Raw genomic sequence first — 56,328 nt, forward strand, 5'->3', positions numbered from 1 at the left:
GCACCGCGGGCGCCACCGCCCAAATCCAGACCCTGATCGCCGGCCTGCAAACCGCCGCCCGGCAATCGGTGGAAGGCATGCGCGCCCAGGTCGAACACGCCGAAGCCACCGCCCAGCAAGCCCAGGCCGCCGACGGCGCGCTGGATGAAATCGTCGGCGCAATCCAGACCATTTCCGACACAGCCATCCGCATTGCCGATGTAACGGCCCAGCAGAGCGGCGCGGTCAGTGAAATCCGTGATAACAGTGAGCGTATTCATCAACTGGGTGAGGACAACCTGCTGCGCATTGGCCAGGGTCGCAGCCAGGGCGAGCATTTGTTGGTGCTCGGCGGGCAACTTAATACGGCCGTGCAGGCCTTCCGCGTCTGACGCCATCTCCCAAATCAGACGGGAATCAAAAATGTGGGAGCGGGCTTGCTCGGGACCGTATTACCAATGACCGGATCGCGCGCCCCGGTCACATACTTTGCGCAATCCTCGCTAATCGTGCTGGCTATTGCAGAGAACTGGACAGTCACAAAGGCTTTGCGGCATAGTCGCCGGGTTCTGACGTACCCACATCCAATAACAAGGAACAGCCGATGGCGACCTTACTGGTTCTGCACGGACCCAACCTGAACCTGCTCGGCACCCGCGAGCCGGGTGTATACGGTGCAGTCACCCTCGAACAGATCAACCTCGATCTGGAACGACGGGCCCGTGAAGCCGGCCACCATCTGCTCTACCTGCAAAGCAATGCCGAGTATGAATTGATTGATCGCATTCACGCCGCGCGCAGCGAAGGCGTGGACTTTATCCTGATCAATCCCGCCGCTTTTACGCACACAAGTGTTGCATTACGTGACGCGCTGCTGGCGGTGAGCATCCCATTCATCGAAGTGCATTTATCGAACGTGCATAAACGCGAAGCTTTCCGCCATCACTCTTACTTCTCCGACGTAGCGGTAGGAGTGATCTGCGGCCTTGGCGCCAGCGGTTACCGACTGGCCCTGGAGGCCGCCCTGGAACACGTTGAAGAACAGGCTAAACGCCCCTGACCGACCCTTGGGAGTTGATGATTCATGGATATCCGTAAAGTTAAGAAATTGATCGAACTGCTGGAAGAATCCGGTATCGACGAGCTGGAAATCAAGGAAGGCGAAGAATCCGTACGGATCAGCCGTCACAGCAAGACCCCGGCCCAACAGTTCTACGCGCCACAGATGCAAGCACCGGCTCCAGCCGCTGCTGCTCCGGCTGCCGCACCTGCTGCTGCCGCAGCTCCCGCCGCACCGGCCGCACCAGTGCTCAACGGTTTCGTGGTCAAGTCGCCAATGGTCGGTACTTTCTACCGCACCCCGGCACCGACCTCGCCAGCCTTCGTTGAAGTGGGCAAGACCGTGAAAGTGGGCGACACCATCTGCATCGTGGAAGCGATGAAAATGATGAACCACATCACGGCCGAAAAAGCCGGCGTCATCGAATCCATCCTGGTAGAAAACGGTCAGCCGGTTGAGTACGACCAGCCGCTGTTCACCATCGTTTGAACCGCGGAGCGCCTTCGATGTTGAAACCTGCGAAGAAACTGCAAAAAGTCCTGATCGCCAACCGCGGCGAGATCGCGCTGCGGATCCTGCGCGCCTGTAAGGAAGAGGGCATCAAGACCGTCGCTGTTTACTCGACGGCCGATACCGAATTGATGCACGTGAAACTCGCGGACGAGAGCATCTGCATCGGCCCGCCCCTGGCCACGAACTCGTACCTGAAGGTCTCGAACATCATCGCCGCGGCTGAAGTGACCGGCGCTGATGGCATCCACCCTGGCTACGGCTTCCTCGCGGAAAACGCCGACTTCGCCGAACAGGTGGAAAAATCCGGCTTCGCCTTCATCGGCCCGAAAGCCGAGACCATTCGCCTGATGGGCGACAAGGTGTCGGCCAAGGACGCCATGATCGCAGCCGGCGTGCCAACCGTTCCAGGTTCCGACGGCCCGCTGCCTGAGGACGAGGAAACCGCCCTGCGCATTGGTCGCGAAGTCGGTTACCCGGTGATCATCAAGGCCGCTGGCGGCGGTGGTGGTCGCGGCATGCGCGTGGTGCACAAGGAAGAAGACCTGATCGAAGCGGCCAAGCAGACTCGCTCCGAAGCGGGCGCCTGGTTCGGCAACCCGATGGTCTACCTGGAAAAATACCTGACCAACCCACGTCACGTGGAAGTCCAGGTACTGTCCGACGGCCAGGGCCACGCCATCCACCTGGGCGACCGCGATTGCTCGCTGCAACGCCGCCACCAGAAGGTCCTGGAAGAAGCTCCGGCACCGGGCCTGGATGAAAAAGCACGTCAGGAAGTCCTGGCACGCTGCGTCAAGGCTTGCATCGATATCAACTACCGTGGCGCCGGGACTTTCGAATTCCTCTACGAGAACGGCCGCTTCTACTTCATCGAGATGAACACTCGTGTGCAGGTAGAGCACCCGGTTTCGGAGATGGTCACCGGTATCGACATCGTCAAGGAGATGCTCAGCATCGCCGCTGGCAACGTGTTGTCCTTCACCCAGGATGACGTGAAGATCCACGGCCACTCCCTGGAGTGCCGGATCAACGCCGAAGACCCGAAGACCTTTATGCCGAGTCCAGGCCTGGTCAAGCATTTCCATGCACCAGGCGGCAACGGCGTTCGCGTCGATTCGCACCTGTACAGCGGCTACAAGGTTCCATCGAACTACGACTCGCTGATCGGCAAGCTGATCACCTGGGGCTCCACCCGCGACGAGGCCATGGCCCGTATGCGCAATGCCCTGGACGAAATCGTGGTCGACGGCATCAAGACCAACATCCCACTGCACCGGGATCTGGTTCGTGATGAAGGCTTCTGCGAAGGTGGTGTGAACATTCACTACCTGGAACACAAGCTGGCCAACCAGTAAGTTTGTGCTCTACCCACAAAACCGCCTTCGGGCGGTTTTGTCATTCATGGCCCCCGGATTTTGCTGGATGGATACATTCCCCTGTGGGAGCGGGCTTGCTCGCTCCCACATTTGTTCTGTGTACACCCCTCCCGCCGCTCGCGTAAACTTGCGCCCTTTCGCGACCCACCCGTCGCACATTCAATTTTTTCAAAGGTGCCCGCCATGCCTTGGCTGCAAGTCCGTCTCGCCATCAGCCCAGAACAAGCCGAAACCTATGAAGACGCGTTCCTCGAAGTGGGCGCCGTGTCGGTGACCTTCATGGACGCCGAAGACCAGCCGATTTTCGAGCCTGAGCTCAACACCACCCCCCTGTGGTCCCACACCCATTTGCTGGCGCTGTTCGAAGACGGCACCGACGCCACCAGTGTCTTTGCCCATATGGAACTGCTGACCGGCGGCCCGCTGCCCGAGCACCACAGTGAAGTGATCGAAGACCAGGACTGGGAACGCAGCTGGATGGACAACTTCCAACCCATGCGTTTCGGCCAGCGCCTGTGGATCGTGCCAAGCTGGCATGCCGCCCCGGAGCCTGAGGCCGTCAACCTGCTGCTGGACCCGGGCCTGGCGTTCGGCACCGGCACCCACCCGACCACCGCCCTGTGCCTGGAATGGCTCGACGGCCAGGACTTGCAGGACTGCAACGTGCTGGACTTCGGTTGCGGCTCGGGCATCCTGGCCATCGCTGCGCTGCTACTAGGCGCCAAGGAAGCCGTCGGCACAGACATCGACGTGCAGGCCCTGGAAGCCTCCCGCGATAACGCCGGGCGCAATAACATTGCTGAAAGCAAATTCCCACTGTACCTGCCAGAGCAATTGCCCCAGGTGCAGGCCGACGTGTTGGTCGCCAATATCCTTGCCGGGCCGCTGGTATCGCTGGCCCCGCAACTGTCGAGCCTGGTCAAGCCTGGCGGGCGCCTGGCGCTGTCGGGGATCCTCGCCGAACAGGGCGAAGAAGTGGCCGCCGCCTATGCCCAGGACTTTGACCTGGACCCCATCGCCAACCGTGATGGCTGGGTACGCATCAGCGGTCGTCGGCGCTAGAATGAGCGTCTGCATGAATCGGATGGCCGCATGACCGACAGTTTCGTCACCCAGTGCCCGCATTGCCAAACCCGTTTCCGCGTCAGCCATGCTCAATTGAGCGTGGCCCGTGGCGTGGTTCGCTGCGGCTCTTGCCTGCAAGTGTTCAACGCCGCTCGCCAGTTGCTGGAGCAGCGTACCCATGCGCCTGAAGCGCCAACGGCAGAAACCGCACCGCGCGCCATCAGCCAGAAGCAATGGTCCGCTGAAGAACTGGACCTGGATCACCTGGACCTCGACGAAGAGCTGGCCAAGCTGGAACGCCGGGAGATTCAACACACCCAGCCCCAAGGCAGCGACCGGCGCCTGACAGGTGCAGACCGTCGGCAAAAAGACCAGCCAATGAGCGCCAGCCGCGACACGGCCAAGGCGCAAGAGGAACAGTGGGCGGCCAGCCTGTTCAGCGATCCGCCTGACGAACGGGCTGCGACAATTGCCCACGCCGACGAAACCGCCGAACCGGTCCCGACACCCGCGGGCAAACCGCAGCGTACCGAACCCTCGATGTCCTTCGACATCCACGAGGTGGACGACGAGCCCGTACTGCATGCCCGCCATGTCGACGACGATCTCGACCCACCCGAACCAAGCATCGGCAACGCGTCGGACGAACCGCTGCCCGAGCCGGCCCCCGACGCACAACCACGTCGCAAGCGCACCCGCGCCACGGGCAATGCCCACGACGAAATGCTGCAGGACCTGGAAGACGACCCGCTGCACCTCTATGCCGGCAAGCGCCCCACCGGCTGGGGCCGCCGCCTGCTCTGGCTGACCCTGGTGCTGCTGGCCGCCGCCGCCCTCGCCGGCCAATACATTGCCTACCAGTTCGATGACCTGGCCCGCCAGGACAGATACCGGCCCTGGTTCCAGGAACTGTGCCCGAAACTGGGCTGCACGGTGCCATCACGGGTCGATATCGCCCACATCAAGAGCAGCAACCTGGTGGTGCGCAGCCACCCCGAGTTCGCCGGCGCGCTGGTCGTAGATGCCATCATCTATAACCGCGCCACGTTCTCCCAGCCATTCCCCCTGCTGGAGCTGCGCTTCGCCGACCTCAATGGCCGGATGATCGCCAGCCGGCGCTTCAAGCCTGCCGAGTACCTCAGCGGCGAGCTGGCCGGGCAGACCGAGATGCCGTCCCAGACCCCGATCCATATCGCCCTGGACATCCTCGACCCAGGCAACAAGGCTGTGAACTACAGTCTCAGTTTCCACTCCCCCGAGTGATCCGATCTGCACGCCAAGGTTTGGATGGCCGGTTATTGACTTGACCGTCCATCACCAAACCGGTGGCGATAAAGAAATAACTGCTCAGATTTTATCCAATTCAGCCTTTAACCAGTCATCGAGAGCGGGTATCATGCCAACCCTTTTTCGAACTCTAATGATCCGGCCCCACAACAGGGAAGTCCTATGTCGGCGGTACGCATCGGCCCATATACATTGCCAAACGCTTTGATTCTCGCCCCGATGGCGGGGGTCACCGACCAGCCCTTTCGTCAGCTGTGCAAACGTTTGGGCGCAGGCCTTGTGGTTTCGGAAATGGTCACCAGCGACATGAGCTTGTGGAACACCCGCAAATCGCGGATGCGCATGATCCACGAAGGTGATCCCGAGCCCCGCTCGGTACAGATCGCCGGCGGTGATGCGCAGATGCTCGCGGAGGCGGCCCGGGCCAACGTGGAGCTGGGTGCACAGATTATTGATATCAACATGGGCTGCCCGGCCAAGAAGGTCTGCAACAAGGCCGCCGGTTCCGCCCTGTTGAAAGATGAGCAGTTGGTGGCCGAGATCCTGCACGCCGTAGTGAGTGCAGTGGATGTGCCGGTCACCCTGAAGATCCGTACCGGCTGGGACCGGGACAACAAGAACGGCCTGACGGTGGCGAAGATCGCCGAACAGGCAGGCATTACAGCACTGGCGGTGCATGGCCGCACCCGCGCTGACCTTTATACCGGCGAGGCTGAATACGACACCATTGCTGCAATCAAGCAAGCAGTGTCGATTCCGGTCTTTGCCAACGGCGACATCGACTCGGCCGAGAAAGCCCGGCGCGTACTGCACGCGACCGGTGCCGATGGCCTGTTGATCGGCCGGGCCGCCCAGGGGCGGCCATGGATTTTTCGTGAGATCGAGCATTTTCTGCGTACCGGCCAAATCATGCCGGCACCGGAGCTGTTCGAGGTGGAACGTATTCTGCTAGAGCATCTGGCCGCCCTGCACACCTTCTATGGAGACGTGATGGGCGTGCGCATTGCTCGCAAGCATGTGGGTTGGTATCTCGCAACCCTGCCCGGCGCCAAGGAGTTTCGTGCCGGGTTCAATCGTTTGGATGAAACGCAAGCACAGGTCACCGCCGTTCGTGAGTTCTTTGCCGAACGAGACAAGAGCCTGAGAGCAGGGGACGGAGAAGGGGTGGCCGCATGACGATGATGACCGAGACTTTAGTGAGTGGAACAACACCCGTGAGCGACAACGTCAATTTGAAACAGCACCTCAACACGCCGAGCGAAGAAGGCCAGACCCTTCGCGGGAGCGTGGAGAAAGCGCTGCACAATTATTTCGCCCACCTTGAGGGCGCGGCCGTCACGGATGTGTACAACCTGGTGCTCTCCGAAGTCGAGGCGCCCTTGCTCGAAAGCGTGATGAACTACGTCAAGGGCAACCAGACCAAAGCCAGTGAGCTGCTGGGCCTCAACCGTGGGACCCTGCGCAAGAAGCTCAAACAGTACGATTTGCTGTAAGCATTCAATCAAACCAGAAAGGCGCCCGCGTAAAACCGGTCGCCTTTTTTGCTGACTCCTTTGCTTTTGATGGAAATTGAGATGACCGACCAGACTACCCGCCTGCCGATCCGCCGCGCCTTGATCAGTGTTTCCGACAAGACCGGGATCCTCGAATTTGCCCGGGAGCTGGAAGCCCTGGGTGTGGAAATCCTCTCCACGGGCGGGACCTTCAAACTGCTGCAGGACAACGGCGTGGCCGCAGTAGAAGTCGCGGACTACACCGGTTTCGCAGAAATGATGGACGGTCGGGTCAAGACCCTGCACCCGAAAATCCACGGCGGCATCCTCGGCCGTCGCGGTATCGACGACGCCATCATGAACGAACACGGCATCAAGCCGATCGACCTGGTGGCCGTTAACCTGTACCCGTTCGAAGCCACCATCAACAAGCCAGGCTGCGACCTGCCGACCGCCATCGAAAACATCGATATCGGCGGCCCGACCATGGTGCGCTCGGCAGCCAAGAACCACAAAGACGTGGCCATCGTGGTCAATGCCAGCGACTACGCCCAAGTATTGGAAAGCCTGAAAGCTGGCGGCCTGACCTACGCCCAGCGTTTCGACCTGATGCTCAAGGCCTTCGAACACACGGCCGCCTATGACGGCATGATCGCCAACTACATGGGCACCGTGAACCAGGCGGCTGAAACCCTGAGCACAGAAGGCCGCAGCCAGTTCCCGCGCACCTTCAACAGCCAGTTCATCAAGGCCCAGGAAATGCGCTACGGCGAGAACCCGCACCAGAGCGCGGCGTTCTACGTGGAAGCCAAGCCTGCCGAAGTGGGGATCGCCACCGCGACCCAGCTGCAAGGCAAGGAGCTGTCCTACAACAACGTGGCCGATACCGACGCCGCGCTGGAGTGCGTGAAGAGCTTCGTCAAGCCAGCCTGCGTGATCGTCAAGCACGCTAACCCCTGCGGCGTGGCCGTGAGCCCGGACGCCGAAGGCGGGATCCGCCAGGCCTACGAACTGGCCTACGCCACCGATACCGAATCGGCATTCGGCGGCATCATCGCGTTCAACCGCGAACTGGACGCCGAGACGGCCAAGGCCATCGTCGAGCGTCAGTTCGTTGAAGTGATCATCGCGCCAAGCGTCAGCAGCGAGGCCCGCGCCATCGTGGCGGCCAAGGCCAATGTGCGTCTGTTGGCCTGCGGCGAGTGGTCGGCTGACCGTGCCGCTGCCTGGGACTACAAGCGCGTCAATGGCGGCTTGCTGGTACAGAGCCGCGACATTGGCATGATCGGCAGCCAAGACCTTACAGTTGTGACCAAGCGCGCGCCGACCGAGCAAGAGATCAACGACCTGATCTTTGCCTGGAAAGTGGCCAAGTACGTTAAATCCAACGCCATCGTCTACGCCAAGAACCGCCAGACCATCGGCGTCGGCGCCGGCCAGATGAGCCGTGTGAACTCGGCGCGTATCGCCGCGATCAAGGCTGAACACGCAGGCTTGCAGGTGGTGGGCTCGGTGATGGCTTCCGACGCGTTCTTCCCATTCCGTGATGGCCTGGATAACGCCGCAAAAGCGGGGGTTACTGCCGTGATCCAACCGGGTGGCTCGATGCGTGATGCCGAGGTTATCGCCGCGGCTGATGAAGCCGGCATCGCCATGGTCTTTACTGGCATGCGCCACTTCCGTCACTAAACACCACTGCTTTCCTACTGTAGGAGCGAGCTTGCTCGCGAAAAGCCCGAGAGCGCCACGGGGAGTCAGATGCCCCCGTTATCGTTGACGATCTTCGCGAGCAAGCTCGCTCCTACAGAAAGCACAGCGTTTCACAGAGGTTTTTGAAATGAATGTTTTGATCATTGGCAGCGGTGGCCGTGAACACGCCCTGGCCTGGAAAGTTGCCCAGGACCCACGCGTGCAGAAAGTATTCGTGGCCCCCGGCAACGCCGGCACCGCCATTGAAGCCAAGTGCGAAAACGTCGCCATCGACGTATTGGCCCTTGAGCAACTGGCCGACTTTGCCGAAAAGAACGTCTCCCTGACCATCGTCGGCCCGGAAGTACCACTGGTTGCCGGCGTCGTAGACCTGTTCCGCAGCCGCGGCCTGGACTGCTTCGGCCCAACTGCTGGCGCGGCCCAGCTGGAAGGCTCGAAAGCCTTTACCAAGGACTTCCTGGCTCGCCACAAGATCCCGACCGCCGATTACCAGAACTTCACCGAGATCGAGCCGGCCCTGGCTTACCTGCGTGAAAAAGGCGCGCCAATCGTGATCAAGGCCGATGGCCTGGCCGCCGGTAAAGGCGTGATCGTCGCGATGACCCTGCAGGAAGCCGAAGACGCCGTGCGCGACATGCTCGCCGGCAACGCTTTCGGTGACGCCGGCTCGCGGGTGGTGATCGAAGAGTTCCTCGACGGCGAAGAAGCCAGCTTCATCGTGATGGTCGACGGCAAGAACGTCTTGCCGATGGCCACCAGCCAGGACCACAAGCGCGTCGGCGACGGCGACACCGGCCCGAACACCGGTGGCATGGGTGCCTACTCCCCTGCCCCGGTGGTCACCGCCCAAGTGCACCAGCGCGTGATGGACCTGGTGATCTGGCCGACCGTGCGTGGCATGGCCGATGAAGGCAATGTCTACACCGGCTTCCTGTACGCGGGCCTGATGATCGACAAGGCCGGCAACCCGAAAGTCATCGAGTTCAACTGCCGTTTCGGCGACCCGGAAACCCAACCGGTGATGCTGCGCCTGCAGTCGAGCCTGGTACTGCTGGTGGAAGCCGCACTGGCCCAGGCCCTGGACAAGGTTGAAGCACAGTGGGATCCACGTCCGAGCGTCGGCATTGTGCTGGCAGCCGGTGGTTACCCTGCCGACTACGCCAAGGGTGATGTGATCCAGGGCCTGGATGCAGCCGCTACACTCGAAGGCAAGGTATTCCACGCCGGTACCGCGCTCAAGGATGGCCAGGTCGTCACTGCCGGTGGCCGCGTACTGTGCGCCACCGCCATGGGCGCCAGTGTCGATGCCGCCCAGCAGCAAGCCTACAAGCTCGCCGCGAAGATCGACTGGCAGGGCTGCTTCTACCGCAAGGACATCGGCTACCGTGCCATTGCCCGTGAGCGGGGCGAAGATCAGTAAGCAGCTATCCGTTCGGCCAGGCAGGGGCCTTTGGCCCTTGCCGTCCTGTTACGGTCCCGCGCATAGTTAACCCCGTGCATTAACCTACGAAGGGATTTCGCCGTGCGCTGGCTCAGGATCGCCATAGTTTTTACTGTCAGCCTGCTGACCCTGCTCTGTCTGTTGCCGGCCCAGGCCTTCGCGCAAGGCAGCGGTTGGGCCGTATTGCTTGATGAACAGGCCGACCTGCAATTGAGCGACATTCGCTCACCCCGCTACACCAACCAATTCAGCCCTATCGAACTGGACCGGATCACCGCCGCCGAGCCCAATGGTGCGCTGTGGGTACGCTTCAAGCTGCAACCCGGCAAGCACGAGCAAGTGCTGCGGGTCTTTGCGCCAGACCTGGCGCACCTCAATCTGTACGTGCTGGACGGCGACACGCTGATCGAGCAAGTGAATACCGGCACCCGCCAACCCCAGGCTGAACGCCCGCTGCCCAGCAGTGATTTCATGTTGCCCATGCCCCAGAGCCAGAAGCCCCTGGAGGTGTATGTGCGCCTGGTTTCGGAGCACGAACTGCGGCCGTACCTGACCCTGGAACCCGCCGTGATGGCCGCCGCCAACCAGACCCAGACCCTGGTCTATGGCCTGTTGTTCGGCTGCCTGCTGATGCTGATCCTGCATAACCTCGCCCGCTACGCCTACCATCGTTCGCGCAGCAGCCTGTGGCTGGCGGCCTGCGAAGTGCTGCTGCTGCTCAGCCTGTTGCTGCTGCTCAACCTGTTGGGCCCGTGGTTGCCGAACTGGCACGCTATGCAAACCCCCGGCTCCTATATGGCGCTGCTGCTGACGGCGCCATGCGGCTTGATGTTCGCCTACCGTTTCTTCGCACCACTGGGCCCGCATCCGCTGAACAAGCTGCTGATGGCGGATATCCTGCTGATCGTCCTATGCGGCCTGTTGTTGCTGTTCGTCAACACCCTGCCGCTGAACATCATCACCTACGCCCTGGTGGCGCTGGCCGGCCTGAGCATGCTGTTTGTCTCCGCCTACCACTGGCAAAAAGGCTACCGGCCGGCACGCCTGTTCCTGCTGGCCATGCTGGTGTTCAACACCGGTACGCTGATTATCCTGCCGGCCTTGCTGGGCCTGACCCTGGTGGCCCCGCAAGGCTTGATCATCACCTTGCTGGCGGTGATCTGCGTCAGCGGCCTGTTGATGAGCCAGGCCCTGGGCGAACGCCAACGCAGCATCGTCGAGGATCGTTTCAGCCTGAGCCGCGACCTGGCGGCCAGCAACGCCGAGATCGCCGCCAAGGCCGAGTTCCTGGCCAAGATCAGTCACGAGATCCGCACGCCCATGAACGGTGTGCTGGGCATGACCGAGTTGCTGCTGGGCACGCCTTTGTCGGTCAAGCAGCGCGACTACGTGCAGACCATCCACAGCGCCGGCAATGAGCTGCTGACCCTGATCAACGAGATTCTCGACATTTCCAAGCTCGAATCCGGGCAAATCGAACTCGATGATGTGCAGTTCGACCTCAATGCCCTGATCGAAGACTGCCTGAGTATTTTCCGCGCCAAGGCCGAGCAGCAGAACGTCGAGCTGATCAGCTTTATCCAGCCCCAGGTGCCACGGGTCATCAGCGGCGACCCGACACGCCTGCGCCAGGCCCTGTTGAGCCTGCTGGAAAATGCCCTGCACAAGACCGACGAAGGCGAAGTGCTGATCGTGGTCGCCCTGGATGAACGCAGCAGCAAACCGCGCCTGCGCATTGCCGTGCAAGACAGCGGCCTGCCGATGGAGGCCGCCGAACGTGATGCCCTGTTGCACAGCGAACTGCACAGCAAGAACTTCCTCTCGGCCACCCGCCTGAGCGGCCACCTGGGCCTGGTGATCGCGCGCCAACTGATCCTGTTGATGAATGGCGAGTTCGGCATCAAGGCTGGTAGCCAGCAAGGCAGCACCCTGTGGCTGACCTTGCCGCTGGACCCCGAGCGCCTGGAACACCCGACCTCCGACCTCGACGGCCCGCTGCAAGACGCACGGGTACTGGTCGTCGACGATAACGACACTTGCCGCAAAGTACTGGTGCAGCAATGTTCCGCCTGGGGCCTGAATGTCAGCGCGGTGCCGTCGGGCAAGGAAGCCCTGGCCCTGCTGCGCACCAAGGCACACCTGCGCGATTACTTCGACGTGGTGCTGCTGGACCAGAACATGCCCGGCATGACCGGCATGCAACTGGCGGCGAAGATCAAGGAAGACCCGAGCCTGAACCACGACATCCTGCTGATCATGCTCACCGGTATCAGCAACGCGCCGAGCAAGATCATCGCGCGCAACTGCGGGATCAAGCGCATCCTGGCCAAACCGGTCGCGGGTTACACCCTCAAGACCACCCTGGCCGACGAGTTGACCCAGCGCAGCAAAGGCGTGGTGCAACCGCGCCACACAGTGCCGAACGCGCCGGTGGCCGTCACCGTGCCCAGCGACTTCCGCATCCTGGTGGCTGAAGACAACAGCATCTCCACCAAAGTGATTCGCGGCATGCTCGGCAAGCTCAACCTGCAACCCGATACCGCCAGCAATGGCGAGGAAGCCTTGCTGGCGATGAAGGCCCAGCGCTACGACCTGGTGTTGATGGACTGCGAAATGCCGATCCTCGATGGCTTCTCCGCGACCCAGCAGCTGCGGGTCTGGGAAGTCAGCAACCAGCGCACACGCACGCCGGTGGTGGCGCTGACCGCGCACATTCTCTCGGAACACAAAGAACGCGCACGCCAGGCCGGGATGGATGGGCATATGGCCAAGCCGGTGGAGCTGTCGCAACTGCGCGAACTGGTGGAGTACTGGGTGACACAGCGCGAGCAGCCGGCGGAGCAGGTGCATACTTCCTGACCCGAACGACAATCCCTTGCTCACCACAACGCCCTGTGGGAGCTGGCTTGCCTGCGATAGCATCACCTCAGTGGCAACTGGAAAACCGAGGCGCCTGCATCGCGGGCAAGCCCGCTCCCACATAGCCTGATAAACTCCCCCTCGCCCCTCCTTCGCTGTGAGCTCCTACCATGCTCCACGTGTTGTTCAGCGTTTATTTGAAGATGCTGGTGCTGTATAGCCCCTTCTTCGTCCTGTCCTGCTTTATCAGCCTGACCCGTGGCTATTCCAGCAAGGAACGGCGGCGCCTGGCCTGGAAGGTTGCCCTGGCAACGCTGGTGTCGAGCGTGTTGCTCTACTTGTTTGGCCGGGTGATTTTCAGTGTGTTTGGCATCACCGTGGATGCTTTTCGCATCGGCGCCGGCAGTGTGCTGTTTATCTCCGCCCTGGGCATGGCCCAGGGCAAATCGGCCGTGCAGACTGACAATGTGCAGCAGGACGTGACCATCGTCCCGCTGACTATCCCCCTGACCGTCGGCCCCGGCACCATCGGCGCACTGCTGGTGATGGGGGTCAGCCAGCCCCATTGGGATGACAAGCTCACCGCCATTCTCAGTATCGCCCTGGCCAGCCTGACCGTGGGCGTGGTGCTGTACCTGTCCAACCGGATCGAACGCATCCTCGGCGACCAAGGGCTGCAGATTGTCAGCCGCCTGATGGGGTTGTTCGTGTGTGCACTGGCTGCACAGATCATCTTTACCGGCGTGCGCGGTTACCTGGTGCCCTGAGGCCCCATTCAAATCTGGTATTGGGCGATAGCGTGCAAGACCTTGTCGCCTGCGCTCTCGCGCAACTGCTTGATGGTTGCGTCGTTGACCACTGCCGGATTGAGCATCAGGCACGTCTGGCCACTGTAGGCTTCGATCGTGGAACTGTCCCATTCGAAAAACGGCACACCCACTTTCGTGCTGACACCGTGGGCGCTGTAGGTCACCAGCACCATCAACACTTCACCGTCGACCTCCGAACAGGAGGCCAGCCCAAAGTCGCCGCCCTCATGGTTGACGATGTTGCGCTTGAACAGATCAAACGGTGCCGACAGCTGTTTCAAAGCCTCGAAAGCATCCGCCGCCAACCTGGGTAACGCCATGGCCAAGGAGCCTGAAAGGAACGTCGAGGCCACCGTGGACGAGATGATGTTCATTACGGCCATCTGCACGCTCAGCCCCTTCACGGAGGTGGTGACCCGTTCGAAACTGCTGCGTATCGGCAACCAGCCAAGGCGGCTCATGACCTTGATAAATTCGTCATACCAGGCCTGTGTGCCGCGCCCCACTTTCAGGACTTCACTCACATAGCTGCTGGCCAACAGATAACTCTTGCGGGTGTATTCCTTGTTGAGGCGGCTCATGCCCGCGACAAACGAAAACACACTGTTGTTGATCACCGCACCATTCAAGTCACCATCCGCCTGGAACGGCGATGACGGGTCCGCTGGCCGCCGGGTCAACGGCAGTCGGTATGCCGCAATCAGCTTGTTCTTTTTTGCCACATTGATTCGCTTATGTTTGCGCTCCATAACTGTTTCTCCACAAAAAACCCACACGGGCTTACAACAAACACTAGTCGCCCGATTGAACTTTTTCAGGAGGTACGAGAAGGCCTTTAAAGCGTAGGAAAAGTCGACATTGGCTGCCCCGCCCCGCAAACAGTGGGGATGAACTGGCGACTGATAACGGCAGGCTTACTTTCTGCAACTAATAGAGAGGAACCGTTAATTGCATTGAGATTCAGCGGGGCTGAACAAAGAAATTTCTGTCGTCGGCAATGGGCTTTCTCTGACAGCACGGCGGCCCCATTGCGGGGCCGCCGTCGTTTCAGGAGGCCGGCTTCTCGCCATACCAGCGTGGCGTGTACACCCACTCTCCACCGCCCACCCGAGGGAACGCGCAGGTGGTGGACGAACCGATCAGCACCATGGTGCGCATGTCTACCTGGTCCGGGGTCAGTTGCCCCAGGGTGGTGGTGCGCAGCGTCTGCCCCGGGCGACCGATATCACGCCCCAGCACTACAGGTGTTGCGGCGATACGATGCTGGGCCACGATCTCCAGGGCACGCCCCAGTTGCCATGGCCGCGAACGGGAGATGGGGTTGTAGAACGCCAGGGCCAGGTCGGCCTGGCACGCCAGGTCCAGGCGCTTCTCGATGATGGACCAGGGCTTGAGGTTGTCCGACAGCGACATCACGCAGAAGTCATGCCCCAACGGTGCACCCGCCTGGGCCGCCGTGGCGAGGGACGCCGAGACCCCCGGCAGGATCTCCAGTTCGACCCGCTGCCAGGCCGGGTCGCTGGACTCGTGCAACGCTTCCAGCACCGCCGCCGCCATGGCAAATACACCCGGGTCGCCGGAAGACACCACCACCACCGAACGGCCCAGGGCCGCCAGCTCGAAGGCGTGCCGCGCCCGTTGCATCTCTTCGCGGTTGTCGGTGCAATGCTGCACCTGGTCGGCACGAAACGGCCCGGCCATGCGCACATAGGTTTCGTAGCCCAGCACATCGGTGCAACGCGCCAGTTCGGCCTTGACCGCCGGCACCATCAGTTCGGCAGCGCCAGGGCCCAGGCCGATCACCGCGAGGCGGCCACGGGGACGACCCAGTTGCGCCAGATCCACCGGCGCAGCGGTCGAGTGGATGACAATCTCCGGCCCAGCGGCCAACGCCGTAAACCGTAACGGCACACCCAGTTCCAGCGCTGCCTCATGCAGTTCACCGCAAGCCATGTCGGCATCATCACCCAGCAGGCACGCCAGCGATTGCACGGCGATACCATCCTGCTGCAACGCCTGGCGAACCCGTGCAGCCAGCCCGGCACCTGGACGGCAGGCCACCCAGGTGTTTTTCGGATAGATCAGCAACTCGTTGTCCGCCGGCACACGCTCGGCACTGCCGATATGAATGCTCAGGTGCGCCTGCTGGTCCTGCGCCAGGTTGGCCTGGTCCAGCCACGGCGCGGCGCCTTCGATACGCACATGTTCGCCGGCCAGCAAGTCCGAGACAAAACGTTTGCCCAGTTCCAGGTCGGCCAGTTGATAGCCCTGGGGCGGGTTGAGCAGGCAGGTGCCGAACCGCAGCTCGCCACTGGTGGTAATCGCAGCCGCCACACCCAGGGCCGCCGCGATTTCCCGCGCCATGATATTCACCCCGCCCAGGCCACCCAGCAACGGCACCACTGCGCTGCCATCTTCGGCGACAGCCAGCACGGCCGGCTCCTCGCCTTTTTCCAGCAACTGCGCCGCCAGGGTGCGGATCACAATCCCGGCCGCGCACAGGGCAATGATCGGCGTGCCCTGCTGATACAGCTGGCGCACGGTCGTGCCAAATTCGCTGTAGGCCTGGTCGGCGCCCTCCACCCGGCCGGCCAGGCCATGGATCAAGGCGCCGGGATACAGCTGCTGGATGCTGCGGGCCGTGGCCAGGCTGCCCTGGCCGAGGATTACGATCGCCGGCGTCATCAACCCTGCCACCTTTCGCCCGGCACGATGATCAGCGAGAAATACGGTGAGGACATGGGCTCGACCTGATCCAGCGCAACGATTTTCTGGTTGGCCATGGTCGCACGCTCCACATACAGCGCGCGCCCGGCCAGCCCCAGTTCCTCAAGGACCTGGCGCACCTTGGTAAAGTTGCGCCCCAGCTTCATGATCACCGCCGCATCGGCATCCGCCAGGCGCCGCTTGAGTTCGTCATGGGGCAGCACCCCGGACAATACCGACAGGCTCTGGTTGCGATACACCAACGGCGCACCCAGCACCGAGGCGCCGCCGAGCATCGAGCACACGCCCGGAATGACCTGGGCCTCGTAGCGCTCGGCCAGGCGGTCATGCAGGTACATGTAGGAGCCATAGAAGAACGGATCGCCTTCGCAGATCACCGCCACATCGCGCCCGGCATCCAGGTGCGCGGCCACGTCGACACTGGCGGCGTCGTAGAAATCGCTGATCACCTGTTCATAAGACAGTGGCGCCGGCAAGGCTTCGGTGGTCACCGGGTACACCAGCGGCATCAGCGTCTGCTCGGGCACCAGGTGCTCTTCGATAATGCCAAAGGCGTTGCCTTTCTTGCCCTTGGCCACGAAATACGCCACCACCGGCGACTCGCGCAGCAGGCGCAAGGCCTTGAGGGTAATCAGCTCCGGGTCACCGGGGCCGACACCCAGGCCGATCAAACGTCCACGCGCCTGCATTATTCGACCTCCGTGGCCAGTGCGTTGACCGCCGCAGCGGCCATCGCACTGCCGCCCAGGCGGCCTTGCATGATCACAAACGGCACGCCACGGCTGTCGGCGGCGAGCATCGCCTTGGACTCGGCGGCGCCCACAAAGCCGACCGGGAAACCGAGGATCAGCGCCGGCTTCGGGGCACCGGCGTCGAGCATTTCCAGCAGATAGAACAAGGCCGTCGGCGCATTGCCGATCACCACCACGCTGCCTGCCAGGTGCGGGCGCCACAGCTCCAGGGCCGCAGCGGAACGGGTGTTGCCCAATTCCCGCGCCAACTCCGGCACGCTGTCGTCGCGCAAGGTGCAGATCACCGGGTTGTTGGCCGGCAGACGTGCACGGGTCACGCCTTCGCAGACCATCCGCGCATCACACAGGATTGGCGCACCTGCCGCCAGGGCCTCACGCCCGGCCTTGCCCGCGCCTTCGGAAAACTGCAGACCGTCGATGGCCTCGACCATGCCGCAGGCGTGAATCACCCGCACGGCGAGTTTTTCCAGGTCGGCCGGAATGCGATCCAACTTGGCCTCTGCGCGAATGATCGCAAAGGAGTTGCGATAGATCTCCTGACCGTCGCGGATGTAATCAATCATCGGTGTTGCTCCGTGGACGGGCACGCAACACGGCGCCCGCCGCTTCAATAGAAAGGTTGTGCACGTGCAGCCGGCCGAAACCCGGCTGGGCTGCATCGCGAAAATAGAGGTCGTAGTGCCCGACGCCCACCGCCAGCAAGGTGACCGGGGCAATGTGCGCGGCCGCACAGGTGCGCGGGCAGCCGGACAGGTGCACGTCGAGGCCCTGGCCGTGATCCTGCAACAGTGTGGCCAGGTGCAGGGCATCGGCCTTGGTGTCGGCCTGGGCCTTGGCACAGCCGCTGGAGCCGGTGCAGGCAATCAGCCGCGCCAGCGCCTGCTCGGCAGAACAGAGGAAGCCCAACTGCGCCAGGCCGTCGGTGACGCGCGGGGCAGCGTCCGGCGCCAAGTTGGGCAGCAGCAGGCCTTGCCATGGGGTGAAGCGCAATGTGCCGTCGCCATGAGCGAGGGCCAGTTGTGCGGCGCCGCGCAGCATGGCCGAGTCCAGTCGCCCCAATGGCGCGACGGCGGCGACGTAGACCTGCTGAGCTTGGCGCTGTGGATAAGTGCCCAGGCGCAACAGGGTCGGGTTGGCGCGGCAACGATAGCCGTCGGCGGGAAGTAACGGCAGGTTCAAGCGTGCGAGGAAGTTATCCACAGACGTTTGCGCCAGCAGGTCGCGCATACGGTTCTGGTCGGGCCGGGCCAGGTCGAGAAACAGTTCCAGCACCGCAACGACCAGCGCATAGCCTTGGTCCAGGGTTACGGCGGCCAGCGGCCGATCACGACCGGGACAGCCGGCCAGGCCGAACGCCAACAAAGTCTGGCCTTGTGCTTGATAGGCTGACAACCACAGGTCGTGGTGATGATCGAGCATCGCCAGCGCCTCACCGCCGTCCAGTTGCACGGCGAACTTGGCCGACAACTCATGAAAGCGCGGATGGCTTTGCAGAGTAGCGAGGACCTGCTCTGCCAGGGGCCGGGTGTCCAGCAGCATGTCGCGGTCAATGCCGGCACCGGGGCTGAGCATCACATTGCGCACGTCATCACCGCCCGCGGTGGTCGGCCCAAGACCGGCATCCAGCAGGTGCGTGACCAGGCCATCGTGTTCCTGGCCGATGCCGCGAATCTGCAGGTTGGCGCGGTTGGTCGCCTCGATCACCCCGCCCGCCCAGGTGTGGGCCGCATACGCCACAGCCATCGCCTGTTCGGCGCGGATGACGCCGCCCGCCAACTTGATCCGGCAGATCCCGCCATCCAAGGCCTGGACAATACGCAGCAACCCCGGACAACCCGAGGGACGTTTGCTGCTGGACAGTGGAAGTGGCTTCACGGGGGCTACCGGTTTACGGGCAAAGGCGCGGTATTATGCCTGCTTTGTCCGACGGCATGAAAAGCCTGCCCGTCGGATGTCGTTCAAGGAATCAATATGTCGCCCTGGCTGACAGTAGTAGGCATCGGTGAAGACGGCTTCAAGGGGCTGGGCAGGAATGCCCGGCATGCGCTGCTGCGCGCCTCGCGGATTGTTGGCGGCCAGCGCCAGCTGGATTTGCTGCCGGTGTGCATTCGCGGTGAGCGCGAGCTATGGCCCAGCCCGTTTTCCCTGGAGCCGATCCTGGCGCGACGGGGTGAGGCGGTGTGCGTACTGGCCAGCGGCGATCCGATGTTCTACGGCGTCGGCGCCAGCCTGGCGCGGCTGGTGGCGACGGATGAGCTGTTGATCCTGCCGGCGCCCTCTTCGGTGTCACTGGCGGCGGCACGCTTGGGCTGGCCATTGCAGGAGGTGGTGACCTTATCGGTGGTCGCCCGTCCGTTGGCGGCACTCAATGCCCATCTGTCCAGCGGCGTGCGCTTGCTGGTGTTGAGCAATGACGGCCAGAGCCCGGCGGCGATAGCCGCGCTGTTACGCGCCAGCGGGTTCGGCGCGAGCCGCTTGAGTGTGTTTGAACACCTGGGCGGTGCGGCAGAGCGGCGGATCGATGGCCACGCTGACACCTGGCAAGACGCGCCAATTGCGCCGTTGAACCTGGTGGCTATCGACTGCCTCGCCACTATCGACACCCCACGCCTGTCGCGCCTGGCGGGCCTGCCAGACTCGGCGTTCAAACATGACGGGCAACTGACCAAGCGCGATGTGCGCGCCATGACCCTGGCGCGCCTTGCGCCAACCCCCGGCGAACTGCTGTGGGACGTCGGCGCCGGCAGCGGTTCCATCGGTATCGAATGGATGCGCGCCCACCCCAGCTGCCGCGCCCTGGCGATTGAGGCCGATGCCGGCCGCCAGCAGTTGATCGAACACAACCGCGACGCCCTCGGCGTGCCCGGCCTGCAACTGATTCGCGGCAGCGCCCCCCAGGCCCTGGCAGGGTTGGAGGTACCCGATGCGGTCTTCATCGGCGGCGGCGTGACCCGCGATGGCGTGCTCGATACCTGCTGGCAGCACCTGCGGCCCGGTGGCCGGCTGGTAGCCAATGCCGTGACCCTGCAAAGCGAAATGACCTTGATGAGTTGGCGCGCGCAACATGGTGGCGAACTGACCCGCATTCATGTGGCCCAGGCCCAGCCCCTGGGCGAGTTCGACACTTGGCGCCAGGCGTTGCCCATCACCTTGCTGGAAGTGATCAAGCCGCTATGAAGCGCATCCTGCTGCTGGGCGGCGTGACGGAAGCCCTGGCCATCGCCCGCACCCTGGGGCCACAGCACATCTACAGCCTGGCCGGGATCGCCCGGGTGCCCACCGACCTGGCATGCCAGGTACGCGTCGGCGGCTACGGCGGGGTCGAGGGGTTGGCGCAGTTTGTCCGCACCGAAAACATCAGCCTGATCCTCGACGCCACCCACCCCTACGCCGCACACATCAGTGCCAACGCCGCCCAGGCCGCACGCTTGTGTGCTATCCCCTGCTGGGCCCTGCGCCGCCCCGCATGGCAACCACAACCCGGTGATGACTGGCGCGAAGTCAGTGACTGGGCCGAGCTGATCGAAACCCTGAAACCCTTCAAGCGCCCGTTGTTCACCCTTGGCCGCGAACCGCTGCAACACCTCGACGAAATCCCCGCCGAACAGTTCTGGACCTTGCGCGCACTGGACGTCTACCCCGGCAACGCACGCTGCGAAGTGATCGGCGCCCGTGGGCCGTTTTTGCTCGCGGATGAACGAGCGTTGTTTGAACGTCGACAGATTGACGTGTTGATCAGCAAGAACAGCGGCAGCAGCGCCACCGAACCCAAGCTGGAAGTGGCCCGCGAGCGCGGCGTGCCGGTGGTGGTTTTGCAGCGGCCGGTGTTGGCGCAGGTGGATCGGGAGTTTTTGACCGTCGACTCGGTACTGCAGGCCTTATAGAACAACGCAGCTCAAATGTGGGAGCGGGCTTGCCCGCGATTGCGGTATGTCAGTAACCGATGTACTGACTGATACACCGCTATCGTGGGCAAGCCCACTCCCACATTTAGGGCTGCGGCGTTTTGGAGATTGGTATTCTCTCGTTCCCGTCTATCATCAAAGCCATAGCCCACACGCAGCACTGCGACACCAAACCACACCGGCGCTTTTTACTTATGCCCCCCGATCAGGCTAAATACCCACCTGATCGTTTAACCCTACGGATTGTCCGCCATGGCCCGTCAACGCTTTGCATTTGCCTGGATCGCCTGCCTTGCAGTGCTGTTCAACGCGTTTGCCATGCCGATGGCCGGGGCGATGCAGCAGGGGCAGAGCCCGGCCGAGCAATTGCTGTGGGGCAGTTTCTGTTCGTCCAACGGCAGCAAGCTGGTGGCGATCTCCCTGGGCAAGCTGGATCTACCTGCGCCGCAGCAGGACGAGCATTCCACCATGCAGCATTGCTGGTGCTGCTCGGGCTCGGCGCCGTTGGTGGCGCTGCCGGGGCATGTGCCGCAGTTGTATCTGACACGGATCGACCCGGCGCCTGGCCTGCCATCGCCCGTCTTGCAGCACCCTACCCCGCGCCAGCAATGGCCGAGCCTCAACCCCCGCGCCTCTCCAACCGTCTGATCACTTCGCAATTGAACTGCGTTTGAATCGTTCTGGAGAACTGCCATGCTCAAATCTTCCCTGCTTCTGGCGGCCTTGCTGCTGCCTGTGTTCAGTGCCGCCAATGCCGATGACTACAAGGCCGGCGACCTGCTGGTGAGCGATCCCTGGTCACAGGAATTGCCGCCCAATGCGCCGACGGTTGCCGCCTACTTTGTGATCCATAACCAGGGCGAAACCCCGGATCGCCTGCTCAGCGTCGACACCCCAGTGGCGGCCAAGGCCGAGTTGCATGAGCATGTGATGCAGGGCGACTTGATGAAGATGCAACAGGTGCCCAGCGTGGCCGTGCCGCCCAAGGGCGAGCTGACGTTCGCGCCCATGGCCTATCACGTGATGCTGCTGGACCTGAAGGACCGCAGCCAATTGCGCGACGGCCAGCATTTCCCGCTGACCCTGAACTTCGAAAAGGCCGGGCCGGTCAACGTGGAAGTCTCGGTCCAAAAAGCACCGCCGATGACCGGCCACGAGCACAAGCACGCCCAGTAATCACCACAGGCCGCCCCCCATGGGTGCTCCCGCCAGCAGATTGACCAAGCGCCGCCGCACGCCCGCAAGGCTTGCACGCGGCAGTTGGATCAGCCTGTTCGCCATGCTGATGATCTTTATCGGACCGCTGATTTCCCAAGCGATGCCGATGGATCATCACGCCGGCATGTCCATGCAGATGTCGATGGACGATACCTGCCATGCCGCGCCCCAGCACCCCGCCGAGCACACCAAGCCCCCCGCAGCCGAGCACGTCATGTGGGAGAAATGCGGCTATTGCAGCCTGCTGTTCAGTTGCCCGGCCCTGCCTGGCCATGTGTCATTCGTGGCCCTTGGCACCCCACCACCGGCCAACGCCCTCACCCCTGCAACGCGCCTGGGCCATGCCCGGCAGAGCATCTTCCCTGGCGCCCGCAGCCGCGCACCGCCCATCCAGTCGTAGATCACTGATCAAACAACCACTTCGCACGGCCGTCTTCACCTAGACAGCCCCAGGCTGCTGGCCGTGTTGTTTACGACTGATTGATGGAATTTTTCATGTCCAGGTTTCCTGCTGACACCCGTATGGGATGTACCCCCGTGCTCGCCGTTTTGTGCGGCGCACTCTTGGCACCACAGGCGTATGCCGACGACCACGCCGAGCACCACAATGAGCTGAGCCCGACGGTGATTACCGGCGTTGCCCCAAGCTCACCACTGACCATCGTCACCAACCCCAAGGACCCGCGCCAGCCGGTGCCGGCCAGTGACGGCGGTGACTACCTCAAGACCATTCCCGGCTTTGCCCTGGTGCGCAACGGCGGGACCAATGGCGACCCGGTGCTGCGTGGCATGTTCGGCTCGCGCCTGAATATCCTCACCAATGGCAGCATGATGCTCGGCGCCTGCCCGGGCCGCATGGACGCGCCCACCTCCTACATCTCGCCGGAAACCTACGACAAGCTGACCGTGATCAAAGGCCCGCAAACCGTGCTCTGGGGCCCTGGCGCCTCGGCCGGCACGGTGCTGTTCGACCGTGAGCCGGAGCAGTTCGGTGAACTGGGCACCCGGGTCAATGCGAGCATCCTCGCCGGCTCCAACGGGCGCTTCGACAAAGTGTTGGATGCCGCCGCCGGTGGCTCGCTCGGTTACATCCGCGTGATCGGCAACCAGGCCCACGCCGATGACTACAAGGACGGCAACAACGACACCGTCGGCTCGCGCTACGACAAATGGAACGGCGACGTTGCCCTCGGCTGGACCCCGGACGCCGACACCCTGCTGGAACTCACCGCTGGCCGTGGCGATGGCCAGGCGCGCTACGCCGGACGCGGCATGGATGGCTCGCAGTTCCTGCGCGAAAGCCTGGGCCTGCGTTTCGAGAAATCCAATATCGGCGAGGTGCTGGACAAGGTCGAAGCCCAGGTCTACTACAACTACGCCGACCACGTGATGGACAACTACAGCCTGCGCACGCCGTCAGGTACCGGGATGATGGCCGGCCCCATGGCCTCCAACGTCGACCGCCGCACCCTTGGCGCACGGATCAAGGCCACCTGGCGCTGGGCCGATGTGCAACTGATCAGCGGCATCGATGCGCAGACCAACGAACACCGCCAGCGCAGCAGCGCCGGGGTCGACACCTATAAGAACCTGCCCCGCAACAAGGACGCCGACTTCCACAACTACGGGGTATTTGGCGAGCTGACCTGGTATGCCGCCGACAACGACCGGCTGATCAGCGGCGCCCGCCTGGATCGCGCCTCGGCCAAGGATTTTCGCCAGCGCACCGGCAGCGGCATGATGAGCCGCGCCAACCCCACGGCCGGCGATACCCGTGCTGACACGTTGCCATCCGGCTTCGTGCGCTATGAACACGACCTGGCCGACAGCCCGACCACCCTCTACGCAGGTCTCGGGCACGCCGAACGGTTCCCGGACTACTGGGAGTTGTTCTCGCCCAACCGTGGTCCGTCGGGTTCGCTGAACGCCTTCGACTCGATCAAGCCGGAGAAGACCACTCAACTGGACTTCGGCCTGCAGTACAAGACCGCAGACCTGGAAGCCTGGGCCTCCGGCTATATCGGCCAGGTACGCGACTACATCCTGTTCAACTACACGCCCGGCATGATGGGCATGACCTCCCAGGCGCAGAACATCGATGCGCGGATCATGGGCGGTGAACTGGGCGCCGCCTACAAGCTGACAGCCAACTGGAAAGCCGACGCCACCCTGGCCTATGCCTGGGGCAAGAACAGCAGCGACGGTAAAGCCCTGCCGCAAATGCCGCCGCTGGATGCGCGTTTCGGCCTGACCTACAGCGAAGACGACTGGAGCGCCGGCGCGTTGTGGCGTGTGGTGGCGGCGCAAAACCGTATCGACCAGAACAAGGGCAACGTGGTCGGCAAAGACTTCGACAAGAGCGGTGGCTTTGGCGTGTTCTCCCTTAACGCGGCGTACCGCATCAACAAAAACTTCAAGGTCAGCACCGGCGTCGACAACCTGTTTGGCAAGGCCTATGCCGAGCACCTGAACCTGGCCGGCAACGCCGGGTTCGGTTACCCGGCCAACGACCCGCAAGCCATCAATGAGCCGGGCCGTACGCTCTGGACCAAGGTGGATATGAGCTTCTAACCCACCACCCTTGTAGGAGCGAGCTTGCTCGCGAAGAACGTGAACGATGACGCGGTAAGTCAGACTCAATGCGCCAACCTCAGGTTTTTCGCGAGCACGCTCGCGCCTACAAGTCATGCACAAAAATAACGTCCTTGCGGAGCACCCTGATGACCCCTCCAAAGATTTCCTTCTACAACCTGGCCTGGCGCTGGCATTTCTACGCCGGGTTGTTTGTCGCCCCCTTCATGGTGTTGCTGGCAGTGACCGGCATCATCTACCTGTTCAAGCCCCAGCTCGACCCGCTGATGTACGGCCACTTGCTCAACGTGCAGCCCGGCGAACAGGTCCTCAGCGCCGACGAGTTGCTGCAACGGGCCAAATCCGCCTACCCACAAGGCACGATCAGCAAGTACCTGCCGCCGGTGGACGCCAGCAGCAGCGCGCAGTTTGTCCTGCACAACGCCGGCAACGAGCTGACGGTGTTTGTCGACCCTTATCGCGGCACCGTCCTGGGTGAACAGGACGCCACCTACAACCTGCAAGCCATCGCCCGTGCGCTGCATGGTGAGTTGATGATCGGCACCACCGGCGACCGCCTGGTGGAACTCGCTGCCGGCTGGGGCGTGATGCTGGTGGTGTCCGGCCTGTACCTGTGGTGGCCGCGCGGCAAGTCGGCGGCCGGGATTCTGTGGCCACGCCTGGGCAGCCGCGGGCGCTTGTTCTGGCGTGACCTGCATGCCGTCACCGGGTTCTGGGGCGCCGCATTTTTGCTGCTGATGATCCTCAGCGGCATGACCTGGACCGGCTTCTGGGGCAAGCAATACGCGGACCTGTGGAACCACTTTCCAGCGGCGATGTGGAACGATGTGCCGCAGTCTGACCAGCAGGCCCGCAGCCTCAACACCGCGACCCAGCAGACGGTGCCGTGGGCCATGGAGAACACGCCGATGCCGATGTCCGGCGAGCATGCCGAGCACATGCAACACGGCGGCATGAACCACGGCCCCGCAGCCCCGGCGATCAGCCTGCAACAGGTGGTGGACCTGGCCATGGCCCGCCAGGTCGAGCCGGGCTACAGCATCACCTTCCCCACCACCGCCACAGGCGTGTTCACCATTGCGGTGTTCGCCAACGACCCGCGCAATGACGCGACCCTGCATGTCGACCAATACACCGGCAAGGTCCTCGCCGATGTGCGCTGGGAGCACTACAACAGCGTGGCGCGGGTCACCGAGTCCGGGGTCATGCTGCATGAGGGCAAGATGTTCGGCGTGGTCAACCAGATCATCGTGCTGCTGGTGTGCCTGATGATTCTGTTGAGTGCGGTCAGCGGCGTGGTGATCTGGTGGAAGCGCCGGCCACAGGGCGGCCTGGGGGTTCCACCGTTGCGCCATGATTTGCCGAAGTGGAAAACCGCAATGGTGATCATGCTCGGCCTGGCGATCATTTTTCCGTTGGTTGGCGCCTCGTTGATTGTGGTGTGGGTAGTGGATCGGCTAGTGCTGGCGCGTTTTTTCAAGCAACGTGAATCGGCCTCATCTTCTGCATGAGGTAGGCGAGATGCCCTACATAGAGGCGTTATGTAGTCTTGCGCGGGCTTTCACCCTCAACGTAAGAAGTGTTATATTATAACACTTAGTGCAATCCCTGCTCGCCGCGCCCGGCGGCGAGCACCGCCTCGAAGAAGAATTGATCCTGCAATGAACAAGTACCTTGCGTCCGGCCTGTGCCTGCTTGCGCTGCACTCCAGCGCCCAGGCATTGACCTTGCCTGTCAGCCCCGTCACCGCGCCAGAAGTGGACAGCCCGGCTATCGACCTGAACACTGCGACTACTGCCGGTTCGCGTCTGAACCTTACGGCCCTGCAAACGCCGGGCAGTGTCGAAAGCCAGACCGGCGTACAGATCCGCGAGCGTGGTGATGTCAGCGTGCAGGACGCAATTTCCCGTGCCACCGGCATCAGCCGCACCGGCACACCGGGCGACGGCGGTACGTCCCTGCAAGCACGGGGCTTTACCGGCCAGGGTTCGGTGATGCAGTTGTATGACGGCAATCGCATGTACAACGGCATGGGCACGTCCACCTTCCCGGTAGACACCTGGTCCGTGGAGCGTGTGGATGTGCTGCGCGGCCCCGCATCGGTGCTGTACGGTGAAGGCGCCACCGGCGCGGTGGTCAATACGATCTCGAAAAAGCCCTTCACCGGCGATATCGAAAACCGTATCCGCCTGGGCTACGGCTCCTATGATCGCCAGCAACAAGCCCTGGACAGCGGCGGCTCGCTGACCGACACCTTGAGCTACCGCCTGAACCTCAACCGCCTGCGCAGCAATGGTTTTATCGACCGTGGCAACTCGGCCAGCGACTTCGTCAGCGCAGCCCTGCGCTGGCAGCCGGCCGACAACCTGAGTTTCACCCTGGCTCACGATTACGGCGACCAGCGCCCACAGAACTACTTCGGCACGCCGCTGATCAACGGCCACTTGCACAAGGGCCTGCGCGACAAGAACTACAACGTCAGCAACGACACCCAGCATTACAACGACCAATGGACCCGCCTGACCAGCGAATGGCAGATCAGCGATTCGGTGAGTGCCAGCAACGAGCTGTACTACCTGAAGAACCAGCGCCGCTGGCAGAACGCCGAGAACTACAACTTCAGCGGCGGGCAACTGACTCGCAGCGGCTTCTACGGCATCAAGCACAACCAGGAACAGGTCGGCGACCGCCAGACCTTCACCTTCAAACACACGCTGCTGGGCCTCGACAGCCAGACCGTGACCGGCGTGGAATACAACCGCATTCGTTTCCGCCTGGCCAGTAACTCACCGTTTGACGATGTATTGCCCGCCGGCCAACCCATCGACGTAAACCACCCGGCATCAGCGCCGTTTGAAAGTGCCGATCCATTCCTGCCGCTGTTCGTCACCACCACCAAACAGTTCTCGGGCTTTGCCGAAAACCGCCTGCAACTGACCGACCAACTGTCGCTGATCACCGGCATTCGTCGCGACTATGTACACCTGGACCGCGACCAACTGAGAACCGGCGAGCAGAGCGACAAGACCCTCACCGGCAATAACTGGAAGGCCGGCCTGGTGTTTGCTGTAACCCCGGACACCTCAATCTACGGCCAGTACGCGACCAGCACCGATGGCATCAGCGGCCTGATTTCCCTGAGCCCCAGCCAGCAGCAGTTTGACCTTGCCACCGCCAAACAGACCGAAATCGGCATCAAGCAGGCCTTCTGGGACCAGCGTGGCGAGTGGACCCTGGCGGCCTATCACATCGTCAAAAAGAAACTGCTGACCGATGTGCCCGGCAGCCCCGGACTCAAGCAGCAAGTCGGCCAACAGTCGTCCGACGGCCTCGAAGCCAGCCTGGACCTGCAACTGCCCAACGCCTGGGCCTTGCAAGCCAACGCGGCAATCGTGCGCGCCCAGTACGACGATTTCAGCCAGAACGTCGGCGGCGTTGCCATCTCCCGCGACGGCAATCGCCCGGTCGATGTACCGCGCCGTACCGCCAACGTGTGGCTGAGCAAGGCCGTGACCGAAGACATCCGCGCCGGTGCCGGTGTGCGTTATGTCGATGCGCGCTACGCCGACATGGCCAACCAGAACGAGCTGCCCAGCTACACCGTGGTCGATGCCAGCGTGTCGTGGAAAGCCCTGCGCAACACGACAGTGGGCCTGCAATTGAATAACCTGTTCGACCGCACCTACGCCGTGAGCCAGTACAATGACGGCCAACAGTGGATCCTGGGCGAGCCGCGCTCGTTCTTTGTGACCGCCGACTACACCTTCTGACTGGCGACAACACAGCCCGCTCCCACATTGGGCTCGTGTTGCCCTTGAGACCAATGATGACCGCACTCAACCTTCACCACCTCGCCTGGTCGCCCTTGGGCCATGGCCACTGTCATCACCAGTTCCAACTGCGTGATGCCAGCCTGCGGGTGGGTGCGGGGGAGTTTGTTGGCTTGATCGGCCCCAACGGCAGCGGCAAGACCAGCCTGTTGCGCTGCGCCTATCGTTTCAGCAAACCCGCCGCCGGCGAGGTGCTGCTGGACCACCAGAACGTCTGGAAGCAATCCTCGCGCTGGTGCGCCCAGCGCATCGCCGTGGTGTTGCAGGAATTTCCCGACGCCTTCGGCCTGCGGGTCGATGAGGTGGTCGCCATGGGTCGCACGCCCCATAAGGGGCTGTTCGACGGCGATACCCGGCACGACCGGCAGTTGATCGAACAAGCCCTGGAATCGGTCGGCCTGCTGGGCTTTGAAGACCATGCCTTCGCTACGCTTTCCGGCGGTGAAAAGCAGCGGGTGATCCTCGCCCGCGCCCTGGCCCAGCAACCGCAACTGCTGATCCTTGACGAGCCGACCAACCATCTCGACCCGCGCTATCAACTGGAGTTGCTGGGGCTGGTCAAGCGCTTGCAGATCGGCACCTTGGCCAGCATTCACGACCTCAACCTGGCCGCAGCCTTCTGTGATCGCCTGTACGTCATCAACCATGGGCAGATCGTTGCCAGCGGTACGCCCCACGAAGTATTGACTGCCGAACTGCTGCGCGAGGTGTTTGGTGTCGAAGCCTTGATTGACACTCATCCCCTGTCCGGCTACCCACGAATCACCTGGATAACCCAACCATGATCCTGCGCTCCCTGCTGTGCTTTACCCTGCTGTGCGGTGCGACCCAGGCGTTCGCCGAGGCCACCCATTACCCACTGAAGATCCAGAGCTGCAACCGCGAAGTGACCTTCAAGCAGGCGCCCAGGCATGCGGTCAGCCACGACATCAACATGACCCAGATGATGCTCGCACTGGGTCTCAAGTCGCGCATGGTCGGCTACAGCGGCGTGACTGGCTGGAAGTCGGTCACGCCCGAGATGGCGCAGATCCTCGACGGTCTGCCGGAACTGGCCAGCAAGTATCCGTCGGTGGAAACCCTGCTCAACGCCAACGTCGATTTCTTCTTCGCCGGCTGGGACTACGGCATGCGCGTGGGGGGCGACCTTACGCCGCAAACCCTGCAGCCCCTGGGTATCAATGTGCTGGAGCTGACCGAGTCCTGCGCCTTTGTGATGAAGCGCCCCGCTGCAACCCTAGACGACACCTATAACGACCTGCGCAACCTGGGCAAGATCTTCGACGTGCAGGACCGCGCCAACGCCTTGATCGCACAGATGCAGGCCCAGGTCGCCCAGGTGCAGACAACCCTGCCCGCCGAAAAGCCACGGGTATTTCTCTACGACAGCGGAGAAGACCGCGCCATGACTTCCGGGCGCCTGGGCATGCCGCAAGCACTGATCGATGCTGCCGGCGGGCGCAATATCCTCGATGACGTCGAAGCCAGCTGGACCCGGATCAACTGGGAAACCGTGGTCGAACGCAACCCGCAGGTGATCGTGATCGTCGACTACAGCGAAATCACCGCCGAGCAGAAACAGCAGTTTTTGCTCGATAACCCGGCACTGCAATCGGTGGACGCAATCAAGAACCAGCGTTTCATCGTGATCCCTTACGTCCAGGCCACGCCGGGCATCGACAATGTGCTGGCGGTCGAGACCCTGGCCAAGGGGTTCCACGGCCAATGATCGACCGTCGTTATGCCCTGCTGCTGAGTGCCCTTGGCGGGTTGTTGCTGATCTCTTGCGTAATCTCGCTGGGGTTCGGCTCCGCGCGAGTGCCGGTAGATGTGGTGTGGCGGATTCTGCTGCACAAGGCCTTGGGCATCGGCGAGGCCAACTGGAGCGCCGGCCAGGAACATATCGTCTGGCTGATCCGTGTACCACGCATGTTGCTGGGCGCGCTGGTAGGCGCCGGGTTGGCGCTGATCGGCGCGGTCTTGCAGGCAGTCACACGCAACCCCCTGGCCGATCCACACCTGCTGGGCGTAACTTCGGGCGCCACATTGGGCGCGGTGATTGTGGTGCTGCATGTCGGCGAAGTCATCGGCCTGCTGACCCTGCCCACCGCCGCCTTCATCGGTGCGCTGCTAAGCATGCTGGTGGTGCTGGCGGTGGCCAGTCGTAATGGCCGCCTGGAGAGTGATCGTCTGTTGCTGTGCGGCGTGGCCGTGTCGTTCGTGATGATGGCGGTTGCCAACCTGTTGCTGTTCATGGGCGATCATCGCGCGGCGTCAGCCGTGATGTTCTGGATGCTCGGCGGTCTGGGCCTGGCGCGCTGGGAGTTGCTGGCGATTCCCACCGCCACTGTCTTGCTGGGGCTGGTTTTGCTACTGGGCATGGCGCGCCCGCTCAACGCGCTGATGTCCGGCGAGCAGACCGCCGTGACCCTGGGCCTGAACGCCCGTAATGTGCGCCTCAAGGTATTTTTGATCGCCTCGTTGATGACCGGCGTGCTGGTATCGATCAGCGGCTCCATCGGCTTTGTCGGGCTGATGGTGCCGCACATCGCCCGTCGCCTGGTAGGCGCAGAACACCGCCGGGCACTGCCGGTGTGCGTGCTGCTGGGCAGCCTGTTCCTGGTCTGGGTCGACGTTGCCGCGCGCACCTTGATCGCCCCCGAGGACTTGCCGATCGGCGTGGCCACTGCGGCCATTGGCGGGTTGTTTTTTATCGGCTTGATGCGCAAGCGCTGATGACGCCCCCTTGTGGCGCACGCACGCGCACCATGCCACTCGATCTGCCAGCTCATGGTGCACTGCACAAACCTAGCCCGCGCCAAAACGACCGTTTTCTGCCTTTATACGACTAGGCACACGGCTTGCAATGCCTCCCTCAACTGTCGTCTAACACTGTTGAGTCACGGAGATTGCACAATGAAGCGTCGCAGCTTGATCAAGGCTTTCACACTCACGGCATCCATTGCCGCCATGGGCCTGACCTGGACCGTCCAGGCCGCCGAGACCATCAAGGTCGGCATCCTGCACTCGCTGTCCGGGACCATGGCGATCTCCGAAACGTCGCTCAAAGACATGGCCTTGATGACCATCGACGAGATCAACGCCAAGGGTGGCGTCAACGGCAAGATGCTGGAGGCGGTGGTGGTGGACCCGGCGTCCAACTGGCCGCTGTTCGCCGAAAAGGGGCGGCAGTTGCTGACCCAGGACAAGGTCGCCGTGGTGTTCGGCTGCTGGACCTCGGTGTCGCGTAAATCGGTGCTGCCAGTGTTCGAGGAACTCAATGGCCTGCTGTTCTACCCGGTGCAATACGAAGGCGAAGAAATGTCGCCCAACGTGTTCTACACCGGCGCCGCGCCGAACCAGCAAGCAATCCCGGCGGTGGAATACCTGATGAGCGAGGAAGGCGGCAGCGCCAAGCGCTTCTTCCTGCTGGGTACCGACTACGTGTACCCGCGCACCACCAACAAAATCCTGCGCGCGTTCCTGCAGTCCAAAGGCGTCGCCGACAAAGATATCGAAGAGGTCTACACCCCGTTCGGCCATAGCGATTACCAGACCATCGTCGCCAACATCAAAAAATTCTCCGCCGGTGGCAAGACGGCGGTGATCTCCACCGTCAACGGCGACTCCAACGTACCGTTCTACAAAGAACTGGCCAACCAGGGCCTGAAAGCCACCGAAGTTCCGGTGGTGGCGTTCTCGGTGGGCGAAGAAGAACTGCGCGGCATCGACACCAAACCACTGGTGGGCAACCTGGCAGCGTGGAACTACTTCCAGTCGGTAGAGAACCCGGTCAACGCCAAGTTCGTCGCTGACTGGAAAGCTTATGCCAAGGCGAAAAATCTTCCGGGCGCCGACAAGGCCGTAACCAACGACCCGATGGAAGCCACCTACGTCGGCATCCATATGTGGGCGCAGGCGGTGGAGAAAGCCAAGTCCACCGACGTCGACAAGGTGCGTGAAGCCCTCGCCGGCCAGACCTTCGCCGCACCGTCGGGCTACACCCTGACCATGGACAAGACCAACCACCACCTGCACAAGCCGGTGATGATTGGCGAGATCCAGTCTGACGGCCAGTTCTCGGTGGTCTGGCAGACCGAAGGGCCGATCCGTGCCCAGCCTTGGAGCCCGTATATCCCTGGCAACGACAAGAAGCCGGATCACGCGGTGAAGAGCAACTAAGCCCCAACCCACGGGCCCGCTCCCTGTAGGAGCTGGCTTGCCGGCGATAGCGGTGTGTCAGTCGACTCATCTGTAACTGCCCCACCGCTATCGCCGGCAAGCCAGCGCCTACAGAGGGTAGGTGTTCACACCGTCCGCGCATGTTCAGGACAATTTGTTATGCCCACTGCCCTCCACCGCCTCATCCTGGCCTGCCTGCTGTTGCTGCCCCTGGCTGCACACGCAGGCGATGCCGAAGATTTCCTCGCGGCCAACCCCACGCAACAGGCCAAACTGTTGCAGGACTGGGCCGCCCAGCCCGACCCGGCGCGTGTCGAGTTGATCAATTCACTGCAACAAGGCCAACTCACGGTAAACGGCGAAACCAAGACCGTACGCCTGAACAACCGCCTGCGCGGCTTGATCAACAACGTACAAGCCAGCCAGCAGTTGCTCGCCACCGAACCCAAGGTGCGCCTGGCGGCTGCGCAACAACTGCAAAAAAGTGCGACGCCTGCACAACTGAAATTCCTCGACCAGCAACTCGCCAACGAAGCCGACGACGACGTCCACAGTGCCCTGAGCCTGGCCCTGGCCAACCTGCAACTGGTCGATTCCGACCCCGCAGTACGCCTGGCAGCCGTGCGCCTGCTCGGCGACACCGGCGACCCACTGGCCCGTACCCGCCTGGAAGCCCTGCTCGCGCCCGGTGTCGAGGCTGACGCCGCGGTGCACACCGCCGCCGAAACCAGCCTGACCCAGGTCAAGCGCAAGCTGCTGGTGGGCGAAGTGCTCGGCCAGGCCTTCAGCGGCATGTCCCTGGGCTCGATCCTGTTGCTGGCGGCCCTGGGACTGGCGATCACCTTCGGCTTGCTCGGCGTGATCAATATGGCCCATGGCGAGATGCTGATGCTCGGCGCCTACTCCACCTATGTGGTGCAGTTGCTGATGCAACGCTACGTACCCCAGGCCATCGAGTTCTACCCGTTGATCGCACTGCCGGTGGCGTTTTTTGTCACCGCCGGCATCGGCATGGTTCTGGAACGTACGGTGATTCGTCACCTTTATGGCCGGCCGCTGGAAACCCTGCTGGCGACCTGGGGCATCAGCCTGATGCTGATCCAGTTGGTGCGCCTGGTGTTCGGCGCGCAGAACGTTGAAGTGGCCAACCCGGCGTGGCTGTCGGGCGGGATCCAGGTGCTGCCCAACCTGGTGCTGCCGTACAACCGCATCGTGATCATCGCCTTCGCCCTGTGCGTGGTGGTGCTGACCTGGCTGCTGCTGAACAAGACCCGCCTGGGTCTCAACGTGCGCGCCGTGACCCAGAACCGCAACATGGCCGCCTGCTGCGGCGTACCCACCGGGCGCGTGGATATGCTCGCGTTTGGCCTGGGCTCCGGCATCGCAGGCCTGGGCGGCGTGGCCCTGAGCCAGATCGGCAACGTCGGCCCGGACCTGGGCCAGAGCTATATCATCGACTCGTTCCTGGTGGTGGTGCTCGGCGGTGTCGGCCAGTTGGCCGGCAGTGTCATGGCCGCCTTCGGCCTGGGGATTGCCAACAAGATTCTTGAACCGCAGATCGGTGCCGTGCTCGGCAAGATCCTGATCCTCGCGCTGATCATTCTGTTTATCCAGAAACGCCCGCAGGGACTCTTCGCACTGAAAGGACGGGTGATCGACTGATGAACCAGCCATTGATGCTTACGGCCGCGCAAAAGGCCGGCCCCAAGGTGACGATTGCGGTGGGCGTGGTGATCCTCGCCATGCTGCTGGCGTTGCCGTTGTTGTCACTGTTGCCCGCAGACAGTGCATTGCACGTCTCGGCCTACACCCTGACCCTGGTGGGCAAGATCCTCTGCTACGCCATCGTCGCCCTGGCGCTGGACCTGGTGTGGGGTTACGCCGGCATGTTGTCCCTGGGCCACGGCCTGTTCTTCGCCCTCGGCGGCTACGCGATGGGCATGTACCTGATGCGCCAGGCGTCCGGCGAGGGTCTGCCGGCGTTCATGACCTTCCTGTCGTGGACTGAGTTGCCGTGGTATTGGGTCGGCACCGAGCACTTCCTCTGGGCCCTGTGCCTGGTGGTCCTGGCCCCGGGCTTGCTGGCGCTGGCGTTCGGTTTCTTTGCCTTCCGTTCGCGAATCAAGGGCGTGTATTTCTCGATCATGACCCAGGCCCTGACCTTTGCCGGGATGCTGTTGTTTTTCCGCAATGAGACCGGGTTTGGCGGCAACAACGGCTTTACCAATTTCCGCAGTATTCTCGGCTTCGGCATCACCGAACCGGGCACCCGCGCGGTGCTATTCCTGGCTACGGTGCTGCTGTTGGTGGCCAGCCTGTACATCGGCTGGCGCCTGGCGCAGAGCAAGTTCGGCCGGGTGCTGACGGCCCTGCGTGATGCAGAAAACCGCCTGATGTTCTGCGGCTATGACCCACGCGGCTTCAAGCTGTTCGTGTGGGTGCTGAGCGCGGTGTTGTGCGGCCTGGCCGGGGCGCTGTATGTGCCGCAGGTGGGCATCATCAACCCCAGCGAAATGTCACCGACCAACTCCATCGAAGCGGCTGTCTGGGTTGCCCTGGGCGGGCGCGGCACCTTGATTGGCCCACTGCTCGGCGCAGGCGTGGTCAATGGCATGAAGAGCTGGTTCACCGTGGCCTTCCCGGAATACTGGCTGTTCTTCCTCGGCGCGCTGTTCATCATCGTCACGCTGTATTTGCCCAAGGGCATCATCGGCCTGCTGAAGAAGAAGGGCGAACAATGAGAATCACACCGACGGCTGAATTTATGCTCGAACCTGTTCTCGACCCCAACAAAGATGCCGGCAGCAGCCGCGACGCCATCGGCCTCGGCCAGGCCGCAGGCAAGGGCCTCAACACCCGCCACGGGACGATCCTGACCCTGGAAGATATCAGCGTCAGCTTCGACGGCTTCAAGGCGCTCAACGACCTGAATCTGTACATCGGCGTCGGCGAATTGCGCTGCATCATCGGCCCCAATGGTGCGGGCAAAACCACGCTGATGGACGTGATCACCGGCAAGACCCGCCCCAGCCACGGCAAGGCCTGGTTCGGCGAAACCCTGGACCTGACCAGCATGAGCGAAGTGCAGATCGCCCAGGCCGGCATCGGCCGCAAGTTCCAGAAGCCCACGGTGTTCGAAGCCCTGAGCGTGTTCGAAAACCTGGAGCTGGCGCAGAAAACCGACAAGTCAGTGTGGGCCAGCCTGCGCGCACGCCTGAGCGGCGAGCAGAAAGACCGCATCGACGAGGTGCTGGACACCATTCGCCTCACAGCATCAGTGCAACGCCCGGCCGGCTTGCTGTCCCACGGCCAGAAACAGTTCCTGGAAATCGGCATGTTGTTGATGCAAGACCCGCAACTGTTGCTGCTTGATGAGCCGGTGGCAGGCATGACCGACGCCGAGACCGAGTTCACCGCCGAGCTGTTCAAGCGCCTGGCGGGCAAGCACTCGCTGATGGTGGTGGAGCATGACATGGGCTTTGTCGGCTCGATTGCCGACCACGTCACGGTGTTGCACCAGGGCAGCGTGCTGGCCGAAGGGTCGCTGGAACAGGTGCAGGAAAACGAGCGCGTCATCGAGGTGTACCTCGGTCGCTGAACCCGATGCGGATTGCTCTCTGTAGGAGCGAGCTTGGTCGCGAAGATCGTCAACGATAACGCGCCGAGCCTGAATGCCCGCGGTGCCTTGGCGCTTTTCGCGAGCACGCTCGCTCCTACAGGGAATTGAGGAGAATTTGAACATGCTGCAAGTCGATAAATTGCACCAATACTACGGCGGCAGCCACATCCTGCGCGGCCTGTCCTTTGACGTGAAAGTCGGCGAAGTCACCTGCCTGCTGGGACGCAACGGCGTGGGTAAGACCACCCTGCTCAAATGCCTGATGGGCCTGTTGCCGGCCAAGGAAGGTGCAGTCAACTGGGAAGGCAAGGCCATCACCGGCTTCAAGCCGCACCAACGGGTACACGCCGGCATCGCCTACGTGCCCCAGGGCCGGGAGATTTTCGGCCGCCTGACGGTGGAAGAAAACCTGCTGATGGGCCTGTCGCGTTTTCCCGGCAGCGAAGCCAAGGAAGTGCCGCCGTTTATCTACGAACTGTTCCCGGTCTTGCTGCAAATGAAGCACCGCCGCGGTGGTGACTTGTCCGGCGGCCAGCAGCAACAACTGGCGATCGGCAGGGCCCTGGCCAGCCGCCCGCGCCTGTTGATCCTCGACGAGCCCACCGAAGGCATCCAACCGTCAGTGATCAAGGAGATCGGTGCGGTGATCAAGAAGCTCGCCGAACGTGGCGACATGGCGATTTTGCTGGTGGAGCAGTTCTACGACTTTGCCGCCGAGCTGGCCGATCAATACCTGGTGATGTCACGGGGTGAAATCGTCCAGCAGGGCCGTGGTGAAAATATGGAAGCCGAGGGTGTACGCGGCCTGGTTACCATCTAATCTGTAGCGTCTCGTTGATAAGCCCTGACCATGACTGTTCCTGCCCCCACCGCCCTGTTCACCCCCAGCTGGCACGCCGCGCTGGAGTTGGGCTACGCACAATTTGGCACGACCACGCGCCCGGTGCTGCGCCGCCATCAGGGCCCGCTGCGGGTGCAAAAGCACCTGTACGCCGAAGGTCCCGAGGTGTGCCAGCACATTATCGTGCACCCGCCGGGCGGGATTGCCGGGGGGGATCGCCTGGATATCACGGCGCATGTCGGCCAGGGTGCATGGGCACAGTTGACCAGCCCCGGCGCCGCCAAGTGGTACCGCGCCAGCGGGCCGGCCTATCAGCAAGTGGCATTGACGGTCGAGGCCGGCGCCACCCTGGAGTGGCTGCCCCAGGAAACCATCGTGTTCAGCGCCGCACAGGCCGAACTCAGTACCCGCATCGACCTGCACGGCGACGCCCGTTTGTTCTACTGGGATGTGGTGGCGCTGGGGCGCCCGGCCAGTGGCGAGCGTTTCGACCTTGGGCACTTTCAGTCGCACCTGGATATCCGCCGCGACGGCCAGTTGCTGTGGCATGAGCGCCAGCGCATTGTGGGCGACGACGGCCTGCTCGACTCGCCGATTGGCCTGGATGGGCAGCCGGTGTTTGCCACGTTGCTGGTGAGCGGGGAAATCGATACCGAACTGCTTGAACAATGCCGTGCGCTGCCCCATGCAGTGCGTGGCGACCTGACCCAACTGCCGGGTTTGCTGGTGGCGCGCTGCCTGGCCAGCGAGACGTTGCTGGCGCGGGCCTGGTTGATTGATCTGTGGCGGTTGTTGCGCCCGGCGCTGCTGGGGCGTGAGGCCATACCTCCGAGAATTTGGAACACATGAAATCAAAATGTGGGAGCGAGCAAGCCCTCACATTGGACCTGTGTTGTTAATAAATTTTTTCAAAACGGATTGCTGACCATGGACCTGACCCCACGGGAAAAAGACAAACTGCTGATCTTCACCGCCGGCCTAGTGGCCGAACGCCGCCTGGCGCGCGGGGTGAAGCTCAATTACCCGGAAACCATTGCCTATATCTCCGCCGCCCTGCTGGAAGGTGCGCGTGATGGCCGTACCGTGGCCGACCTGATGCACTTTGGCACCACCCTGCTCAGTCGCGAGCAAGTGATGGAAGGCATCCCGGAAATGATCCCGGATATCCAGGTCGAAGCCACCTTCCCCGACGGCACCAAACTGGTGACCGTCCACCAACCCATCGCCTGAGGCCCGGCCATGTCCTTGCTGATTCGTGACGCGGTGCACGGCGACTTGCCGGCCATCCGCGATATCTACAACGATGCCGTGCTCAACACCACGGCGATCTGGAACGACCAACCGGTGGACCTGGGCAATCGCCAGGCCTGGTTCAGCGCGCGCCTGGCGCAGTTCTATCCGATCCTGGTGGCGGTGGATGCCGAGCAGGTCATCGGCTATGCCTCGTTCGGCGACTGGCGGCCCTTCGACGGCTTTCGCCACACCGTCGAACATTCGGTGTACGTGCGCAACGACCAACGTGGCAAGGGCCTTGGCCCGCTGCTGATGCAGGCACTGATCGAGCGCGCCAGGACCTGCAACAAACATGTGATGGTCGCGGCCATCGAAAGCGGCAACCTGGCCTCGATCCGCCTGCATGAGCGCCTGGGCTTCAGCACCACCGGGCAGATGGCCCAGGTGGGCACCAAGTTTGGCCGTTGGCTGGACCTGACCTTCATGCAACTGCTGCTCAACCCCGGCGCCCAGCCACCTGCCGTGCACAAGGAGTGATACCGATGAACGCTGCCCAACTGCGTCGAGTGAATGCCGAAAGTTTTGCCCATTATCGCCAGGGCCTGATTGAGCTGTTGCTGGACGCCGTGAAGCACGGCGCATCGGTGGGTTTCATGGCCGACCTCGACGCAGCCCAGGCCCGCGCCTACTTCGACGGCGTACAGGCCGGCGTCGAGGACGCCAGCCTGCTGCTGTGGGTGGTGGTGCGCGATGAACAGGTGCTGGCCAGTGTGCAACTGGCGCTGTGCCAGAAAGCCAACGGCCTCAACCGCGCCGAGGTGCAAAAGTTGCTGGTGCTCAATGACGCCCGGCGCCATGGCCTGGGCCATCAATTGATGAACGCGCTGGAGCTGTGTGCACGCCAGCACAAGCGTGGCCTGCTGTACCTGGACACCGAAGCCGGCTCCCCGGCCGAAGCCTTCTACCAGGCCCTGCACTACACCAAGATCGGCGAACTGCCGGACTACTGCCAAAGCCCGGACGGACGCTACAGCCCGACCGCCATCTACTTCAAGACCCTGGGGCAACCTGCATGATTCCTGGCCAATACCAGATCCAGCCTGGCGAGATCGAACTGAACGTGGGCCGGCGCACCTTGAGCCTGAGCGTGGCCAACAGCGGCGACCGGCCGATCCAGGTCGGCTCCCATTACCATTTCTTCGAGACCAACGACGCGCTGACCTTTGACCGCGCCCTGGGCCGCGGCATGCGCCTGAACATCCCGGCGGGCACGGCGGTGCGGTTCGAGCCGGGGCAGAGTCGCGAGGTGGAGTTGGTGGAGCTGGCAGGGTTGCGCCGGGTGTTCGGGTTTGCCGGGAAGATCATGGGTGATCTTTAGGGCCTCATCGCAGGCAAGCCAGCTCCCACATGGGAATGCATTTCAAATGTGGGAGCTGGCTTGCCTGCGATAGCGGATTCACATTCAACACAAATTCTTCAGGACACTCCTATGAAAATCAGCCGCCAGGCCTATGCCGACATGTTCGGCCCCACCGTCGGTGACAAGGTCCGCCTGGCCGATACCGAGCTGTGGATCGAAGTGGAACAGGACTTCACCACCTACGGCGAAGAAGTGAAATTCGGCGGCGGCAAAGTCATCCGCGACGGCCAGGGCCAGAGCCAACTGCTGGCCGCCGAGGTGGTCGACACGGTGATCACCAACGCGCTGATCATCGATCACTGGGGTATCGTCAAGGCCGACGTCGGCCTGAAAAATGGCCGTATCGCGGGGATCGGCAAGGCCGGCAACCCGGATATCCAGCCCGGCGTGACCCTGGCCATCGGCGCCAGCACCGAAGTGATTGCCGGCGAAGGCATGATCCTCACCGCCGGCGGCATCGACACCCATGTGCACTTCATCTGCCCGCAGCAGGTCGAAGAAGCACTGACCAGTGGCGTCACCACCATGATCGGCGGCGGCACCGGGCCGGCCACCGGCACCAACGCCACCACCTGCACCTCGGGCCCGTGGCACCTGGCGCGCATGCTGCAAGCCAGCGATTCGTTCCCGATGAACATAGGCTTTACCGGCAAGGGCAACGCCAGCCTGCCCGAGCCGTTGATCGAGCAGGTCAAGGCCGGTGCCATCGGCTTGAAGTTGCATGAAGACTGGGGCACCACGCCCGCCAGTATCGACAACTGCCTGAGCGTGGCCGACCAGTACGACGTGCAGGTGGCGATCCACAGCGACACCCTCAACGAATCCGGCTTTGTCGAAACCACCCTCGCCGCGCTCAAGGGCCGCACCATCCACACCTACCACACCGAAGGTGCCGGCGGCGGGCATGCGCCCGATATCATCAAGGCCTGCGGCTTCCCCAATGTGCTGCCCAGCTCCACCAACCCGACCCGGCCGTTCACCCGCAATACCATCGACGAGCACCTGGACATGTTGATGGTCTGTCATCACCTCGACCCGAGCATTGCCGAGGACGTGGCCTTCGCCGAAAGCCGCATCCGCCGCGAGACCATCGCCGCCGAAGATATCCTGCATGACCTTGGCGCATTCTCGATGATCAGCTCCGACAGCCAGGCCATGGGCCGCGTGGGCGAAGTGATCATGCGCACCTGGCAAACCGCCGACAAAATGAAAAAGCAACGCGGGCCACTGCCGGGGGACGGCGCAGGCAACGACAATTTCCGCGCCAAGCGCTACATCGCCAAGTACACCATCAACCCGGCGATCACCCATGGCATCAGCCATGAGGTGGGCTCCATCGAAGCCGGTAAATGGGCCGACCTGGTGCTGTGGCGCCCGGCATTCTTTGGTATCAAGCCCACGTTGATTCTCAAGGGCGGAGCGATTGCCTCAAGCCTGATGGGCGATATCAACGGCTCGATCCCCACCCCGCAACCGGTGCACTACCGCCCGATGTTCGCCAGCTTCGGCAGTGCATTGCACGCCACCAGCCTGACGTTTATCAGCCAGGCGGCGCTGGCTGAAGGCTTGCCGCAGGCCTTGGGATTGAAAAAGCAGATCGGGGTGGTCAAGGGCTGCCGTGGGGTACAGAAGACAGACCTGATCCACAACGACTACCTGCCAGACATCGAGGTCGACCCGCAGACCTACCAGGTCAAGGCCGATGGCGAGCTGTTGTGGTGCGAGCCGGCAGATGTGCTGCCAATGGCCCAGCGGTACTTCCTGTTCTGACCGTTCATCGGCAGGTTGCCAGCGAGCCAGTGAAGCTCGCAGACGTTGGCGCTACGATGCGCCACGTTTGCTCACTGTCTTGCACTTGGGAACCTGGCTATGCGCCTATCCGAATTCATCGCGTTGCATGCCGACCGGATCGTCGATGAATGGGAGCAGTTTGCCGAAACCTTGACCCCGGCCGCCGAAACCCTGAACCGCACGCAACTGCGCGACCACGCGCACTCGATCCTGCTGGCCGCCGCACGGGACATGAACACCCGCCAGAGCGCCAGCGAACAAGCGGCCAAGGCCAAGGGCGAAGGCCCGGAGAAAACCCCGAGCCTGGACGAAGCCGCCGCCAGCCATGGCGAGCTGCGCCATACCGTGGGTTTTGACCTGGTGCAGATGACCTCCGAGTTCCGTCACCTGCGGGCCTGTGTGATCCGGCTGTGGGTCGAGAGCCTGGAGGCGCCGGACCTTAAGTATTTCCAGGACATGATCCGTTTCAACGAAGCCATCGACGAAGCCCTGGCCGAGTCCACCGCGGCCTACGCCGAGCAGGTCAATCGCTCGCGGGATATTTTCCTCGCCATCCTCGGCCACGACCTGCGTGCACCGTTGCAGGCGGTGAAGATGTCTACCGAGATGTTGTTGCGCAAGGTCCCGCTGGACAGCAATGGCCTGGACCTGGTGGGTAATATCAAGAGTGGCGCCCGGCATATGGCAGCCATGGTCAGCGATCTGCTGGAGTTTGTGCGCAGCCGACTGGGCAGCAGCCTGCCCATCGAGCCCAAGCCGATGAACCTGGCCGAGGCGGCAAAGGAAGCCATCGACGAAGCGTGCGCGGGCCATCCGGACTGCCAGATTCACTTGCATATCGACGGGGATGCCCAAGGGCAGTGGGATCGCGGGCGGATTGATCAACTGTTGCAGAACCTGATCGGCAACGCGTTGCAGCACGGCCTCAACAGCCAGGCCGTGACCCTGAGCCTCAACGGCACGCCTGATAGCGTGGAGTTGCGCATGCACAACTACGGCACACCGATTCCCCAGGCGGCGCTGGGCACCGTATTCGACCCGCTGGTGCGTAGCGCCACTGAAGAGCTGGGCAGCACCTCAACCAGCCTTGGGCTGGGGCTGTTTATCGTCAAGGAAGTGGTGCAGGCCCATCGGGGCACGATTGAAGTGGCCTCCAGCGAAGCGGCGGGCACCACGTTTACCGTGGTGCTGCCGCGCCGATAGGCCTCTGTTAGCGGCTCCAGGTTTCCCGTGGATCAAAGTCGGCTTTTTTCGCCAACTCCTGCCACAACGCCTTGACCTCATCGTCACAGCTCTTAGGCATTACCGCCTTGAGCTGCACAAACAGATACCCGCGTTGCCCGGCCTTGTTCAGCAAGCCATGGCCCTTGGCGCGCATGCGCTGGCCATTCTGGCTGCCGGCCGGCACCTTGAGGTTGATCTTGCCGGTGAGGGTCGGCACCGCCACTTCCGTGCCTAGGGCCAGTTCCCATGGCGCCAGGGGCAGGTTGATGATCAGGTTTTCGCCGTCCACTTCGAACTTGGGATGCGGCGCAAACTTGATGATCAGGTACAGGTCGCCATTGGCCCCACCGCCAATCCCCGGCGCACCCTGGCCCTTGAGGCGGATGCGCTCGCCATCGGCTACACCGTCCGGGATCTTCACGTTCAGGCTCTTGGTGGTGTTGCTGACGTGCCGGCCCGAGGCGTCGTATTGCGGGACCTGGAAGCTGATCTGCTTGGACTCGGTAGAGAGTGTCTCCTCAAGGAACACCGACAACTGCATCTCCACGTCCTGGCCTTTACGCCCTGTAGGACGGCGCTGACCGCCACCAAAGCCGTCGCCACGGGAGCCGAAGATCGAGCTGAAAAAGTCAGAGAACTCACCGCTGTCCTGGCCACCGCCAAACCCGCCACGGCTCTGCCAGCCTGGCGGCCCCTGGAACGGTTGACCATGCTGGCCATAGCGGCGCAATTCGTCGTACTCGGCGCGCTTGTCCGCACTTTTCAACGCTTCATAGGCTTCCGAGGCATCCTTGAACTTCTCTTCCGCGTCCTTTTCCTTGCTGACGTCGGGATGATACTTACGGGCCAGCTTGCGATAAGCGGCCTTGATCTGCTTGTCATCGGCCGTCGGCTCGACACCAAGAATCTTGTAATAGTCTTTGAAATCCATGGGGGCATCACCATCCGTTATCGAGATCGCACAGTCGCGCCCTGCCTGCCTGGGCATTGCGGGGCGGTTCGAGGTGCGTCAGAAAATTATCGGCGGCTTGCAGGACAAACTTGATCCTTTCGACAGCCACCAACCGTATGCACAGGAGTTGGGGGCAAAGAGCCGACCTTTCAAGGTAACAAGTCTGCTGTATTTAGCGGATAGTCGGCCTACGCATCTGCACGCGAGTGACATACACTGCGCGGCCGTTTTTTAACCGGAACCTGTTAGACATGAACAACACCTCCCCAGCCCGTGCCTGCGGCATCGACTTCGGCACGTCCAACTCCACTGTCGGCTGGATCCGTCCCGGCATGGAAACGCTTATCGCGCTGGAGGACGACAAGATTACCCTGCCGTCGGTGGTGTTCTTCAACTTCGAAGAACGCCGCCCGGTGTACGGCCGCCTGGCGCTGCACGAGTACCTGGAAGGCTACGAAGGCCGCCTGATGCGCTCGCTCAAGAGCCTTTTGGGCTCCAAGCTGATCAAACACGACACCAGCGTATTGGGCACGGCCATGCCGTTCAAGGACCTGCTGGGCCTGTTTATCGGCCAGCTCAAGAACCGCGCCGAAGCCACCGCCGGCCGTGAGTTCGAAGAAGTGGTACTGGGCCGCCCGGTATTTTTCGTCGATGACGACCCGATGGCCGACAAAGAGGCCGAAGACACCCTGGTGGACGTGGCCCGCAAGCTTGGCTTCAAGGAAGTCTCGTTCCAGTACGAACCGATCGCCGCGGCCTTCGACTACGAGTCCACCATTGAAAAAGAAGAGTTGGTACTGATCGTCGATATCGGCGGCGGCACCTCCGACTTCTCCCTGGTGCGCCTGTCGCCTGAGCGGCGCAAGCACGACAACCGCCACGACGACATTCTCGCCACCGGCGGTGTACACATCGGCGGTACCGACTTCGACAAACAGCTCTCGCTGGCCGGCATGATGCCGCTGTTCGGCTACGGCAGCCGCATGAAAAGCGGCGCCTACATGCCCACCAGCCACCATATGAACCTGGCCACCTGGCACACGATCAACTCGGTGTACTCGCAAAAGTCCCAGATTGCGTTGGGCAGCATGCGCTACGACATCGAAGACACCGGCGGCATCGACCGGTTGTTCAAGCTGATCGAACAGCGCGCCGGGCACTGGCTGGCCATGGAAGTGGAAGAAACCAAGATCCACCTCACCCACGACGCCAGCCGCCATGTGCCGCTGGATCGGGTCGAGGCGGGCCTGAGCGTGGAACTGAGCCGCGCCCTGTTCGAGTCGTCCATCGACAACCTGCTGGAACGGGTGCGCAACAGCGTGACCCAACTGCTCGACGACGCCTCGGTGGACGTAGCCCAGGTCGACACGGTGTTCTTCACCGGCGGCTCCAGCGGCATCCCGGCCCTGCGCCAGAGTGTTTCGGCGATGCTGCCCAATGCGCGGCACGTAGAAGGGAATATCTTTGGCAGCATCGGCAGTGGGTTGGCGATTGAGGCCAGTAAGCGCTATGGCTATTGAGCTTTAGCCAAGACCGTAGCGCGGCCTTCGCGAGCAAGCCCGCTCCCACATTTAGACTGCATTCCCAAGGTGGAACTCGGTCCAAATGTGGGAGCGGGCTTGCTCGCGAAAGGGCCAGTCCAAACACCCTCAAGTTTTAGACCATCCCACCCAACTTCAACTCACTCTTCAAATACGCATAGTAGATCGGCCCCGCCACCACTCCCGGCAGGCCGAATGCGGCTTCGAACACCAACATCGCCAACAGCAACTCCCACGATTTGGCACTGATCTGCCCGCCGACGATGCGCGCGTTGAGAAAGTACTCGACCTTGTGGATCACGATCAGATACCCCAGCGCCGCCACCGCGACCCAGATCGACAGCGACAGGGCGACGATGGTGATCAGGGTGTTGGACATCAGGTTGCCGATCACCGGCAGCAGGCCCAGCAGGAAGGTCAGGACGATCAGGGTCTTGGTCAGCGGCAGGTGGATCCCGCACAGCGGCAGCACTACCGCGAGGAATATCCCGGTGAAGACAGTGTTGAGCGCAGCGATTTTGATTTGCGCGAAGACAATGTTGCGAAAGGCCTGGACCAGCAGGTGCAGGCGGTCGAACAGCGCGGCGGCCAGGGGTTTGCGCTTGGTCAGGTCGGGGACCCGTTGCAAGGCGATGATGGCGCCCAGGACCATGCCGATCAGCAGGGTCACGAACATGTGCGCGGCGTCTTTGCCGACCAGTTGCAAATCGCTCAGGTGCTTGCTCAACCAATCGCCAATGGCCACGCGAAATTCGGCGGCGCTGGCCGGCAGGTAGGCGTCGAGGAACGGCGGCAACTGGCCGCGTGCGCGGTCCACCACGCCCATGAATTTATCCAGGGAAGCCCCGGGGTTTTCCGCTTCGTGCAGCAGGAAGCTGATGGCGCCGGCAAAAATTAGAGTCAGTACGCTGACAATAACCGTGCCGAGCAAGGCCACGGCCAACCAGCGTGCGCGCCGGCCTTCGATCAACCGTTGCAACTGCGGGGTGAGCATGTTGACCAGTTCGAAGACAAGCAAGCCAGCCAACAGGCTGGGCAGCAGTTTTAACGGCAATACCAGCAACAATCCGCCGAAAATGATGATGTAGCTGGCCAGCAACAACACATGACGCTGAGAAAACGTTGGCATACAGCCTCTAAACGAACGGCGTTAAAGGACGTGTAGGAGCGGGCTTGCCCTAATGCCAGTCAGTTAAGCGGTCATCGCCTTCTGTAGGAGCGAGCTTGCTCGCGAAAAACGTCAACGATAACGCGTGCTTACTGAATGAATGCAGCGCCTGTAAGTTTTTCGCGAGCAAGCTCGCTCCTACAAAAAAGCCTTAACTGACTGGCATTAGGGCAAGCCCGCGAAAAACTCATGGGCAACGCGTGCAGTCAAGATGCGCGCGATACCGTTCACGTTCTTCGCGAGCAAGCTCGCTCCTACAGGTGTAAGGGCTGTGCGAGTGTCGCAGCCTTAGGTAGTCCGGGGCTATTAATTCTTCAGGCAGGTGCTCATAAAGGTTTTACGCGCATCGCCAGCCAGCGCCTTGGTTTTGGCCGACGCGTTGCAGTCCTTCATCTTTTGCTGCTGCGGGGTCAGGGTCTTGGCGTCATTGGCGGCCGGGGCCGAGAGGCAGGTTTTCATGAAGGCCTTGCGATCATCGCCCTTCAAGGTCTTGGTGGAAGCTTCGGCGTTGCAGGTGGTCATTTTGTTTTGCTGGGCAGTGGCCGCAAACCCTTGGGAACAGAGCAGCAGACCGATCATCAACAACGGAATACGCAACATCTTCATGGAGTTTTCTCCCTGTTACCACGCCGAGGGGCGCGGCCTCCCCTGCAGTGTAGACAAAGCCTGTTACACCTTCACCTACTACGTAGGTTCGTCCGTCGATACTGCTCCGGCGTACTGCCGGCCTGGCGCTGGAACATCGCAATAAACGCCGAGGCGGTGCTGTAGCCCAGGTCAAACGCTACTTCCTGCACACTGCGGCTGCTTTCCAGCGCCTCAATGGCCGCCAGAAAACGCAGGCGCTGGCGCCACTCACCAAAACTCATGCCCAGTTCACGCACAAATTGCCGGGCCAGGGTGCGCTCGCTGACATGCACCTGCTGCGCCCACTGCGCCAGCGCGCGGCTGTCGCCAGGGTCCACCTGCATGCCTTCGAGCACGCTGAGCAGGCCGGGGCTACTGGCATAGGGCAGGAAACAATCATGCACCGGCGCCTGGCGCAGTTGATCCACCAGCACCTGGGCCAGGCGCACGTCGGCCTCGTTGGCGGGGATGTTGACGTCGCGCTCGGCAAAGTCACTGAGGATGGCCTTGAGGATGTCGCTGATGGTCAGGGTGCAGGGCTGCGCAGGCAATTGCTCGCACAAGGACGGCGCCAGGTACACCGAGCGGTAGACAATCGCCTGGGCGTTGTAGGAGCTGTGCTGGGTGTTGGGCGGGATCCACACCGCGTATTGCGGCGGCGACATAAACCGGTTGCCGCCCACCTCAAAGCGCATCACGCCACGGGCCGAGTAATCCAGGGAACCCCATGCATGTTGATGGCTGGAAGCATGGCTGTCGGCGGCAAACTCCGAATAGCGAAAGTACACCGGGGCCGGCAGTACGTCGAAATCGGGCAAGTTGATGTAGGTTCTGGACATGTTGTCTGGATACAAAGGCGGCTTGTCTGGATCGAAGTATAGGCTTCGATCCAGACAAAGGATAATCAAGCCTCACTAACGTTCCTGGTTCCTTGCGATGCAATACGCTTATCCGCTGCTGGCCATTTTTATCTGGGCTGGCAATACCGTGGTCAACAAACTCGCCGTGGGCTCGATATTCCCGGCCGAGATCGGCTTTTATCGCTGGCTGCTGGCGGCCATCCTGTTTACCCCGTTCATGCTCAAGCCGGTCATTGCCAACTGGGCGCTGATCCGCCCCAACCTGGGCAAAATCGTCATCCTCGGTGTGCTCGGCATGGCGGTCTACCAGAGCCTGGCGTACTACGCGGCGAGCCTGACCAGCGCCACCAATATGGGGATCATCCTGTCGCTGATGCCGTTGATGGCCCTGACCGCCGCCATTATCAGTCTCGGCCAGCGCCTGACCTTCGGCGCCTTGACCGGTGCAGTCCTGTCGTTTGCCGGGGTTGCGGTGGTGGTATCGTCCGGCAGCCTCGGCGCGCTGCTGCAACACGGGGTGAACCTGGGCGACGCGATGATGCTGGTGGCCACGCTGGCCTATGCGATCTACAGCACCCTGCTGAAAAAATGGCAACTGCGCCTGCCGCCCCTGGTGTTGTTGTATTTGCAGGTGCTGGTGGCGGTGGTGGTGCTGTTTCCGCTGTTCCTGGCGTCGGACAAGGTCGGTCTGGGCCCCTCGAATATTGGCCTGGTGGTGTATGCCTGCCTGCTGGCGTCGATGATCGCGCCACTTGCGTGGATGCATTCGGTGAAAAACCTGGGGCCGAGCCGCACCACGCTGTTTTTCAATTTGCTGCCGTTGATCACCGCGCTGATTGCCGCGGTGGTGCTCAAGGAGCAGTTGGCGCTGTATCACCTGGTCGGGGGCGTGCTGACGTTGGGTGGGGTGATTTTGTCGGAGCGCTGGACGACGCCGGTAAGGCGCTAAATCCCGGCTGCCTTCAACCGCTGCGCATGCTCGACAAACAGGCGAATCGGCTCGGCGCCCTTGCCCACCAGGCCCAGCGACTGGTTGACGATATCGAAATGGTCCAGCGCATAGTCATCACCAATCACCGTGCCCAGGTGCGAGCTGTAGCGCCCGACCATGCCATCGCACTGGCCTTTCTCCTTGACGAAGGTGCGCGCAAACAGCCGGCAACTGCGGTTTGTACCGTCCAGCAGGTTGCGCCCGCGATCAGTCTTGCCCGGCTGCAAGGTGCCGGACCAGGAGTAATACCGCACACCGTTCACTTCCTCGGCGCCCTGCCCGCCCCAGGTATCGGGCAAGCCCTGGGGGTACTGGCGATTGAACAGCGCCACACCCTCACTGGTCAGTGACTGATGAGAGGCGTGGATATCCGCCGCAAAACGCGGGCCGCGATAGCCGGTTTCGAGCAGCCCCATCACCACGCCCACCAGGCGCAACAACGCACTCATGATCCGCCCCTTGGCGCTATCGGCCGGGTAGTGGGTGTGCAAGTAGTCCGCCAGTTCAGAACCGTGATTGGGCCCGGCCACCGACGTGACCGAGGCCACCCATTCCGGGCGTTTAGCCGCTGCGTAACGGGCGGTGAGCGAACCCTGGCTGTGACCGATCAGGTTGACCTTGTCGGCGCCGGTCTGGCGGCGTATCTGTTCGATCTGCACCAGCAACTGCTCGCCGCGCACCTCACTGGCGTTGAGCGGCGCCACCTGCACCGCAAACACCTGCGCCCCGCCGGCACGCAATGCCGGGACGATCCCGTACCAATACGGGTACAGCACCAGCCGCACAAACCCGAGCATGCCCGGCACCAGGACCAGGGGATAACGTGTAGCCAATGACTGCGGCATGGGGCGAACGTCCGTCAAAAAGGCGATTGAGCAGATCCTAGACCAGCCCTGCGGCAATCGATATGACACCCGGCTACATCCGATAAAACTTTTTGCGCCGCGTAGCACTCACATTTTGGTTTCGGGCTCGTCAGTCAGCCCTTCACCGTCTTCGGCGCCTTGCCTTCCTTCATCTGCTGCAACAGCGGCACACACTGGTTCGGCACATCACCGCTCGGTGCCACCAGCGCCAGCAATCCCGCCGCAGGCCCGACAATCACCCCCAACGCCACCATCCCTGCACCCCGCAGCATTAACGGCACCGCCTTGACCCCTGCATTGGGCTTGATAAACGGCCCGTTGACGTACAGCGGCGAGCGCAGCGAGAACAGGCGGAAACCCTTGGACTCCGGGGTAATCGTCAGGTCCAGTTGTTCGCTGGCCATGTTCGCGGTGCCATCGATGTAGATGATCGCGTTCTCGGTATCGAACACAAACAGCCGACTGGTGGCCAGGCCGGTCTTGATGCCGAAGTCCGCCGCCGCGCAGTTGATCTTCACTTCCTTGTCGCCAAACATCTTGCCGACCACATAGTTGCCCACGTTCAGCCCGGCAATTTCCATCAGGCCACGGCTGATCGCGCCGTCGTTGATGAGCATTTTCAGATCGCCATTGGCACTGCCCAAGAGCGCCGCCACCGAGTTGCCACGCCCGGCGATGTCGGCATCGCCGTTGAGTTCGCCGAAGCTGGTTTTCATCGGTTCAAAGGTGGGGAACAACTGCTTGAGCTTGAAGTTGCGCGCCGTCAACTTCGCCCGGCCCTCCAGCGGAGTGATGCGGCCATTGAGGCGGATTTGCGCGCTGAGCTTGCCACCCGCCACGCCAAAACGCAGGGGTTCCAGGCTCAATTGGCCGTCGGTCAGCACCAGGTGTGTATAGAGGTCGGTGAACGGCAGTTCGGCGCTGTGGACAATGCGTTTGCCCGTGAACTCGACATCCGCGTCCATATCGCGCCAGCGCTCGGTGCGAAACTCCTCCACCGGCAGCACCTTGGTCGCCGGTTGCTTGCTTTCACCGCCACGGGCCTTTTGCTTGGCGTTGGAGTCAGCACCGATCAGCGGCGCCAGGTCGGCCAGTAACAGTTGATTGGAGACCAGCGCACCACTGAGCTTGGGCCGCGGCTGGCTAGCGACGTAGGCCAGGTCGCCATGGATATCGCTGTTGCCGATCTTGCCGTTGAAGTTTTCATAACGGAACGACGCGCCGCCGGCTTCATGCAATTTGGCGATCAAGCGACCATCGGTGGAATAGGCCGGTGAGTCCGGCAGAGTCACGCCAGTCAGCGGGTAAAGGTTGCCCAGGCTGGTACCGGACAGTTTCAGGCGCAAATCCAGGGCGCCGAGGTTCAGCGGGTCGGTCAGGGTGCCGGCCAGGGCGATGCTGGTGTCACCGATCCTGGCCTGGGCTTGCAGGGGGAATGGCTTAGCGGCGTCCTGCAGGGCCAGCAACCCGCCGATCTTGCCGCTGCCGGCGAGTTTCTGGCCGTGGTACTGACCGCTGACCTTGAGGCCGAAAGCGTAGTCCTGGGGGGCAGAGCCCTTCTCCAGGGCCTTTTTTGCGTCGCGCTCACCGACTATTTCACTGAACGCAACCGGCTTGCCCAGCGGGTCGATCAGCACATCCAGGCGGGTCTTGAGCGTCTGGTCGTCGAGGGTCACGTGGCCCTTGTCGAAGCCGATAGCGCCGATATCCACCACCCAGTTGGACGGTTCGGCATTTGGGTCCTTGGGATCAAATTTGAATACCCAGTTGGCGCGGCCATCGGCCAGGCGCTGCAACTCGGCGCTCGGTTCGGTCAGGTCGATACGCGGAATCACCACGCGCTGGGCCAGCAAGGCCAACGGTGAGATACGCAATTCGACACGCTTGAGGCTGACCATCTGCGGTTTTTTCGACCACTCGGGGTTGCCCAGGCTCAGGTCCTCGGCCACCACATGGGGCCACGGCACCCAGGCCCGCCAACCGCCCTCGTCCGGCTCGCGCTGCCAGACCACGGCCAGGTTGCCATTAATGGCAAAGGTGCGATGCAGCTCTTCGGAGACTTTGGCATTGAGTTGCGGCTTGATCCTGTTCCAGTCGAAGAACACCAGGATCAGCACGACGGCGGCGATTAACAGAACGAAGCAAGCACTGCTCCAGGCGAGAATTTTACGAGTGCGCGTCATTGCACTGGGCTCCTGATTACGACTGCGCGTGCCAGTGGCAACGCGCGCAAGGACTAAAGCTTATATGGCTACGACTGGCAAATGGCCTGGGGGTTTAACCGCAGAGTGGAATTAGCGGCGAAAAGCGCTTTTTCTGACTAATCCGACAGCTTCTTTCATCAACGGCGCACCGTTGTTACCCACGCCCGTGTCGAAAATACCCACATCGGTGCAAAAGCGCGTGCTTGAGACGCGCGTTCTAGAGCCATCGCGTAGAACAATCAATTCTGTTGATTATTACCATTGTGTTTATGAACTTTTATATCGAGTTATCGAGAGTAGCATTAGCCCTGTACCCACTTTATCGCCCTCCCAAGGAGCAACTCATCATGAAACGCCAATTACTGCTCAGTGTTGCACTCTCTGTCCTGGCCACCAGCGCTTTCGCCCTGCCAGCTGCAGAACAAGCCATCCCACAAGTCAAATCTGACGCTGTACACATCAGCCAGACCGTTGCCGAAGGTGGCCGCGATCGCCTGGAACAGAAAGGCCTGGTCGAAGGTGGCTCGGATCGCCTGCAAGAACGCAATGCCGTAGCTGAAGGCGGCCGCGATCGCCTGGAACAGAAAGGTCTGGTCGAAGGTGGCTCGGATCGTCTGCAAGAACGCAATGCCGTAGCTGAAGGCGGCCGCGATCGCCTGGAACAGAAAGGTCTGGTTGAAGGTGGTTCTGACCGTCTGCAAGAACGTAACGCCGTAGCTGAAGGCGGTTCCGACCGTCTGGCTGAAATGCATAAAGCTACGAGCTAAGCCTGTGCTGGCCCTGAAAAAAGCCCGATCCCCTGCGATCGGGCTTTGACTTTGTGTGACCCGCAACACCCTTGTCTCGCTTGAAGTTCGACGCCGGTAAAGTTGATTTGCTAGAGTGCGTCGCTGTCCTTGCCTACAAAGCCCACCCGCCCATGCTCCCCCGCGCCGAACAGAAGCAACAGACCCGCCTTGCCTTGATGGACGCAGCCCGCCATCTGATGGAGGGTGGACGAGGGTTTGGCAGCCTGAGCCTGCGGGAAGTGGCCAAGAGCGCTGGCATCGTGCCGACCGGTTTCTACCGTCACTTTGCCGATATGGACCAACTGGGCCTGGTGCTCGTCAGTGAGGTCGGCCAAACCTTCCGTGCCACCATCCGCCTGGTACGCCACAACGAATTCGTCATGGGCGGCATCATCGATGCCTCGGTGCGGATCTTTCTCGATGTGGTCGCGGCCAACCGTTCACAGTTTTTATTCCTCGCCCGCGAGCAATACGGCGGTTGCCTGGCCGTGCGCCAAGCCATCGGCGCCTTGCGCGAAGACATTACCTCGGACCTGGCGGCCGACCTGACGCTGATGCCCAAACTCCAGCACCTGGATGCCGAGGGTCTGCATGTGATGGCCGACCTGATCGTCAAGAGCGTGTTCGCCACCCTGCCCGACATCATCGACCCGCCCGCCGCCGCCCTGCCTGCACACCTCACACCCCAGGCCAAGATCACCCAGCAACTGCGCTTTATCTTTATCGGTCTCAAGCACTGGCAAGGCCTGGGCAGCACCGAATAGAGCGATCAACGCACCGCGTAGAAGCGTTTGGCGGTGGTGTAGTTCTTCTTCCAGTAGGTGTTGGCCAGCGAATCAATGCGGATGCTTTTGCCCGGGCGCGGTGAATGAATGAATTTGCCTTCGCCGATGTACAAGCCGACATGGCCAACCTGGCCGCTGCCATTGCCCCTGAAAAACACCGCATCGCCGGGTTGCAGCGCATCGCGCTTGATCGTTGCCGCCGTTGAGCGGTGCATCGCCGAGGTGGTGCGCGGGATAACAATATTGGCTTGGGTCTTGAACAGATAGACCAACAGACCGCTGCAATCGAACCCCTGATCCACCGATGCCCCTCCCAATTTGTAAGGCTTGCCCAACAATTCATAGGCGCGGTCGACAACGTTGTCGATGGCAGGCCTGGGCACGGAACTGAACGAGGCCAGTGACGTACCGCGTTTACTGACGTTGGCCCAGGACGATGACGTCAGCGCAAACAGGCCGACAATAACTACACCTAAAAATGACTTGAACATGATGAACGTCGCGATGGATTAAACAGGGGCGAAATCCTAGTGAAACGACGTAGAACGAGATGAACGGAAACTCTCAGATCGTTGTAAGACACATCCCAAAGCCCCTGAAGCCCGTAACCAACTGCACAACTTCGGCGCCAAAAGCCGCCACCGCGCACCAAAATGAGTCATGCCTCGCGCAACCTGTTGCCCCAATGAGTGGCAGACACTCGATTCCTACGTCGTTTTCCCACATCCAGCCAGATTGGCAAGCCCCTTGCTCTAGCCTGTTTATCGCTCATAGCTGGAAGCTTCCTGATGCTGGTGATCCACCGCCGAATCGCCCCCCAACCCGTCTGGGCCGCAGAGTTGTTGCTGAACTTCGACGCTCGCAGCAAAAGCCGCCTGCGCTGTTTCAGTGCCGAGGGAGAAGACGTCGGCCTGTTTCTGGAGCGTGGCCAGCCGCCGCTGCATGACGGAGAATTCCTACAGGCTGAAGACGGACGTGTCGTACGCGTCTGTGCTCGCCCTGAACAACTGCTGCATGTCACCTGCAGCAGCGCCTTCGAACTGACCCGCGCGGCCTATCACCTGGGCAACCGCCACGTGGCCCTGCAAGTGGGAGACGGCTGGCTGCGCCTGCTCGATGACTACGTGCTCAAGGCCATGCTGGAGCAATTGGGCGCCCATACCGAAACCCTCGAAGCACCGTTCCAGCCAGAACACGGCGCCTATGGTGGCGGTCATCATCACTCGCGCCACGGCGATGAAGACTTCAACTACCCGCCCAAACTGCATCAGTTCGGCGTGCGCCTGTGAACCCGGCCTGGGCGCTGTTGCGCCTGGCCAGTCCGCAATTGCCGATTGGCGGCTACAGCTATTCACAGGGCCTGGAAATGGCCGTGGAGAATGCCTGTGTCAGTGATGCCGACAGCGCCCGACGCTGGATCAGCGACCAGTTGCTGCTCAACCTGGCGCGCTTCGAAGCGCCGTTGCTGCTCGCCCATTGCCAGGCCGCCGCAGCCCAGGACTGGGCGCGCCTGCGCCAACTCTGCGAGGAGCATCGCGCCAGCCGCGAAACCCGTGAGTTGTTCCAGGAGAGCCGGCAGATGGGCTATTCCCTGCAACAACTGCTCAATGGCTTGCCGGAGTTGGATGAAGCCGCCCGCGATTTTCTTACGGCAACCCGCGAGCCGCATTTGGCCCTGGGCTGGGCGCTCGCGGCTCGCGCCTGGACGATCAGCCCCGACGATGCCCTGGCCGCCTGGCTCTGGAGCTGGCTGGAAAACCAATTGGCCGTGCTGATGAAAACCCTGCCCCTGGGCCAGCAAGCCGCCCAACGCCTGACCAGCGAACTGCTGCCCCTGCTGCAACAGGCCCAGCAGGACGCCAGCCAGCGCGACCCTCATCATTTTGGCAGTGCCGCATTCGGCCTGTCCCTGGCATGCATGGCCCACGAGCGCCAGTACAGCCGCCTGTTCCGTTCCTAGGAGAGCCCCATGAACACACAACCCCTGCGCGTCGGTATCGGCGGCCCCGTTGGCTCCGGCAAGACCGCCTTGACCCTGGCGCTGTGCCTGGCCCTGCGTGATCGCTACAACCTGGCGGTGGTCACCAACGACATCTACACCCGCGAAGACGCCGACTTTCTGGTGCGCAACCAGGCCCTGGCGCCCGAGCGGATCATTGGCGTGGAAACCGGCGGCTGCCCGCACACGGCGATCCGTGAAGATGCATCGATCAATCTCGAAGCGGTTGATCAACTGAACCGACGCTTTCCCGGCCTCGACCTGATCCTGGTGGAGTCGGGCGGCGACAACCTCTCAGCCACCTTCAGCCCCGAACTGTCAGACCTGACCATCTATGTGATCGATGTATCAGCCGGCGACAAACTACCGCGCAAAGGTGGACCGGGAATCTGCAAGTCCGACCTGCTGGTGATCAACAAGATCGACCTGGCGCCACTGGTCGGGGCCTCGCTGGAGCTGATGAACAGCGACACCCAGCGCATGCGCAATGGCAAACCCTTTGTGTTCAGCAACCAGAAAACCGGCGTCGGCCTCGACGAAATCGTCGCCTTTATCGAACGCCAGGGCCTGCTGACCGCAGCCTGATCCCTCTTATCAAGGAGCTGTCTTATGAGCCTCAAC

The 56,328-nt window shown here is 62.1% G+C and carries 55 protein-coding genes and 1 pseudogene (1 of these 56 only partly in view); 44 read left to right on the forward strand and 12 right to left on the reverse strand.

Features of this window, described 5'->3' with window-relative positions; translation table 11 throughout:
* From BFQ03_RS08275 to BFQ03_RS08330, 12 genes are all read left to right on the forward strand, one after another.
* On the forward strand, positions 1–371 hold a 371-nt coding region (locus tag BFQ03_RS08275), incomplete at its 5' end, for a methyl-accepting chemotaxis protein (protein ID WP_139115660.1).
* 212 nt (positions 372–583) lie between these two features.
* Positions 584–1,039, forward strand: a complete 456-nt coding sequence (aroQ, locus tag BFQ03_RS08280) for a type II 3-dehydroquinate dehydratase (RefSeq protein ID WP_032859824.1) — start codon at positions 584–586, stop codon at positions 1,037–1,039.
* Positions 1,040–1,063: 24 nt separating this feature from the next.
* Positions 1,064–1,528 carry an acetyl-CoA carboxylase biotin carboxyl carrier protein gene (accB, locus tag BFQ03_RS08285; RefSeq protein WP_029297651.1) on the forward strand — a complete coding sequence of 155 codons (465 nt, stop codon included), beginning with the start codon at positions 1,064–1,066 and terminating at the stop codon, positions 1,526–1,528.
* Between the two features lie 17 nt (positions 1,529–1,545).
* Positions 1,546–2,907, forward strand: coding sequence for an acetyl-CoA carboxylase biotin carboxylase subunit (accC, locus tag BFQ03_RS08290; RefSeq protein WP_032859825.1), 1,362 nt, complete (start codon positions 1,546–1,548; stop codon positions 2,905–2,907).
* 204 nt (positions 2,908–3,111) lie between these two features.
* Positions 3,112–3,990 (forward strand): 50S ribosomal protein L11 methyltransferase, encoded by an 879-nt coding sequence (prmA, locus tag BFQ03_RS08295; RefSeq protein WP_032859826.1) that lies wholly within the window; start codon positions 3,112–3,114, stop codon positions 3,988–3,990.
* Between the two features lie 30 nt (positions 3,991–4,020).
* On the forward strand, positions 4,021–5,256 hold the full coding sequence (locus tag BFQ03_RS08300) for a DUF3426 domain-containing protein (protein ID WP_032859827.1): 1,236 nt from the start codon (positions 4,021–4,023) through the stop codon (positions 5,254–5,256).
* Positions 5,257–5,442: 186 nt separating this feature from the next.
* A complete protein-coding gene (gene dusB / locus BFQ03_RS08305) occupies positions 5,443–6,456 on the forward strand; it encodes a tRNA dihydrouridine synthase DusB (RefSeq protein ID WP_032859828.1) in 1,014 nt (337 codons plus the stop codon).
* A complete protein-coding gene (gene fis / locus BFQ03_RS08310) occupies positions 6,453–6,773 on the forward strand; it encodes a DNA-binding transcriptional regulator Fis (RefSeq protein ID WP_003186237.1) in 321 nt (106 codons plus the stop codon). Before dusB ends, fis begins: the two co-directional genes overlap by 4 nt.
* Before the next feature lie 81 nt (positions 6,774–6,854).
* Positions 6,855–8,462, forward strand: a complete 1,608-nt coding sequence (gene purH, locus BFQ03_RS08315) for a bifunctional phosphoribosylaminoimidazolecarboxamide formyltransferase/IMP cyclohydrolase (RefSeq protein WP_065942852.1) — start codon at positions 6,855–6,857, stop codon at positions 8,460–8,462.
* Positions 8,463–8,610: 148 nt separating this feature from the next.
* A complete protein-coding gene (purD, locus tag BFQ03_RS08320) occupies positions 8,611–9,903 on the forward strand; it encodes a phosphoribosylamine--glycine ligase (protein ID WP_032859831.1) in 1,293 nt (430 codons plus the stop codon).
* A 102-nt stretch (positions 9,904–10,005) separates the two neighbouring features.
* Positions 10,006–12,783 (forward strand): hybrid sensor histidine kinase/response regulator, encoded by a 2,778-nt coding sequence (locus BFQ03_RS08325; protein ID WP_032859832.1) that lies wholly within the window; start codon positions 10,006–10,008, stop codon positions 12,781–12,783.
* 170 nt (positions 12,784–12,953) lie between these two features.
* Positions 12,954–13,550: a MarC family protein gene (locus BFQ03_RS08330; RefSeq protein WP_003171467.1), complete on the forward strand. Its 597-nt coding sequence runs from the start codon at positions 12,954–12,956 to the stop codon at positions 13,548–13,550.
* Between the two features lie 8 nt (positions 13,551–13,558).
* Here the strand turns inward: BFQ03_RS08330 and BFQ03_RS08335 are convergent, their stop codons facing one another.
* The 5 genes from BFQ03_RS08335 to cobG all read right to left on the reverse strand — a co-directional run bounded on the left by BFQ03_RS08335 (position 13,559) and on the right by cobG (position 18,931).
* The gene (locus BFQ03_RS08335) at positions 13,559–14,341 is read right to left on the reverse strand and encodes a hypothetical protein (protein WP_032859834.1); all 783 of its coding nucleotides are present in this window, start codon (positions 14,339–14,341) and stop codon (positions 13,559–13,561) included.
* Positions 14,342–14,639: 298 nt separating this feature from the next.
* Positions 14,640–16,277 carry a precorrin-3B C(17)-methyltransferase gene (gene cobJ / locus BFQ03_RS08340; RefSeq protein ID WP_065942853.1) on the reverse strand — a complete coding sequence of 546 codons (1,638 nt, stop codon included), beginning with the start codon at positions 16,275–16,277 and terminating at the stop codon, positions 14,640–14,642.
* Entirely contained in the window at positions 16,277–17,008 is a 732-nt protein-coding gene (locus tag BFQ03_RS08345; protein ID WP_032859836.1) for a precorrin-2 C(20)-methyltransferase, read from the reverse strand. Before BFQ03_RS08345 ends, cobJ begins: the two co-directional genes overlap by 1 nt.
* Complete coding sequence (locus tag BFQ03_RS08350) at positions 17,008–17,634, reverse strand: precorrin-8X methylmutase (protein WP_065942854.1); 627 nt, start codon at positions 17,632–17,634, stop codon at positions 17,008–17,010. Before BFQ03_RS08350 ends, BFQ03_RS08345 begins: the two co-directional genes overlap by 1 nt.
* Positions 17,627–18,931 (reverse strand): precorrin-3B synthase, encoded by a 1,305-nt coding sequence (cobG, locus tag BFQ03_RS08355; RefSeq protein ID WP_083204821.1) that lies wholly within the window; start codon positions 18,929–18,931, stop codon positions 17,627–17,629. Before cobG ends, BFQ03_RS08350 begins: the two co-directional genes overlap by 8 nt.
* 111 nt (positions 18,932–19,042) lie before the next feature.
* On the opposite strand from cobG, the gene BFQ03_RS08360 reads away from it, so the two are divergent.
* The 24 genes and pseudogenes from BFQ03_RS08360 to BFQ03_RS08470 all read left to right on the forward strand — a co-directional run bounded on the left by BFQ03_RS08360 (position 19,043) and on the right by BFQ03_RS08470 (position 42,905).
* Positions 19,043–20,248: a bifunctional cobalt-precorrin-7 (C(5))-methyltransferase/cobalt-precorrin-6B (C(15))-methyltransferase gene (locus tag BFQ03_RS08360; RefSeq protein ID WP_032859840.1), complete on the forward strand. Its 1,206-nt coding sequence runs from the start codon at positions 19,043–19,045 to the stop codon at positions 20,246–20,248.
* Positions 20,245–20,955 carry a cobalt-precorrin-6A reductase gene (locus BFQ03_RS08365; RefSeq protein WP_065942856.1) on the forward strand — a complete coding sequence of 237 codons (711 nt, stop codon included), beginning with the start codon at positions 20,245–20,247 and terminating at the stop codon, positions 20,953–20,955. Before BFQ03_RS08360 ends, BFQ03_RS08365 begins: the two co-directional genes overlap by 4 nt.
* Before the next feature lie 273 nt (positions 20,956–21,228).
* Positions 21,229–21,624, forward strand: coding sequence for a DUF2946 domain-containing protein (locus BFQ03_RS08370; RefSeq protein WP_032859843.1), 396 nt, complete (start codon positions 21,229–21,231; stop codon positions 21,622–21,624).
* A gap of 45 nt (positions 21,625–21,669) precedes the next feature.
* Entirely contained in the window at positions 21,670–22,152 is a 483-nt protein-coding gene (locus BFQ03_RS08375; protein ID WP_032859844.1) for a copper chaperone PCu(A)C, read from the forward strand.
* Between the two features lie 19 nt (positions 22,153–22,171).
* Entirely contained in the window at positions 22,172–22,594 is a 423-nt protein-coding gene (locus tag BFQ03_RS08380) for a DUF2946 domain-containing protein (RefSeq protein ID WP_065942857.1), read from the forward strand.
* Between the two features lie 95 nt (positions 22,595–22,689).
* A complete protein-coding gene (locus tag BFQ03_RS08385; protein ID WP_032859846.1) occupies positions 22,690–24,765 on the forward strand; it encodes a TonB-dependent copper receptor in 2,076 nt (691 codons plus the stop codon).
* Between the two features lie 149 nt (positions 24,766–24,914).
* Entirely contained in the window at positions 24,915–26,297 is a 1,383-nt protein-coding gene (locus BFQ03_RS08390) for a PepSY-associated TM helix domain-containing protein (RefSeq protein ID WP_032859847.1), read from the forward strand.
* A 150-nt stretch (positions 26,298–26,447) separates the two neighbouring features.
* On the forward strand, positions 26,448–28,556 hold the full coding sequence (locus BFQ03_RS08395) for a TonB-dependent receptor (RefSeq protein ID WP_065942858.1): 2,109 nt from the start codon (positions 26,448–26,450) through the stop codon (positions 28,554–28,556).
* A 56-nt stretch (positions 28,557–28,612) separates the two neighbouring features.
* Entirely contained in the window at positions 28,613–29,401 is a 789-nt protein-coding gene (locus tag BFQ03_RS08400; protein ID WP_065942859.1) for an ABC transporter ATP-binding protein, read from the forward strand.
* A complete protein-coding gene (locus BFQ03_RS08405; protein ID WP_065942860.1) occupies positions 29,398–30,345 on the forward strand; it encodes an ABC transporter substrate-binding protein in 948 nt (315 codons plus the stop codon). The genes BFQ03_RS08400 and BFQ03_RS08405 overlap by 4 nt, the downstream gene beginning before the upstream one ends.
* Positions 30,342–31,352 (forward strand): FecCD family ABC transporter permease, encoded by a 1,011-nt coding sequence (locus BFQ03_RS08410; RefSeq protein WP_065942861.1) that lies wholly within the window; start codon positions 30,342–30,344, stop codon positions 31,350–31,352. Before BFQ03_RS08405 ends, BFQ03_RS08410 begins: the two co-directional genes overlap by 4 nt.
* 180 nt (positions 31,353–31,532) lie before the next feature.
* On the forward strand, positions 31,533–32,798 hold the full coding sequence (urtA, locus tag BFQ03_RS08415; protein ID WP_032862366.1) for an urea ABC transporter substrate-binding protein: 1,266 nt from the start codon (positions 31,533–31,535) through the stop codon (positions 32,796–32,798).
* A 159-nt stretch (positions 32,799–32,957) separates the two neighbouring features.
* Entirely contained in the window at positions 32,958–34,460 is a 1,503-nt protein-coding gene (gene urtB, locus BFQ03_RS08420) for an urea ABC transporter permease subunit UrtB (RefSeq protein ID WP_065942862.1), read from the forward strand.
* Positions 34,460–35,539 carry an urea ABC transporter permease subunit UrtC gene (gene urtC, locus BFQ03_RS08425; protein WP_032862368.1) on the forward strand — a complete coding sequence of 360 codons (1,080 nt, stop codon included), beginning with the start codon at positions 34,460–34,462 and terminating at the stop codon, positions 35,537–35,539. Before urtB ends, urtC begins: the two co-directional genes overlap by 1 nt.
* Positions 35,536–36,396: an urea ABC transporter ATP-binding protein UrtD gene (gene urtD, locus BFQ03_RS08430; protein WP_032862369.1), complete on the forward strand. Its 861-nt coding sequence runs from the start codon at positions 35,536–35,538 to the stop codon at positions 36,394–36,396. Before urtC ends, urtD begins: the two co-directional genes overlap by 4 nt.
* Positions 36,397–36,408: 12 nt before the next feature.
* Positions 36,409–36,516: pseudogene (locus tag BFQ03_RS31060) on the forward strand (outer membrane lipoprotein carrier protein LolA); the annotation flags it as partial.
* 22 nt (positions 36,517–36,538) lie between these two features.
* The gene (urtE, locus tag BFQ03_RS08435; protein ID WP_032862370.1) at positions 36,539–37,237 is read left to right on the forward strand and encodes an urea ABC transporter ATP-binding subunit UrtE; all 699 of its coding nucleotides are present in this window, start codon (positions 36,539–36,541) and stop codon (positions 37,235–37,237) included.
* Positions 37,238–37,267: 30 nt separating this feature from the next.
* Positions 37,268–38,107, forward strand: a complete 840-nt coding sequence (locus tag BFQ03_RS08440; RefSeq protein WP_032862372.1) for an urease accessory protein UreD — start codon at positions 37,268–37,270, stop codon at positions 38,105–38,107.
* A gap of 78 nt (positions 38,108–38,185) precedes the next feature.
* Positions 38,186–38,488 (forward strand): urease subunit gamma, encoded by a 303-nt coding sequence (locus BFQ03_RS08445; protein WP_032862374.1) that lies wholly within the window; start codon positions 38,186–38,188, stop codon positions 38,486–38,488.
* A gap of 9 nt (positions 38,489–38,497) precedes the next feature.
* Positions 38,498–39,028, forward strand: coding sequence for a GNAT family N-acetyltransferase (locus BFQ03_RS08450; RefSeq protein ID WP_065942863.1), 531 nt, complete (start codon positions 38,498–38,500; stop codon positions 39,026–39,028).
* A gap of 5 nt (positions 39,029–39,033) precedes the next feature.
* Positions 39,034–39,567 (forward strand): GNAT family N-acetyltransferase, encoded by a 534-nt coding sequence (locus BFQ03_RS08455; protein WP_032862377.1) that lies wholly within the window; start codon positions 39,034–39,036, stop codon positions 39,565–39,567.
* Positions 39,564–39,869 carry an urease subunit beta gene (locus BFQ03_RS08460; RefSeq protein WP_032862378.1) on the forward strand — a complete coding sequence of 102 codons (306 nt, stop codon included), beginning with the start codon at positions 39,564–39,566 and terminating at the stop codon, positions 39,867–39,869. Before BFQ03_RS08455 ends, BFQ03_RS08460 begins: the two co-directional genes overlap by 4 nt.
* A gap of 111 nt (positions 39,870–39,980) precedes the next feature.
* A complete protein-coding gene (gene ureC / locus BFQ03_RS08465; protein ID WP_032862379.1) occupies positions 39,981–41,681 on the forward strand; it encodes an urease subunit alpha in 1,701 nt (566 codons plus the stop codon).
* Positions 41,682–41,780: 99 nt separating this feature from the next.
* Positions 41,781–42,905, forward strand: a complete 1,125-nt coding sequence (locus BFQ03_RS08470; RefSeq protein ID WP_032862380.1) for a sensor histidine kinase — start codon at positions 41,781–41,783, stop codon at positions 42,903–42,905.
* A 7-nt stretch (positions 42,906–42,912) separates the two neighbouring features.
* Here the strand turns inward: BFQ03_RS08470 and BFQ03_RS08475 are convergent, their stop codons facing one another.
* Complete coding sequence (locus BFQ03_RS08475; RefSeq protein ID WP_065942864.1) at positions 42,913–43,857, reverse strand: DnaJ C-terminal domain-containing protein; 945 nt, start codon at positions 43,855–43,857, stop codon at positions 42,913–42,915.
* Between the two features lie 272 nt (positions 43,858–44,129).
* On the opposite strand from BFQ03_RS08475, the gene BFQ03_RS08485 reads away from it, so the two are divergent.
* Positions 44,130–45,398 carry an Hsp70 family protein gene (locus BFQ03_RS08485; protein ID WP_032862385.1) on the forward strand — a complete coding sequence of 423 codons (1,269 nt, stop codon included), beginning with the start codon at positions 44,130–44,132 and terminating at the stop codon, positions 45,396–45,398.
* A gap of 136 nt (positions 45,399–45,534) precedes the next feature.
* On the opposite strand, the gene BFQ03_RS08490 is transcribed toward BFQ03_RS08485, so the two are convergent.
* The 3 genes from BFQ03_RS08490 to BFQ03_RS08500 all read right to left on the reverse strand — a co-directional run bounded on the left by BFQ03_RS08490 (position 45,535) and on the right by BFQ03_RS08500 (position 48,053).
* The gene (locus BFQ03_RS08490; RefSeq protein ID WP_032862386.1) at positions 45,535–46,548 is read right to left on the reverse strand and encodes an AI-2E family transporter; all 1,014 of its coding nucleotides are present in this window, start codon (positions 46,546–46,548) and stop codon (positions 45,535–45,537) included.
* Positions 46,549–46,893: 345 nt separating this feature from the next.
* The gene (locus tag BFQ03_RS08495; RefSeq protein ID WP_032862388.1) at positions 46,894–47,193 is read right to left on the reverse strand and encodes a PsiF family protein; all 300 of its coding nucleotides are present in this window, start codon (positions 47,191–47,193) and stop codon (positions 46,894–46,896) included.
* Between the two features lie 71 nt (positions 47,194–47,264).
* Positions 47,265–48,053, reverse strand: a complete 789-nt coding sequence (locus tag BFQ03_RS08500; RefSeq protein WP_032862400.1) for an AraC family transcriptional regulator — start codon at positions 48,051–48,053, stop codon at positions 47,265–47,267.
* A gap of 97 nt (positions 48,054–48,150) precedes the next feature.
* On the opposite strand from BFQ03_RS08500, the gene BFQ03_RS08505 reads away from it, so the two are divergent.
* The gene (locus tag BFQ03_RS08505; protein ID WP_032862390.1) at positions 48,151–49,023 is read left to right on the forward strand and encodes a DMT family transporter; all 873 of its coding nucleotides are present in this window, start codon (positions 48,151–48,153) and stop codon (positions 49,021–49,023) included.
* Here the strand turns inward: BFQ03_RS08505 and BFQ03_RS08510 are convergent.
* On the reverse strand, positions 49,020–49,910 hold the full coding sequence (locus BFQ03_RS08510; RefSeq protein WP_065942865.1) for an esterase/lipase family protein: 891 nt from the start codon (positions 49,908–49,910) through the stop codon (positions 49,020–49,022). The genes BFQ03_RS08505 and BFQ03_RS08510 overlap by 4 nt on opposite strands.
* 134 nt (positions 49,911–50,044) lie before the next feature.
* Entirely contained in the window at positions 50,045–52,114 is a 2,070-nt protein-coding gene (locus BFQ03_RS08515; RefSeq protein ID WP_065942866.1) for an AsmA family protein, read from the reverse strand.
* A 368-nt stretch (positions 52,115–52,482) separates the two neighbouring features.
* On the opposite strand from BFQ03_RS08515, the gene BFQ03_RS28945 reads away from it, so the two are divergent.
* Entirely contained in the window at positions 52,483–52,902 is a 420-nt protein-coding gene (locus BFQ03_RS28945; protein WP_082445654.1) for a hypothetical protein, read from the forward strand.
* 152 nt (positions 52,903–53,054) lie between these two features.
* Positions 53,055–53,687: a TetR family transcriptional regulator gene (locus BFQ03_RS08525; RefSeq protein ID WP_029300780.1), complete on the forward strand. Its 633-nt coding sequence runs from the start codon at positions 53,055–53,057 to the stop codon at positions 53,685–53,687.
* A gap of 5 nt (positions 53,688–53,692) precedes the next feature.
* Here the strand turns inward: BFQ03_RS08525 and BFQ03_RS08530 are convergent, their stop codons facing one another.
* Positions 53,693–54,199 carry a C40 family peptidase gene (locus BFQ03_RS08530; protein WP_032862395.1) on the reverse strand — a complete coding sequence of 169 codons (507 nt, stop codon included), beginning with the start codon at positions 54,197–54,199 and terminating at the stop codon, positions 53,693–53,695.
* A 297-nt stretch (positions 54,200–54,496) separates the two neighbouring features.
* Here BFQ03_RS08530 and ureE point away from each other — a divergent pair, with 297 nt between their 5' ends.
* The 4 genes in view from ureE to BFQ03_RS08550 are tightly spaced (at most 24 nt apart) and all read left to right on the forward strand, a layout consistent with a single transcriptional unit that may run on beyond the window.
* A complete protein-coding gene (ureE, locus tag BFQ03_RS08535) occupies positions 54,497–54,997 on the forward strand; it encodes an urease accessory protein UreE (RefSeq protein ID WP_065942867.1) in 501 nt (166 codons plus the stop codon).
* Positions 54,994–55,668 carry an urease accessory protein UreF gene (locus BFQ03_RS08540; protein WP_065942868.1) on the forward strand — a complete coding sequence of 225 codons (675 nt, stop codon included), beginning with the start codon at positions 54,994–54,996 and terminating at the stop codon, positions 55,666–55,668. Before ureE ends, BFQ03_RS08540 begins: the two co-directional genes overlap by 4 nt.
* A 9-nt stretch (positions 55,669–55,677) precedes the next feature.
* A complete protein-coding gene (gene ureG, locus BFQ03_RS08545; protein ID WP_017849719.1) occupies positions 55,678–56,292 on the forward strand; it encodes an urease accessory protein UreG in 615 nt (204 codons plus the stop codon).
* A 24-nt stretch (positions 56,293–56,316) separates the two neighbouring features.
* On the forward strand, positions 56,317–56,328 hold the 5' portion of the coding sequence (locus tag BFQ03_RS08550; RefSeq protein WP_065942869.1) for a HupE/UreJ family protein. The gene runs 561 nt beyond the window's last position; the window shows 12 of its 573 coding nt (coding positions 1–12); its start codon is at positions 56,317–56,319; its stop codon lies beyond the right edge, outside the window.

The organism is Pseudomonas sp. 25 R 14 (assembly GCF_900004755.1).
Lineage (GTDB): Bacteria > Pseudomonadota > Gammaproteobacteria > Pseudomonadales > Pseudomonadaceae > Aquipseudomonas > Aquipseudomonas brenneri.

Excerpts from the sequence above, each read along its gene's own strand:
- aroQ (WP_032859824.1), top strand. The coding sequence starts at position 584 with ATGGCGACCTTACTGGTTCTGCACGGACCCAACCTGAACCTGCTCGGC.
- accB (WP_029297651.1), top strand. The coding sequence starts at position 1,064 with ATGGATATCCGTAAAGTTAAGAAATTGATCGAACTGCTGGAAGAATCC.
- accC (WP_032859825.1), top strand. The coding sequence starts at position 1,546 with ATGTTGAAACCTGCGAAGAAACTGCAAAAAGTCCTGATCGCCAACCGC.
- prmA (WP_032859826.1), top strand. The coding sequence starts at position 3,112 with ATGCCTTGGCTGCAAGTCCGTCTCGCCATCAGCCCAGAACAAGCCGAA.
- BFQ03_RS08300 (WP_032859827.1), top strand. The coding sequence starts at position 4,021 with ATGACCGACAGTTTCGTCACCCAGTGCCCGCATTGCCAAACCCGTTTC.
- dusB (WP_032859828.1), top strand. The coding sequence starts at position 5,443 with ATGTCGGCGGTACGCATCGGCCCATATACATTGCCAAACGCTTTGATT.
- fis (WP_003186237.1), top strand. The coding sequence starts at position 6,453 with ATGACGATGATGACCGAGACTTTAGTGAGTGGAACAACACCCGTGAGC.
- purH (WP_065942852.1), top strand. The coding sequence starts at position 6,855 with ATGACCGACCAGACTACCCGCCTGCCGATCCGCCGCGCCTTGATCAGT.
- purD (WP_032859831.1), top strand. The coding sequence starts at position 8,611 with ATGAATGTTTTGATCATTGGCAGCGGTGGCCGTGAACACGCCCTGGCC.
- BFQ03_RS08330 (WP_003171467.1), top strand. The coding sequence starts at position 12,954 with ATGCTCCACGTGTTGTTCAGCGTTTATTTGAAGATGCTGGTGCTGTAT.
- BFQ03_RS08335 (WP_032859834.1), bottom strand. The coding sequence starts at position 14,341 with ATGGAGCGCAAACATAAGCGAATCAATGTGGCAAAAAAGAACAAGCTG.
- cobJ (WP_065942853.1), bottom strand. The coding sequence starts at position 16,277 with ATGACGCCGGCGATCGTAATCCTCGGCCAGGGCAGCCTGGCCACGGCC.
- BFQ03_RS08345 (WP_032859836.1), bottom strand. The coding sequence starts at position 17,008 with ATGCAGGCGCGTGGACGTTTGATCGGCCTGGGTGTCGGCCCCGGTGAC.
- BFQ03_RS08350 (WP_065942854.1), bottom strand. The coding sequence starts at position 17,634 with ATGATTGATTACATCCGCGACGGTCAGGAGATCTATCGCAACTCCTTT.
- BFQ03_RS08360 (WP_032859840.1), top strand. The coding sequence starts at position 19,043 with ATGTCGCCCTGGCTGACAGTAGTAGGCATCGGTGAAGACGGCTTCAAG.
- BFQ03_RS08365 (WP_065942856.1), top strand. The coding sequence starts at position 20,245 with ATGAAGCGCATCCTGCTGCTGGGCGGCGTGACGGAAGCCCTGGCCATC.
- BFQ03_RS08370 (WP_032859843.1), top strand. The coding sequence starts at position 21,229 with ATGGCCCGTCAACGCTTTGCATTTGCCTGGATCGCCTGCCTTGCAGTG.
- BFQ03_RS08375 (WP_032859844.1), top strand. The coding sequence starts at position 21,670 with ATGCTCAAATCTTCCCTGCTTCTGGCGGCCTTGCTGCTGCCTGTGTTC.
- BFQ03_RS08380 (WP_065942857.1), top strand. The coding sequence starts at position 22,172 with ATGGGTGCTCCCGCCAGCAGATTGACCAAGCGCCGCCGCACGCCCGCA.
- BFQ03_RS08385 (WP_032859846.1), top strand. The coding sequence starts at position 22,690 with ATGTCCAGGTTTCCTGCTGACACCCGTATGGGATGTACCCCCGTGCTC.
- BFQ03_RS08390 (WP_032859847.1), top strand. The coding sequence starts at position 24,915 with ATGACCCCTCCAAAGATTTCCTTCTACAACCTGGCCTGGCGCTGGCAT.
- BFQ03_RS08395 (WP_065942858.1), top strand. The coding sequence starts at position 26,448 with ATGAACAAGTACCTTGCGTCCGGCCTGTGCCTGCTTGCGCTGCACTCC.
- BFQ03_RS08400 (WP_065942859.1), top strand. The coding sequence starts at position 28,613 with ATGACCGCACTCAACCTTCACCACCTCGCCTGGTCGCCCTTGGGCCAT.
- BFQ03_RS08405 (WP_065942860.1), top strand. The coding sequence starts at position 29,398 with ATGATCCTGCGCTCCCTGCTGTGCTTTACCCTGCTGTGCGGTGCGACC.
- BFQ03_RS08410 (WP_065942861.1), top strand. The coding sequence starts at position 30,342 with ATGATCGACCGTCGTTATGCCCTGCTGCTGAGTGCCCTTGGCGGGTTG.
- urtA (WP_032862366.1), top strand. The coding sequence starts at position 31,533 with ATGAAGCGTCGCAGCTTGATCAAGGCTTTCACACTCACGGCATCCATT.
- urtB (WP_065942862.1), top strand. The coding sequence starts at position 32,958 with ATGCCCACTGCCCTCCACCGCCTCATCCTGGCCTGCCTGCTGTTGCTG.
- urtC (WP_032862368.1), top strand. The coding sequence starts at position 34,460 with ATGAACCAGCCATTGATGCTTACGGCCGCGCAAAAGGCCGGCCCCAAG.
- urtD (WP_032862369.1), top strand. The coding sequence starts at position 35,536 with ATGAGAATCACACCGACGGCTGAATTTATGCTCGAACCTGTTCTCGAC.
- urtE (WP_032862370.1), top strand. The coding sequence starts at position 36,539 with ATGCTGCAAGTCGATAAATTGCACCAATACTACGGCGGCAGCCACATC.
- BFQ03_RS08440 (WP_032862372.1), top strand. The coding sequence starts at position 37,268 with ATGACTGTTCCTGCCCCCACCGCCCTGTTCACCCCCAGCTGGCACGCC.
- BFQ03_RS08445 (WP_032862374.1), top strand. The coding sequence starts at position 38,186 with ATGGACCTGACCCCACGGGAAAAAGACAAACTGCTGATCTTCACCGCC.
- BFQ03_RS08450 (WP_065942863.1), top strand. The coding sequence starts at position 38,498 with ATGTCCTTGCTGATTCGTGACGCGGTGCACGGCGACTTGCCGGCCATC.
- BFQ03_RS08455 (WP_032862377.1), top strand. The coding sequence starts at position 39,034 with ATGAACGCTGCCCAACTGCGTCGAGTGAATGCCGAAAGTTTTGCCCAT.
- BFQ03_RS08460 (WP_032862378.1), top strand. The coding sequence starts at position 39,564 with ATGATTCCTGGCCAATACCAGATCCAGCCTGGCGAGATCGAACTGAAC.
- ureC (WP_032862379.1), top strand. The coding sequence starts at position 39,981 with ATGAAAATCAGCCGCCAGGCCTATGCCGACATGTTCGGCCCCACCGTC.
- BFQ03_RS08470 (WP_032862380.1), top strand. The coding sequence starts at position 41,781 with ATGCGCCTATCCGAATTCATCGCGTTGCATGCCGACCGGATCGTCGAT.
- BFQ03_RS08475 (WP_065942864.1), bottom strand. The coding sequence starts at position 43,857 with ATGGATTTCAAAGACTATTACAAGATTCTTGGTGTCGAGCCGACGGCC.
- BFQ03_RS08485 (WP_032862385.1), top strand. The coding sequence starts at position 44,130 with ATGAACAACACCTCCCCAGCCCGTGCCTGCGGCATCGACTTCGGCACG.
- BFQ03_RS08490 (WP_032862386.1), bottom strand. The coding sequence starts at position 46,548 with ATGCCAACGTTTTCTCAGCGTCATGTGTTGTTGCTGGCCAGCTACATC.
- BFQ03_RS08495 (WP_032862388.1), bottom strand. The coding sequence starts at position 47,193 with ATGAAGATGTTGCGTATTCCGTTGTTGATGATCGGTCTGCTGCTCTGT.
- BFQ03_RS08500 (WP_032862400.1), bottom strand. The coding sequence starts at position 48,053 with ATGTCCAGAACCTACATCAACTTGCCCGATTTCGACGTACTGCCGGCC.
- BFQ03_RS08505 (WP_032862390.1), top strand. The coding sequence starts at position 48,151 with ATGCAATACGCTTATCCGCTGCTGGCCATTTTTATCTGGGCTGGCAAT.
- BFQ03_RS08510 (WP_065942865.1), bottom strand. The coding sequence starts at position 49,910 with ATGCCGCAGTCATTGGCTACACGTTATCCCCTGGTCCTGGTGCCGGGC.
- BFQ03_RS08515 (WP_065942866.1), bottom strand. The coding sequence starts at position 52,114 with ATGACGCGCACTCGTAAAATTCTCGCCTGGAGCAGTGCTTGCTTCGTT.
- BFQ03_RS28945 (WP_082445654.1), top strand. The coding sequence starts at position 52,483 with ATGAAACGCCAATTACTGCTCAGTGTTGCACTCTCTGTCCTGGCCACC.
- BFQ03_RS08525 (WP_029300780.1), top strand. The coding sequence starts at position 53,055 with ATGCTCCCCCGCGCCGAACAGAAGCAACAGACCCGCCTTGCCTTGATG.
- BFQ03_RS08530 (WP_032862395.1), bottom strand. The coding sequence starts at position 54,199 with ATGTTCAAGTCATTTTTAGGTGTAGTTATTGTCGGCCTGTTTGCGCTG.
- ureE (WP_065942867.1), top strand. The coding sequence starts at position 54,497 with ATGCTGGTGATCCACCGCCGAATCGCCCCCCAACCCGTCTGGGCCGCA.
- ureG (WP_017849719.1), top strand. The coding sequence starts at position 55,678 with ATGAACACACAACCCCTGCGCGTCGGTATCGGCGGCCCCGTTGGCTCC.